This is a genomic window from Dryocola sp. LX212 (genome assembly GCA_041504365.1).
GTDB lineage: Bacteria > Pseudomonadota > Gammaproteobacteria > Enterobacterales > Enterobacteriaceae > Dryocola.
In genome coordinates this window covers 2,534,614-2,591,844 of record CP167917.1, presented here as the reverse complement: position 1 = coordinate 2,591,844, position 57,231 = coordinate 2,534,614, and the positions used below count along the sequence as shown (strand labels likewise).

55 protein-coding genes, 1 other RNA gene, 1 pseudogene and 1 other annotated feature (1 of these 58 only partly in view) are annotated in these 57,231 nt (G+C 53.2%); of the genes and pseudogenes, 31 read left to right on the top strand and 26 right to left on the bottom strand.

Annotation, left to right across the window (positions count from 1 at the left end; all coding sequences use genetic code 11):
- Together ACA108_12380 and ACA108_12375 are read left to right on the top strand one after the other, a co-directional pair.
- Positions 1-76 carry the 3' portion of a UDP-glucose/GDP-mannose dehydrogenase family protein gene (locus ACA108_12380; GenBank protein ID XEX94207.1) on the top strand. The gene continues 1,265 nt to the left of window position 1, outside the view, so only the last 76 of its 1,341 coding nucleotides appear in the window; the start codon falls outside the window, past its left edge; the stop codon is at positions 74-76.
- 14 nt (positions 77-90) lie between these two features.
- Complete coding sequence (locus ACA108_12375; GenBank protein XEX94206.1) at positions 91-1,101, top strand: NAD-dependent epimerase; 1,011 nt, start codon at positions 91-93, stop codon at positions 1,099-1,101.
- Positions 1,102-1,212: 111 nt separating this feature from the next.
- Here the strand turns inward: ACA108_12375 and hns are convergent, their stop codons facing one another.
- Positions 1,213-1,623, bottom strand: a complete 411-nt coding sequence (gene hns / locus ACA108_12370; GenBank protein ID XEX94205.1) for a histone-like nucleoid-structuring protein H-NS — start codon at positions 1,621-1,623, stop codon at positions 1,213-1,215.
- 551 nt (positions 1,624-2,174) lie between these two features.
- Here hns and tdk point away from each other — a divergent pair.
- Positions 2,175-2,780, top strand: coding sequence for a thymidine kinase (tdk, locus tag ACA108_12365; protein XEX94204.1), 606 nt, complete (start codon positions 2,175-2,177; stop codon positions 2,778-2,780).
- A gap of 114 nt (positions 2,781-2,894) precedes the next feature.
- Here tdk and adhE read toward each other — a convergent pair whose 3' ends face one another.
- Complete coding sequence (gene adhE, locus ACA108_12360; GenBank protein XEX94203.1) at positions 2,895-5,567, bottom strand: bifunctional acetaldehyde-CoA/alcohol dehydrogenase; 2,673 nt, start codon at positions 5,565-5,567, stop codon at positions 2,895-2,897.
- Between the two features lie 486 nt (positions 5,568-6,053).
- Here adhE and ACA108_12355 point away from each other — a divergent pair, with 486 nt between their 5' ends.
- From ACA108_12355 to ACA108_12325, 7 genes are all read left to right on the top strand, one after another.
- The gene (locus ACA108_12355; protein ID XEX94202.1) at positions 6,054-6,701 is read left to right on the top strand and encodes a YchE family NAAT transporter; all 648 of its coding nucleotides are present in this window, start codon (positions 6,054-6,056) and stop codon (positions 6,699-6,701) included.
- A gap of 793 nt (positions 6,702-7,494) precedes the next feature.
- Positions 7,495-9,129: an oligopeptide ABC transporter substrate-binding protein OppA gene (gene oppA, locus ACA108_12350; GenBank protein ID XEX94201.1), complete on the top strand. Its 1,635-nt coding sequence runs from the start codon at positions 7,495-7,497 to the stop codon at positions 9,127-9,129.
- A gap of 88 nt (positions 9,130-9,217) precedes the next feature.
- Complete coding sequence (gene oppB / locus ACA108_12345) at positions 9,218-10,138, top strand: oligopeptide ABC transporter permease OppB (protein ID XEX94200.1); 921 nt, start codon at positions 9,218-9,220, stop codon at positions 10,136-10,138.
- Between the two features lie 14 nt (positions 10,139-10,152).
- Positions 10,153-11,061 (top strand): oligopeptide ABC transporter permease OppC, encoded by a 909-nt coding sequence (oppC, locus tag ACA108_12340; protein ID XEX94199.1) that lies wholly within the window; start codon positions 10,153-10,155, stop codon positions 11,059-11,061.
- 11 nt (positions 11,062-11,072) lie between these two features.
- Positions 11,073-12,086 carry an ABC transporter ATP-binding protein gene (locus tag ACA108_12335; GenBank protein ID XEX94198.1) on the top strand — a complete coding sequence of 338 codons (1,014 nt, stop codon included), beginning with the start codon at positions 11,073-11,075 and terminating at the stop codon, positions 12,084-12,086.
- Positions 12,083-13,087 (top strand): murein tripeptide/oligopeptide ABC transporter ATP-binding protein OppF, encoded by a 1,005-nt coding sequence (oppF, locus tag ACA108_12330; protein XEX94197.1) that lies wholly within the window; start codon positions 12,083-12,085, stop codon positions 13,085-13,087. Before ACA108_12335 ends, oppF begins: the two co-directional genes overlap by 4 nt.
- Before the next feature lie 15 nt (positions 13,088-13,102).
- Positions 13,103-13,975, top strand: a complete 873-nt coding sequence (locus tag ACA108_12325; GenBank protein XEX94196.1) for an ion transporter — start codon at positions 13,103-13,105, stop codon at positions 13,973-13,975.
- A 38-nt stretch (positions 13,976-14,013) separates the two neighbouring features.
- Here the strand turns inward: ACA108_12325 and ACA108_12320 are convergent, their stop codons facing one another.
- Both ACA108_12320 and cls read right to left on the bottom strand, forming a co-directional pair.
- Entirely contained in the window at positions 14,014-14,343 is a 330-nt protein-coding gene (locus tag ACA108_12320; GenBank protein ID XEX94195.1) for an HI1450 family dsDNA-mimic protein, read from the bottom strand.
- Positions 14,344-14,380: 37 nt separating this feature from the next.
- The gene (gene cls / locus ACA108_12315) at positions 14,381-15,841 is read right to left on the bottom strand and encodes a cardiolipin synthase (protein ID XEX94194.1); all 1,461 of its coding nucleotides are present in this window, start codon (positions 15,839-15,841) and stop codon (positions 14,381-14,383) included.
- 142 nt (positions 15,842-15,983) lie between these two features.
- Here cls and ACA108_12310 point away from each other — a divergent pair, with 142 nt between their 5' ends.
- The gene (locus tag ACA108_12310; GenBank protein XEX94193.1) at positions 15,984-16,163 is read left to right on the top strand and encodes a YciY family protein; all 180 of its coding nucleotides are present in this window, start codon (positions 15,984-15,986) and stop codon (positions 16,161-16,163) included.
- Between the two features lie 147 nt (positions 16,164-16,310).
- Positions 16,311-16,838, top strand: coding sequence for a YagU family protein (locus ACA108_12305; protein XEX98094.1), 528 nt, complete (start codon positions 16,311-16,313; stop codon positions 16,836-16,838).
- Between the two features lie 222 nt (positions 16,839-17,060).
- Here ACA108_12305 and ACA108_12300 read toward each other — a convergent pair whose 3' ends face one another.
- The gene (locus ACA108_12300; protein ID XEX94192.1) at positions 17,061-17,525 is read right to left on the bottom strand and encodes a hypothetical protein; all 465 of its coding nucleotides are present in this window, start codon (positions 17,523-17,525) and stop codon (positions 17,061-17,063) included.
- A 38-nt stretch (positions 17,526-17,563) separates the two neighbouring features.
- On the bottom strand, positions 17,564-17,887 hold the full coding sequence (locus tag ACA108_12295; GenBank protein ID XEX94191.1) for a hypothetical protein: 324 nt from the start codon (positions 17,885-17,887) through the stop codon (positions 17,564-17,566).
- 240 nt (positions 17,888-18,127) lie between these two features.
- Here ACA108_12295 and ACA108_12290 point away from each other — a divergent pair, with 240 nt between their 5' ends.
- On the top strand, positions 18,128-18,913 hold the full coding sequence (locus ACA108_12290) for a hypothetical protein (GenBank protein ID XEX94190.1): 786 nt from the start codon (positions 18,128-18,130) through the stop codon (positions 18,911-18,913).
- Between the two features lie 60 nt (positions 18,914-18,973).
- On the opposite strand, the gene ACA108_12285 is transcribed toward ACA108_12290, so the two are convergent.
- The 3 genes and pseudogenes from ACA108_12285 to ACA108_12275 all read right to left on the bottom strand — a co-directional run bounded on the left by ACA108_12285 (position 18,974) and on the right by ACA108_12275 (position 22,060).
- Positions 18,974-20,950 (bottom strand): alkyl/aryl-sulfatase, encoded by a 1,977-nt coding sequence (locus ACA108_12285; protein ID XEX94189.1) that lies wholly within the window; start codon positions 20,948-20,950, stop codon positions 18,974-18,976.
- 276 nt (positions 20,951-21,226) lie between these two features.
- Positions 21,227-21,620: pseudogene (locus ACA108_12280) on the bottom strand (SOS response-associated peptidase family protein).
- Positions 21,621-21,763: 143 nt separating this feature from the next.
- A complete protein-coding gene (locus ACA108_12275) occupies positions 21,764-22,060 on the bottom strand; it encodes a YciI family protein (GenBank protein XEX94188.1) in 297 nt (98 codons plus the stop codon).
- A gap of 221 nt (positions 22,061-22,281) precedes the next feature.
- Here ACA108_12275 and tonB point away from each other — a divergent pair, with 221 nt between their 5' ends.
- Entirely contained in the window at positions 22,282-23,016 is a 735-nt protein-coding gene (gene tonB, locus ACA108_12270; protein ID XEX98093.1) for a TonB system transport protein TonB, read from the top strand.
- A 27-nt stretch (positions 23,017-23,043) separates the two neighbouring features.
- On the opposite strand, the gene yciA is transcribed toward tonB, so the two are convergent.
- From yciA to ACA108_12255, 3 genes are read right to left on the bottom strand one after another with little or no spacing between them, the layout of a single operon-like run.
- The gene (gene yciA / locus ACA108_12265) at positions 23,044-23,439 is read right to left on the bottom strand and encodes an acyl-CoA thioester hydrolase YciA (GenBank protein ID XEX94187.1); all 396 of its coding nucleotides are present in this window, start codon (positions 23,437-23,439) and stop codon (positions 23,044-23,046) included.
- Positions 23,436-23,972 (bottom strand): septation protein A, encoded by a 537-nt coding sequence (locus ACA108_12260; GenBank protein XEX94186.1) that lies wholly within the window; start codon positions 23,970-23,972, stop codon positions 23,436-23,438. Before ACA108_12260 ends, yciA begins: the two co-directional genes overlap by 4 nt.
- A 60-nt stretch (positions 23,973-24,032) precedes the next feature.
- Positions 24,033-24,776: a YciC family protein gene (locus ACA108_12255; GenBank protein ID XEX94185.1), complete on the bottom strand. Its 744-nt coding sequence runs from the start codon at positions 24,774-24,776 to the stop codon at positions 24,033-24,035.
- A gap of 297 nt (positions 24,777-25,073) precedes the next feature.
- Here ACA108_12255 and ompW point away from each other — a divergent pair, with 297 nt between their 5' ends.
- Positions 25,074-25,706 carry an outer membrane protein OmpW gene (ompW, locus tag ACA108_12250; GenBank protein XEX94184.1) on the top strand — a complete coding sequence of 211 codons (633 nt, stop codon included), beginning with the start codon at positions 25,074-25,076 and terminating at the stop codon, positions 25,704-25,706.
- A gap of 49 nt (positions 25,707-25,755) precedes the next feature.
- Here the strand turns inward: ompW and trpA are convergent, their stop codons facing one another.
- The 5 genes from trpA to ACA108_12225 are packed head-to-tail and all read right to left on the bottom strand — an operon-like array spanning position 25,756 to position 32,289.
- Positions 25,756-26,565, bottom strand: a complete 810-nt coding sequence (gene trpA / locus ACA108_12245; protein ID XEX94183.1) for a tryptophan synthase subunit alpha — start codon at positions 26,563-26,565, stop codon at positions 25,756-25,758.
- Positions 26,565-27,758, bottom strand: a complete 1,194-nt coding sequence (gene trpB / locus ACA108_12240; GenBank protein ID XEX98092.1) for a tryptophan synthase subunit beta — start codon at positions 27,756-27,758, stop codon at positions 26,565-26,567. The genes trpA and trpB overlap by 1 nt, the downstream gene beginning before the upstream one ends.
- A gap of 8 nt (positions 27,759-27,766) precedes the next feature.
- A complete protein-coding gene (gene trpCF, locus ACA108_12235; protein XEX94182.1) occupies positions 27,767-29,128 on the bottom strand; it encodes a bifunctional indole-3-glycerol-phosphate synthase TrpC/phosphoribosylanthranilate isomerase TrpF in 1,362 nt (453 codons plus the stop codon).
- Positions 29,129-29,131: 3 nt separating this feature from the next.
- Complete coding sequence (trpD, locus tag ACA108_12230) at positions 29,132-30,727, bottom strand: bifunctional anthranilate synthase glutamate amidotransferase component TrpG/anthranilate phosphoribosyltransferase TrpD (protein ID XEX94181.1); 1,596 nt, start codon at positions 30,725-30,727, stop codon at positions 29,132-29,134.
- Positions 30,727-32,289: an anthranilate synthase component 1 gene (locus ACA108_12225; GenBank protein XEX94180.1), complete on the bottom strand. Its 1,563-nt coding sequence runs from the start codon at positions 32,287-32,289 to the stop codon at positions 30,727-30,729. Before ACA108_12225 ends, trpD begins: the two co-directional genes overlap by 1 nt.
- Before the next feature lie 23 nt (positions 32,290-32,312).
- Positions 32,313-32,410, bottom strand: a sequence feature (Trp leader region).
- A 121-nt stretch (positions 32,411-32,531) separates the two neighbouring features.
- Between ACA108_12225 and ACA108_12220 the strand changes: the two genes are divergently transcribed.
- Both ACA108_12220 and ACA108_12215 read left to right on the top strand, forming a co-directional pair.
- Positions 32,532-33,455 carry a PHP domain-containing protein gene (locus tag ACA108_12220; protein ID XEX94179.1) on the top strand — a complete coding sequence of 308 codons (924 nt, stop codon included), beginning with the start codon at positions 32,532-32,534 and terminating at the stop codon, positions 33,453-33,455.
- The gene (locus tag ACA108_12215) at positions 33,452-34,072 is read left to right on the top strand and encodes an L-threonylcarbamoyladenylate synthase (GenBank protein XEX94178.1); all 621 of its coding nucleotides are present in this window, start codon (positions 33,452-33,454) and stop codon (positions 34,070-34,072) included. The genes ACA108_12220 and ACA108_12215 overlap by 4 nt, the downstream gene beginning before the upstream one ends.
- A gap of 381 nt (positions 34,073-34,453) precedes the next feature.
- Here ACA108_12215 and ACA108_12210 read toward each other — a convergent pair whose 3' ends face one another.
- The 4 genes from ACA108_12210 to ACA108_12195 are packed head-to-tail and all read right to left on the bottom strand — an operon-like array spanning position 34,454 to position 37,163.
- Positions 34,454-34,846 carry a hypothetical protein gene (locus ACA108_12210; GenBank protein XEX94177.1) on the bottom strand — a complete coding sequence of 131 codons (393 nt, stop codon included), beginning with the start codon at positions 34,844-34,846 and terminating at the stop codon, positions 34,454-34,456.
- The gene (locus ACA108_12205) at positions 34,843-35,241 is read right to left on the bottom strand and encodes a hypothetical protein (protein XEX94176.1); all 399 of its coding nucleotides are present in this window, start codon (positions 35,239-35,241) and stop codon (positions 34,843-34,845) included. The genes ACA108_12210 and ACA108_12205 overlap by 4 nt, the downstream gene beginning before the upstream one ends.
- A complete protein-coding gene (locus ACA108_12200; GenBank protein ID XEX94175.1) occupies positions 35,238-36,665 on the bottom strand; it encodes a PAAR domain-containing protein in 1,428 nt (475 codons plus the stop codon). Before ACA108_12200 ends, ACA108_12205 begins: the two co-directional genes overlap by 4 nt.
- Positions 36,666-37,163 (bottom strand): hypothetical protein, encoded by a 498-nt coding sequence (locus tag ACA108_12195; protein XEX94174.1) that lies wholly within the window; start codon positions 37,161-37,163, stop codon positions 36,666-36,668.
- A gap of 466 nt (positions 37,164-37,629) precedes the next feature.
- Between ACA108_12195 and rluB the strand changes: the two genes are divergently transcribed.
- Positions 37,630-38,511 (top strand): 23S rRNA pseudouridine(2605) synthase RluB, encoded by an 882-nt coding sequence (rluB, locus tag ACA108_12190; GenBank protein XEX94173.1) that lies wholly within the window; start codon positions 37,630-37,632, stop codon positions 38,509-38,511.
- Positions 38,512-38,569: 58 nt separating this feature from the next.
- Here the strand turns inward: rluB and rprA are convergent.
- Together rprA and ydiK are read right to left on the bottom strand one after the other, a co-directional pair.
- An RNA gene (gene rprA / locus ACA108_12185) (antisense sRNA RprA) lies at positions 38,570-38,676 on the bottom strand.
- Positions 38,677-38,873: 197 nt separating this feature from the next.
- Positions 38,874-39,992, bottom strand: a complete 1,119-nt coding sequence (gene ydiK, locus ACA108_12180) for an AI-2E family transporter YdiK (protein ID XEX94172.1) — start codon at positions 39,990-39,992, stop codon at positions 38,874-38,876.
- A 205-nt stretch (positions 39,993-40,197) separates the two neighbouring features.
- On the opposite strand from ydiK, the gene ACA108_12175 reads away from it, so the two are divergent.
- From ACA108_12175 to ACA108_12115, 13 genes are all read left to right on the top strand, one after another.
- Positions 40,198-43,254, top strand: a complete 3,057-nt coding sequence (locus ACA108_12175) for an FAD-binding and (Fe-S)-binding domain-containing protein (protein XEX94171.1) — start codon at positions 40,198-40,200, stop codon at positions 43,252-43,254.
- Positions 43,251-43,661, top strand: coding sequence for a 1,4-dihydroxy-2-naphthoyl-CoA hydrolase (gene menI, locus ACA108_12170; protein ID XEX94170.1), 411 nt, complete (start codon positions 43,251-43,253; stop codon positions 43,659-43,661). The genes ACA108_12175 and menI overlap by 4 nt, the downstream gene beginning before the upstream one ends.
- A 165-nt stretch (positions 43,662-43,826) precedes the next feature.
- A complete protein-coding gene (gene nudI / locus ACA108_12165; GenBank protein ID XEX94169.1) occupies positions 43,827-44,252 on the top strand; it encodes a nucleoside triphosphatase NudI in 426 nt (141 codons plus the stop codon).
- A gap of 4 nt (positions 44,253-44,256) precedes the next feature.
- Entirely contained in the window at positions 44,257-45,579 is a 1,323-nt protein-coding gene (locus ACA108_12160) for a sensor histidine kinase (GenBank protein ID XEX94168.1), read from the top strand.
- On the top strand, positions 45,576-46,199 hold the full coding sequence (locus tag ACA108_12155) for a response regulator transcription factor (protein XEX94167.1): 624 nt from the start codon (positions 45,576-45,578) through the stop codon (positions 46,197-46,199). Before ACA108_12160 ends, ACA108_12155 begins: the two co-directional genes overlap by 4 nt.
- A 98-nt stretch (positions 46,200-46,297) precedes the next feature.
- Positions 46,298-46,798, top strand: a complete 501-nt coding sequence (locus tag ACA108_12150; protein XEX94166.1) for a heme-binding protein — start codon at positions 46,298-46,300, stop codon at positions 46,796-46,798.
- A 325-nt stretch (positions 46,799-47,123) separates the two neighbouring features.
- Positions 47,124-47,492, top strand: coding sequence for a Fe-S cluster assembly scaffold SufA (sufA, locus tag ACA108_12145; protein XEX94165.1), 369 nt, complete (start codon positions 47,124-47,126; stop codon positions 47,490-47,492).
- An 8-nt stretch (positions 47,493-47,500) separates the two neighbouring features.
- On the top strand, positions 47,501-48,985 hold the full coding sequence (gene sufB, locus ACA108_12140) for a Fe-S cluster assembly protein SufB (protein XEX94164.1): 1,485 nt from the start codon (positions 47,501-47,503) through the stop codon (positions 48,983-48,985).
- Between the two features lie 16 nt (positions 48,986-49,001).
- The gene (gene sufC / locus ACA108_12135; protein XEX94163.1) at positions 49,002-49,748 is read left to right on the top strand and encodes a Fe-S cluster assembly ATPase SufC; all 747 of its coding nucleotides are present in this window, start codon (positions 49,002-49,004) and stop codon (positions 49,746-49,748) included.
- A complete protein-coding gene (gene sufD, locus ACA108_12130) occupies positions 49,723-51,003 on the top strand; it encodes a Fe-S cluster assembly protein SufD (GenBank protein XEX94162.1) in 1,281 nt (426 codons plus the stop codon). Before sufC ends, sufD begins: the two co-directional genes overlap by 26 nt.
- Positions 51,000-52,220 carry a cysteine desulfurase SufS gene (sufS, locus tag ACA108_12125; protein ID XEX94161.1) on the top strand — a complete coding sequence of 407 codons (1,221 nt, stop codon included), beginning with the start codon at positions 51,000-51,002 and terminating at the stop codon, positions 52,218-52,220. Before sufD ends, sufS begins: the two co-directional genes overlap by 4 nt.
- A gap of 13 nt (positions 52,221-52,233) precedes the next feature.
- Complete coding sequence (gene sufE, locus ACA108_12120; GenBank protein XEX94160.1) at positions 52,234-52,650, top strand: cysteine desulfuration protein SufE; 417 nt, start codon at positions 52,234-52,236, stop codon at positions 52,648-52,650.
- 100 nt (positions 52,651-52,750) lie between these two features.
- Positions 52,751-53,797: a L,D-transpeptidase family protein gene (locus ACA108_12115; GenBank protein XEX94159.1), complete on the top strand. Its 1,047-nt coding sequence runs from the start codon at positions 52,751-52,753 to the stop codon at positions 53,795-53,797.
- A gap of 76 nt (positions 53,798-53,873) precedes the next feature.
- Here the strand turns inward: ACA108_12115 and ACA108_12110 are convergent, their stop codons facing one another.
- From ACA108_12110 to ACA108_12100, 3 genes are all read right to left on the bottom strand, one after another.
- The gene (locus ACA108_12110; GenBank protein ID XEX94158.1) at positions 53,874-54,110 is read right to left on the bottom strand and encodes a major outer membrane lipoprotein; all 237 of its coding nucleotides are present in this window, start codon (positions 54,108-54,110) and stop codon (positions 53,874-53,876) included.
- Positions 54,111-54,419: 309 nt separating this feature from the next.
- Entirely contained in the window at positions 54,420-55,832 is a 1,413-nt protein-coding gene (gene pykF, locus ACA108_12105; GenBank protein ID XEX94157.1) for a pyruvate kinase PykF, read from the bottom strand.
- A 409-nt stretch (positions 55,833-56,241) separates the two neighbouring features.
- Positions 56,242-56,742, bottom strand: coding sequence for a 2-oxo-tetronate isomerase (locus ACA108_12100; protein XEX94156.1), 501 nt, complete (start codon positions 56,740-56,742; stop codon positions 56,242-56,244).
- Positions 56,743-57,231 lie beyond the last annotated feature (489 nt).

The window sequence follows — 57,231 nt, the reverse complement described above, 5'->3', positions numbered from 1 at the left end:
TGATCCTGAGAGACTCAGCAAACGCGGCTTTGTTTATTATGCAATTGGCCGCGGAGCGTCCATCAATATTGCGTAATAAACGAGGTTAGTATGAAATTTCTGGTTACCGGCGCAGCAGGCTTCATTGGTTTTCATGTAAGCGAGCGTCTGCTTGCTGCCGGTCACCAGGTTATCGGTATCGATAACCTGAATGACTATTATGATGTCAACCTCAAGCTCGCCCGCCTCGATTTACTTAAACCTCATGCACGCTTCCAGTTTGAAAAAATTGAACTCGCCGATCGTGCCGCGATGGAAAAGTTATTCGCCACGCAAAAATTTGATCGCGTAATTCACCTTGCCGCGCAGGCCGGTGTACGTTATTCAATCGATAATCCTCATGCCTATGCTGATGCAAACCTTATTGGTCATTTGAACGTGCTGGAAGGCTGTCGCCATAATAAAGTAGGTCATCTGCTTTATGCCTCTTCAAGCTCAGTATATGGTCTGAACCGCAAGCTGCCTTTTTCCACAGATGATTCTGTTGATCACCCCGTTTCTTTATATGCGGCGACCAAAAAAGCCAACGAGCTGATGTCCCATACCTACTCACATTTATATGGCCTGCCTACCACAGGTCTGCGCTTTTTTACGGTCTACGGGCCGTGGGGGCGTCCAGATATGGCGCTGTTTAAATTCACCCGCGCAATTGTCGAGGGTAATAGCATTGATGTTTACAACCACGGGCAAATGCGCCGTGATTTCACTTATATCGATGATATTGCCGAAGCGATCGTTCGCCTGCAGGATGTGATCCCGCAGCCCGATCCTGCCTGGACGGTAGAGCAGGGGACGCCTGCCACGAGCTCAGCGCCTTATCGTGTCTACAATATCGGTAACAGCAGTCCGGTCACACTAATGGATTATATTACGGCGCTTGAGACGGCGCTGGGCAAAGTGGCGCAGAAGAATATGATGCCGATGCAGCCTGGCGACGTGCTGGAGACCAGCGCAGATACCAGCGCGTTATATGACGTCATTGGCTTTAAGCCGCAAACTGGCGTGGCTCAGGGTGTAGCTAACTTTGTTGAATGGTATAAAACCTTCTATAAAGTGAGTTGATCTAATAGACGTTACACCGCGTGAAAAGGGGAAGCATGGCTTCCTTTTTTTACGGACATAAAAAATCCCGCCGAAGCGGGATTTAATAAGCAGCACACTTAAAGTGTAAAATTAGGCAATCAGGAAATCTTCCAGTTTTTTACCCTGGTCTTCCATTGCTTTTTTGATTACTGCTGGAGTACGACCCTGGCCAGTCCATGTGCGGGATTCGCCGTTCTCATCAATGTACTGATATTTAGCCGGGCGTGCGGCACGCTTAGCTTTACCTGCAGATTTGACTGCAGCCATGCTGTTCAGCAATTCGTTAGGATCGATACCGTCTGCAATCAGCATTTCACGGTATTGCTGCAGTTTACGAGTGCGCTCTTCAATTTCAGCGGCCTGCGCATTTTCTTCTTCACGGCGTTCGTTAACAACAACTTCTAATTTTTCCAGCATTTCTTCCAGGGTTTCGAGAGTACATTCTCTTGCCTGTGCACGAAGAGTACGGATGTTGTTCAGAATTTTAAGTGCTTCGCTCATTTTTGTAATCTCAAACTTTTATTGGGTTGGCTTGTTGAGGTAATAATAGAGCCTTAAATTAAGTTCTGCAATAGGGATGAATGTAAGGAACTCAAAATTTCGTGTTATTTATCCCATTTATTAAACGACGCTAACTTAAATTGGTTACGGGTAGTCGTACAAAAAAAGCTATGATAACTCACTTTTTCAACAACAACCCTGGGAGTTGCAGGGGTTGTTGAGCATGACAAACCCTGTGGTTTGGCGGGGTAATTTCGGAATATCCACCTTTGGTATTATTGTGAGAATAGAGGCACAGTCTTAACAATTTTATATTAAATGCTGTAATGGTTAATTTCATGCAATCTATAAAACCACAGAAAACTCTGAGTCTTAGCGCCTCATTTCAAATGGCGGGTTTCGTTTATACGGTGAGGTAACTATTAGAAATTGCTTATATAACCCCTGGCAAGTGCCTCATGGGCGGGGTGATTGCGCAGAAGAAGTTGGTCCAAAGCTTATGGTATAATGCCTGTTAACAATATTTACACTTTGACGCAGGTTAACAGCGAATGGCGCAACTCTATTTCTACTACTCGGCGATGAATGCCGGAAAATCCACGGCTCTGCTGCAGTCTTCTTACAATTATCAGGAAAGGGGAATGCGGGCGCTGGTGTATACAGCAGAAATTGATAATCGGTTTGGTACAGGGAAGGTCAGTTCGCGGATTGGATTATCTTCCCCCGCTAAGCTTTTTAATCCCGCGACGTCTTTGTATAGCGATATCCGTGACGAGCACCTGCTCGCACCGGTACATTGCGTATTAGTTGATGAAAGCCAGTTCCTGACGCGTGAGCAGGTCCGCGCGTTATCCGATGTGGTGGACGACCTGGATATACCCGTGCTGTGCTACGGCCTGCGTACGGACTTCCGGGGGGAGCTGTTTACCGGTAGCCAGTATTTGCTTGCCTGGTCGGATAAGCTTGTTGAGCTGAAAACGATTTGTTTCTGCGGACGCAAAGCCAGCATGGTGCTGCGCCTGGACAGCGAAGGCCGCCCTTATAATCAGGGTGAGCAGGTTGTGATAGGTGGAAACGAGCGCTATGTCTCCGTATGCCGAAAACATTATAAGGATGCGCTGGAAAAGGGCTCTCTGCAAGCCATTCAGGGCGCATAACTTTCAGGGTAACGCCTTGCTTACTTCATTATTCGCTTGCAGTGCGTTGCAGCAATGACTTCATACAGACATAAAAAAACCCGCCGAAGCGGGTTTTTAATTAACCATTAACAATTAAGCGGTTTTCTTTGCTTTCTTGTCAGCTTTCACTGCCGGAGCGGCTTCGTTAGTCACTACGCCTTCTACGTATTCACGACCGTAATAGGTATCCATCAGAATCTGCTTCAGCTCGGCGATCAGAGGGTAACGTGGGTTAGCACCGGTACACTGGTCATCGAACGCATCTTCAGAAAGCTTATCAACGTGTGCCAGGAAGTCAGCTTCCTGAACGCCCGCTTCACGGATGGACTTAGGAATACCCAGCTCAGCCTTGATGCTATCCAGCCATGCCAGCAGCTTCTCGATCTTAGCCGCCGTACGGTCACCCGCCGCGCTCAGACCCAGGTGGTCTGCGATTTCAGCGTAACGACGACGTGCCTGTGGGCGGTCGTACTGGCTGAATGCAGTCTGCTTGGTTGGGTTGTCATTCGCGTTATAGCGGATAACGTTGGAGATCAGCAGGGCGTTCGCCAGACCGTGAGGAATGTGGAACTGGGAACCCAGCTTGTGCGCCATTGAGTGACACACGCCCAGGAAGGCGTTCGCAAACGCGATACCCGCGATGGTCGCAGCGTTGTGTACACGCTCACGAGCAACTGGGTTTTTAGCACCTTCATTATAGGACGCTGGCAGGTTGTCTTTCAGCAGCTTCAGCGCCTGCAGAGCCTGGCCGTCAGAGAATTCGCTCGCCAGTACGGAAACGTAAGCTTCCAGCGCGTGGGTCACGGCATCCAGACCACCGAATGCACACAGGGACTTAGGCATATCCATCACCAGGTTAGCATCAACGATAGCCATATCCGGGGTCAGAGCGTAATCAGCCAGCGGGTATTTCTGACCGGTAGCATCATCAGTAACAACCGCAAACGGCGTTACTTCTGAACCGGTACCGGATGTGGTGGTGACGGCGATCATTTTCGCCTTCACGCCCATTTTTGGGAACTTGTAGATACGCTTACGAATGTCCATGAAGCGCAGCGCCAGCTCTTCGAAGTGGGTTTCCGGATGTTCGTACATGACCCACATAATTTTGGCCGCATCCATTGGGGAGCCGCCGCCCAGCGCGATAATGACGTCTGGTTTGAAGGAGTTGGCCAGTTCTGCACCTTTGCGAACAACGGTCAGGGTAGGATCAGCCTCTACTTCGAAGAAGACTTCAGTTTCAACGCCAGCCGCTTTCAGTACGGAAGTGATCTGGTCGGCATAGCCGTTGTTGAACAGGAAACGGTCGGTAACGATCATCGCACGTTTGTGACCATCAGTAATCACTTCGTCCAGCGCGATTGGCAGGGAGCCACGGCGGAAGTAGATAGATTTCGGAAGTTTATGCCACAACATGTTCTCAGCTCGCTTAGCAACGGTTTTCTTGTTGATCAGGTGCTTAGGACCAACGTTTTCAGAGATGGAGTTACCACCCCATGAACCACAACCCAGAGTCAGGGAAGGTGCGAGTTTGAAGTTGTAGAGGTCACCGATACCACCCTGTGAAGCAGGGGTGTTGATCAGGATACGCGCAGTCTTCATCTTGTCGCCGAAGTGCTTAACGCGTTCTGGCTGGTTGTCCTGGTCGGTGTACAGGCAAGAGGTATGACCGATACCGCCCATTTCAACCAGTTTTTCAGCTTTAACAACCGCATCTTCGAAGCTCTTAGCGCGGTACATTGCCAGAGTTGGAGACAGTTTTTCGTGTGCAAACGGTTCGGATTCGTCAACAACACTGACTTCGCCGATCAGAATTTTGGTGTTTGCCGGTACGGTGAAGCCTGCCAGTTCAGCAATTTTCGTTGCTGGCTGACCGACGATTGCCGCGTTCAGGGCACCGTTTTTCAGGATGATATCCTGAACGGCTTTCAGCTCTGCGCCCTGCAGCATGTAGCCACCGTGGCTTGCGAAACGCTCGCGCACTGCGTCATAGGCAGAGTCAACAACGATGACGGACTGTTCAGACGCACAGATTACGCCATTATCAAAGGTTTTAGACATCAGGATAGAAGCAACAACACGCTTGATGTCAGCGGTTTCATCAACCACGACAGGGGTGTTACCTGCGCCTACGCCGATTGCTGGTTTACCGGAGCTGTATGCGGCTTTAACCATGCCTGGTCCACCGGTTGCCAGAATCATGTTGATATCCGGGTGGTGCATCAGGGCGTTGGACAGCTCAACGGAAGGCTGGTCGATCCAACCGATCAGATCTTTTGGCGCACCGGCAGCGATGGCTGCCTGCAGCACGATATCTGCCGCTTTGTTGGTCGCGTCTTTCGCACGTGGGTGCGGAGAGAAGATAATTGCGTTACGGGTCTTCAGGCTGATCAGAGATTTAAAGATAGCCGTAGAGGTCGGGTTAGTTGTTGGAACAATACCGCAGATGATGCCGATTGGTTCAGCGATAGTGATGGTCCCGAAGGTCTGGTCTTCGTCCAGCACACCACAGGTTTTCTCATCTTTGTAGGCGTTATAAATGTATTCAGAAGCAAAGTGGTTTTTGATCACTTTATCTTCAACGATACCCATGCCAGATTCGGCAACGGCCAGTTTCGCGAGGGGGATTCGAGCATCAGCGGCGGCCAGAGCGGCAGCACGGAAGATTTTATCAACTTGCTCTTGAGTAAAGTTGGCATATTCACGCTGGGCTTTCTTGACGCGCTCTACAAGGGCGTTAAGTTCAGCGACATTAGTTACAGCCATAATGCTCTCCTGATAATGTTAAACTCTTTTAGTAAATCAGCTGCCCGATTCGACAGTATAGTCAGCGGGGTTCAGCTTGCGTAAAAGTCGGGACATGACTATGCAAATACTTCCAATAACGTCTCGCTGATTTACTAAAAGAGCCTTACCTGGCGAACCATTCGTGTGATGAATGTCTCGCTCTTCAGGTGTACCAAGAGTACTCACTTCTGAGTAGGTTTTTTGTGATCTGAATCACATTACCTCAAGGCTGACTCCTTTCAGTACCCCATATTTATGTGCCTGAAAAGTCATTAAAACTTTAGTCACAGCGAGGACAAAACAAACTACCATATTTTCAACATGCGGGTAACATTATTGGTTAATGTCGCGATATCTGACATAACCAGCGATCTATGCTGTGAAAGAGCGTAGCGCCAGCAGTGCTTTTCCTTTACATTACGCGTGCGTCTGCCATCTTCATTTGCCTCACTTGCGGAGTTTCGCGTGGCTCAATCCCTGTTCGACCTTCCGACCTATTTCAAATTCTTTATTGGGCTGTTCGCGCTGGTTAACCCGGTTGGGATTATTCCGGTGTTCATCAGTATGACCAGCTATCAGACCGCGGTCGCCAGAAACAAAACTAACCTGACCGCCAACCTCTCCGTAGCCATTATTTTGTGGACGTCGCTGTTCCTTGGCGATGGTATTCTCCAGGCATTTGGCATCTCTATCGATTCATTCCGCATCGCCGGTGGCATTCTGGTGGTGACGATAGCTATGTCGATGATCAGCGGCAAGCTGGGGGAGGATAAGCAGAATAAGCAGGAAAAGTCAGAAAGCGCGATCCGTGAGAGCGTGGGAGTCGTCCCGCTTGCTCTGCCGCTCATGGCGGGGCCGGGGGCAATCAGCTCAACAATTGTCTGGGGCACGAAGTACCACAGCTGGGGGCATCTGATAGGTTTTTCTATCGCCATAGCGCTGTTTGCCCTGTGCTGCTGGATGGTGTTTCGCATTGCGCCATGGCTGGTCCGCCTGCTCGGGCAAACCGGTATTAACGTCATCACGCGTATTATGGGCCTTTTGCTGATGGCGCTGGGCATCGAATTTATCGTCACCGGTCTTAAGGCGATTTTCCCGGGGCTGTTAACATAGGCCGTCTGAAACTTTCATATGAAAAAGCAGAATTTTGATTCTGCTTTTTTTATGTCAAAAAAGTACCAAAAGAGGATTTTTAATAAGAGCTTAATGCGAAAATCAGCAATCTATCTATAAGAAAATGCTTTGGAAACCGGAGCATATCCGCACACTTCAAATAAAACTGTACGGAAAAGCTGCAATCGCTTTGTTATTTAATTCACACTATACAATCGCACTTGATGCGCACTAATTGAGATGATATTAGTTAATCAAGCCTTCCCGTAGAGGAATGTGCTAAAAATAATCAATTGTTAAGTTTTTGTTGGTGGCCATGTGATAGCAGAATGTTTGAGGCCTACCCTCACTCACGACTCCAGTAGTTCATTGATTTTTTAGATAAAAATGTAATGATCTCTGTTGCAGCATGCCCTTCGAAAATCCACCCCGCAGTTGATAAAAGAGAAATGGTTAACAAATTTGCAAATTGTATTGGCGGGACCTGGGTGCTTTTGATACTTTCCGGGCAAAACAATTCGCTGAAAAACGTTTCATTTCCAGTTGAGTTTACATGAAGAGTGGACACGCTTATTAACGGTGCCGCCTCAGAACCAGCCTCGGTACAGGGTAGGCTGGTAAGAATCGACGGATCAGGATGCCAATAAGAGCATCTGAATAAAAAAGTCGGTGATAGCGAGCAGTAAACAGCAGTAATCCCTTACACACGCTTAACGCTCCGCGCGGTAGGGGACCCCAAGGGGAAGAGGCTGGCCTCAAGGCCGGTAATTATAATGAGTGGAGTAACAACACAATGTCCATCATCACAAAAAAAAGTCTGGTAGCAGCAAGCATTTTAACCGCACTGATCGCGGGTAACGCAGCCTGGGCGGCAGACGTCCCGGCTGGAGTGCAACTGGCAGAAAAGCAGACGCTTATCCGCAACAATGGCGCGGAACCGCAATCCCTTGACCCGCATAAAATTGAAGGCGTACCGGAGTCAAACGTCAGCCGCGACCTCTTCGAAGGCCTGCTTATTACCTCCCCGAAGGATGGTCACCCAATTGCGGGCGTGGCGGAATCCTGGGAGAACAAAGATTTTAAAGTCTGGACCTTCCATCTGCGTAAAGATGCAAAATGGTCCAACGGCGAGCCGGTTACCGCACAAGATTTCGTTTATAGCTGGCAGCGCCTGGTGGATCCAAACACCGCTTCGCCTTATGCGAGCTATCCGCAGTACGGGCATATCGTTAACGTTGATGAAATCATCGACGGAAAGAAAAAACCAGCTGAACTTGGCGTGAAGGCCATTGATGAGCACACGCTGGAAGTCACCCTGAGCGAGCCTGTTCCTTATTTCTATAAATTACTGGTGCACCCATCCCTTTCTCCTGTTAACAAAGCAGCGATTGATAAATTTGGCGAAAAGTGGACGCAGCCTGCAAATATTGTCAGCAACGGCGCATATAAACTTAAAGACTGGGTTGTTAACGAACGTATCGTTATGGAACGTAACCCTGAGTACTGGGATAACAAAAAAACCGTTATTAACCAGGTTACCTATCTGCCAATTTCATCTGAAGTAACCGATGTGAATCGCTACCGCAGCGGTGAAATCGACATGACCTATAACAACCTGCCAATTGAGCTGTTCCAGAAGCTGAAAAAAGAAATTCCGGCAGAAGTGCGCGTCGATCCGTATCTGTGTACTTACTATTACGAAATTAACAACCAGAAAGCACCGTTCACCGATGCGCGCGTACGCACCGCGCTGAAGCTGGGCCTGGATCGCGATATCATCGTTAATAAAGTGAAGGCGCAGGGCGACCTGCCGGCTTACGGCTACACGCCACCTTACACCGATGGCGTTAAGCTGACTGAACCTGAGTGGTTTACCTGGTCTCAGGAAAAACGTAACGAAGAAGCGAAAAAACTGCTGGCCGAAGCGGGCTACACCAAAGACAAGCCGCTGACCTTCAATCTGCTTTACAACACCTCCGATTTGCATAAGAAACTGGCGATTGCCGCGGCTTCCATCTGGAAGAAAAATCTGGGCGTGGACGTTAAGCTTGTAAACCAGGAGTGGAAAACCTTCCTGGACACCCGTCACCAGGGTAACTATGACGTAGCGCGTGCCGGCTGGTGTGCGGACTACAACGAACCAACTTCCTTCCTGAACACCATGCTGTCCGACAGCTCTATGAATACCGCGCACTATAAGAGCCCGGCGTTCGATGCGATCATGGCTGAATCTGTGAAAGCAACCAGCGATGCCGAGCGTGTTGCGGCTTACGAAAAAGCCGAGCAGCAGCTGGGCAAAGACTCCGCCATCGTTCCGGTGTATTACTACGTGAATGCCCGTCTGGTGAAGCCATGGGTTGGCGGTTATACCGGCAAAGACCCGCTGGATAATATCTACGTAAAAGATATGTATATCATCAAACATTAATGGCAATTTGTGGGGCAGGGCCTGAGGCCTTGTCCCACCGTGTCTTATTTCATCGCACTCTCAAGGCACAGGCCAGAAGGTACGGGCAATGTTGAAATTTATTCTGCGTCGCTGTCTGGAAGCAATTCCGACACTCTTTATTCTTATAACCATTTCCTTCTTCATGATGCGTCTTGCGCCGGGTAGCCCTTTTACCAGCGAGCGCGCGCTGCCGCCGGAAGTTATGGCGAACATTGAAGCCAAATACCATTTGAACGATCCGATCACCACCCAGTATTTCAGCTATCTCAAGCAGCTGGCCCACGGTGATTTTGGACCGTCATTCAAATACAAAGATTATTCAGTGAACGACCTGGTGGCGGCGAGCTTCCCGGTTTCCGCTAAATTAGGCGCGGCTGCATTTATCTTCGCCGTCGTTTTAGGCGTACTCGCGGGCGTCATAGCCGCACTGAATCAAAATACCAAATGGGATTATGCCGTGATGGGCGTCGCCATGACGGGGGTGGTTATCCCCAGTTTCGTGGTGGCTCCACTACTTGTGCTGATATTCTCTATTACCCTCAGGTGGCTACCGGGAGGCGGCTGGAACGGCGGGGCGCTGCAATACATGATCCTGCCGATGGTTGCTCTCTCCCTGGCCTATATCGCCAGCATCGCGCGTATTACGCGTGGGTCAATGATTGAGGTGCTGCATTCAAACTTTATCCGCACCGCCCGCGCCAAGGGTTTACCGATGCGCCGCATTATCATTCGCCATGCGCTCAAGCCAGCACTGCTGCCCGTCCTCTCATATCTGGGCCCGGCATTTGTTGGCATCATCACCGGCTCCATGGTTATCGAAACCATCTATGGCCTGCCGGGAATCGGCCAGCTGTTCGTCAACGGAGCGCTGAACCGCGACTACTCGCTGGTTCTGAGCCTGACTATCCTGGTCGGCGCGCTGACTATTCTGTTCAATGCGATTGTTGACGTGCTGTACGCCGTTATCGATCCAAAAATCCGTTACTAGGGCTGGAGTTCGCTATGATGTTGAGTAAGAAAAACAGCGAAGTGCTGGAAAACTTTAGCGAAAAGCTGGAGGTTGAAGGCCGCAGCCTGTGGCAGGATGCACGCCGTCGCTTTATGCACAACCGCGCTGCGGTTGCCAGCCTGGTAGTGCTGGTGCTGATTGCGCTATTCGTGACCTTTGCGCCGATGCTTTCGCAGTTCACCTATTTCGATACCGACTGGGGCATGATGTCTGCGGCCCCGGATATGGAGTCCGCGCACTATTTTGGCACGGATTCATCGGGCCGTGATCTGCTGGTTCGAGTGGCAATCGGCGGGCGTATCTCGCTGATGGTGGGTGTTGCCGCCGCGCTGGTTGCGGTAGTCGTCGGGACGTTATACGGCTCGCTGGCCGGCTATCTGGGCGGTAAAACCGACTCCGTAATGATGCGCCTGCTGGAAATCCTTAACTCCTTCCCGTTTATGTTCTTCGTGATCCTGCTGGTGACCTTCTTCGGGCAAAATATCCTGCTGATCTTCGTGGCTATCGGCATGGTCTCCTGGCTGGACATGGCGCGTATCGTGCGCGGCCAGACGCTAAGCCTCAAGCGTAAAGAGTTCATTGAAGCAGCGCAGGTCGGTGGGGTTTCTACAGCGAATATCGTGGTGCGTCATATCGTGCCAAACGTGCTGGGTGTTGTCGTGGTCTACGCCTCGTTGCTGGTGCCGAGCATGATCCTGTTTGAATCCTTCCTTAGCTTCCTCGGTCTGGGTACCCAGGAGCCGCTGAGCAGTTGGGGCGCATTGCTGAGCGACGGCGCAAACTCGATGGAAGTGTCGCCGTGGCTGCTGCTGTTCCCGGCGGGCTTCCTGGTCGTCACGCTGTTCTGTTTCAACTTTATCGGCGATGGCTTGCGTGATGCCCTAGACCCGAAAGATCGTTAAGGAGTGCCGCGATGAGCACAATTGAAAATCAAGCGGTGGCTACGCCGCTGAACCAGACTTCTGCGTTACTCGACGTGAAAGATCTGCGCGTCACCTTCGGCACGCCAGACGGCGATGTTACTGCGGTAAACGATCTGAACTTCAGCCTGCGCGCCGGTGAAACCCTCGGCATTGTAGGCGAATCAGGGTCGGGAAAATCCCAGACAGCATTCGCCCTGATGGGCCTGCTGGCGGCAAATGGCCGCATTGGCGGCTCCGCAAAATTTAACGGTAAAGAGATCCTTAACCTGCCTGAAAATCAGCTCAACCGCCTGCGGGCAGAGCAAATCTCCATGATTTTCCAGGATCCGATGACCTCCCTGAACCCGTATATGCGCGTGGGAGAGCAGCTGATGGAAGTCCTGATGCTGCACAAAAACATGGGTAAGGCAGACGCCTTCGAAGAGTCCGTTCGTATGCTGGATGCGGTGAAAATGCCTGAGGCGCGTAAGCGCATGCGCATGTTCCCGCATGAGTTCTCCGGCGGCATGCGCCAGCGTGTGATGATCGCCATGGCGCTGCTGTGCCGACCGAAGCTGCTGATTGCCGATGAGCCAACCACGGCGTTGGACGTCACGGTTCAGGCACAGATCATGACGCTGCTTAACGAGCTGAAACGCGAATTCAATACCGCGATTATCATGATTACCCACGACCTTGGCGTTGTGGCTGGCATATGTGACAAGGTGCTGGTGATGTATGCCGGTCGCACCATGGAATACGGTAAGGCGCGCGATGTTTTCTACGAGCCGGTTCACCCGTACTCTATCGGCCTGCTGAATGCCGTACCGCGCCTTGACGCGGAAGGGGAATCGCTGCTGACCATTCCGGGCAACCCGCCGAACCTGCTGCGCCTGCCAAAAGGTTGCCCGTTCCAGCCGCGCTGCCCGTACGCGATGGAAATCTGTAATACCGCTCCGCCGCTGGAGCACTTTGGTGAAGGCCGCCTGCGCGCCTGCTTTAAGCCGGTGGAGGAGCTGGTATGAACGCCGTAACAGAAAAAAGAAAAGTCCTGCTGGAGATTGCCGACCTTAAAGTCCATTTCGACATTAAAGACGGCAAACAGTGGTTCTGGCAGCCGTCGAAGACCCTGAAGGCCGTAGACGGCGTCACCCTGCGCCTGTACGAAGGGGAGACGCTGGGCGTGGTCGGGGAATCCGGCTGCGGCAAATCAACCTTCGCCCGCGCCATTATCGGTCTGGTGAAAGCTACCGATGGCCGTGTGGCCTGGCTGGGTAAAGATCTGCTGGGGATGAGTCAGGATGAGTGGCGCGACGTGCGCAGCGATATCCAGATGATTTTCCAGGATCCGCTGGCGTCGCTCAACCCGCGTATGAACATCGGGGATATTATTGCCGAGCCTTTGCGCACCTATCACCCGAAGATGCCACGTCAGGAAGTGCGTGACCGCGTGAAGGCGATGATGATGAAAGTTGGCCTGCTGCCGAACCTCATCAACCGCTACCCGCACGAGTTCTCCGGCGGGCAGTGCCAGCGTATTGGCATTGCCCGCGCGCTGATCCTTGAGCCAAAGCTGATCATCTGTGACGAGCCCGTTTCTGCGCTGGATGTGTCAATTCAGGCCCAAGTGGTGAACCTGCTGCAAAAATTACAGCGTGAGATGGGACTATCGTTGATTTTTATCGCTCACGATCTGGCGGTGGTAAAACACATCTCTGACCGGGTGCTGGTGATGTATCTTGGCCATGCGGTGGAGCTCGGGACCTACGATGAGGTCTATCACAACCCGTTGCACCCTTACACTAAAGCGCTGATGTCTGCGGTACCTATCCCGGACCCGGATCTGGAGAAAAATAAAGTCATCCAGCTGCTGGAAGGGGAGCTACCGTCGCCTATCAATCCTCCGTCAGGCTGCGTTTTCCGTACCCGCTGTCCCATTGCCGGGCCGGAGTGTGCAAAAACACGCCCGGTGCTGGAAGGTAGTTTTAAACATGCCGTTTCCTGTCTGAAGGTCGACCCGCTATAATCGCGCAGGGCTGGCATGATGCCAGCCCTGTTCATTTGTGAGGTCACGAAAACCGTGTTAATCCATACCGTGCGCCAGAGACTTTATCGTCTGTTTTTCGATCAAAGAACCCGTGCTGGACGCCGTGTTGAAGCTATGTGCGGCGCGCTGGCTTTGTTCAGCGTCTTCGCGGTGTTTATAGAATCCGCTCTGGGGACGCAGTACCAGCCCACTGATCGGCAATGGCAGCTATTCGTCTTCCTCGAGCTGGGCTTCACGCTGATCTTCACCTTCGAATATCTGCTTCGGGTATTCTGCTGGCCCAGCCCCGCTAAATATGTTTTCAGCTTCTGGGGATTTATCGACCTGGCGACACTTCTGCCGCTCTACGTTTTATGGCTGTGGCCCGAAATTGGCGTAAATTACGTGTTTGCCTGGCGAGCAATGCGGGCGATATGCGTATTGCGTATTCTTAAGCTCCTGCGCTATATGCCCTCTCTAAACGCACTCTGGCAGTCGATTATCCAGGCGCGGCATCAGCTGATCCTCTTTTACGCTTTCATTTTGATTGTCATGGTCGTGGCCGGGGGGCTGATGTACGGCATTGAAGGGCCGACGAATGGCTTTACCACGCTGGGAACGTCAGTTTACTGGGCCGTAGTGACGGTGACGACGGTAGGCTATGGTGATATTACGCCGCATACCGGTGCAGGGCGGATGGTGGCGTCTATCCTGATCCTGATTGGTTACTCGGTGATTGCGATCCCGACAGGGATTATTACGGCGCATATGACGACGGAATTTCACAAGCAGCGTAGTGCCCGTGAATGCCCGAAATGCCGCCGGGGCAATCACGATGCTGAAGCACACTACTGCAAGGTTTGCGGCTGCGAACTGCCGAAGCTGTAGGGAGAAGGGCGCATTTGCGCCGTCCACCCTAAAACTGATTATTCACGCCAGAGGATGTGGCACAGCTTGTGGTCTTTTTCACGGCACAGCAGCACGCGCGCAAAGATATCGTTCAGCTCACCGCCGTCGGTATCGGCCAGGCCAATTACGACTTCCGCAAAGAAGTCCGGGTTGAGGTCGAAATCGACGTGCTCCTGCCAGTCTTCTGCCGGGTCGAACAACTCTGCGCCGCCGCGCTCTTCAAATTGTAAGTTGAAGAGAATGACGTCGGCGGGATCGAGGTTGTCCATCGCCAGTTCAAGAAATATGTCGTAGGCCTGCTCCAGCGTTTCGTCTTCTGTCAGGCGGTTATTCAGATCCATGTCCATTTTTACATCCACTTATCGAGAGCTGATGCGCCACGTTTTACAGCAACGGGCTAAAGAAGTAAAACAGTCGCTCTACCACGCGCTGCCACAGCGGGCGCTTAAGCCACAGGCGAGCATCCACAAGCCGTGAACGGGAAATATAGTCGTCCTGAACGGACGCCAGATCGCTGGCAAAACCGGCGTCGTCGATAACCATAGTTATTTCAAAATTGAGCCACAGGCTGCGCATGTCCAGGTTCACTGTCCCCACAAGGCTAAGCTGCCCGTCAACCAGCACGCTTTTCGTATGCAGCAGGCCGCCTTCAAATTGATAGATTTTCACACCTGCGGCAAGCAGCTCGGTGAAGAATGCGCGGCTTGCCCAACCGACCAGCACCGAGTCATTTTTACGCGGCACGATAATGCTGACATCAACGCCACGCTGGGCGGCGGTGCAGATGGCGTGCAGCAGGTCGTCGCTGGGCACAAAGTAGGGCGTGGTCATAATGAGATATTCGCGCGCCGCATACACTGATGTCAGCAAAGCCTGATGGATCAGATCTTCCGGGAAGCCGGGGCCCGAGGCAATCGTATGGATGGTATGGCCGCTGGCCTCTTCAAAAGGCATGATATTGACGTCCGGCGGCGGGGGAAGGATGCGTTTGCCGGTTTCGATTTCCCAGTCGCAGGAATAGACAATCCCCATGGCCGTCGCCACCGGGCCTTCCATGCGGGCCATAAGATCGACCCACTGGCCCACGCCCGACTCCTGTTTAAAGAAGCGGGGATCAACCAGATTCATGCTGCCGGTGTAGGCGATGTAGTTGTCGATCATCACCATTTTGCGATGCTGGCGTAAATCCATGCGCCGCAGGAACACGCGCATCAGGTTGACTTTTAGCGCCTCGACCACCTCGACGCCCGCATTGCGCATCATGTTCGCCCACGGGCTGCGGAAAAAGGTCACGCTGCCTGCTGAGTCGAGCATCAGCCGACAGTGAATGCCCCGGCGTGCAGCGGCCATCAGCGATTCAGCCACCTGGTCCGCCATTCCGCCAGGATGCCAGATATAAAACACCATCTCGATGTTGTGGCGTGCAAGCTGTATATCACGAATAAGCGCCTGCATGGTCTCGTCGGAGCTCGTCAGCAGCTGCAGCTGGTTGCCCTTCACGCCAGCGATACCCTGGCGGCGTTCGCACAGCTGAAAAAGGGACGTGGCGACCTCGCTATTGTCTTCGGCAAAGATATGTTTGTAGCTTTTAAGATCGCTCATCCATTTGGCCGTGGACGGCCACATGGCGCGGGCGCGCTCGGCGCGACGCTTGCCGAGGTGCAGTTCACCGAACGACAGATAGGCGATAATCCCAACCAGCGGCAGAATATAGATGATCAGCAGCCACGCCATCGCTGAAGGCACGGCGCGACGCTTCATTAAAATACGTAATGTAACCCCGGCAATTAATAGCCAGTAGCCTAAAATGACCAGCCAACTAACCACCGTATAGAAGGTTGTCATACCCTAAAAATCCTTTTGAATTCGTATGTTTTCGAGTTTACGCACAACCGCTGTCTGTTAACACTAAAAGTACACGTAAAACGGCTGGTTTGCCGTGTAGAAGGATCTATAATGGCGTGTCTAAATGAAGAAGAGTCGTAAAATGAGGCGTAGTAGAACGGAAGTCGGTCGCTGGCGAATGCAGCGTCAGGCACAGCGGCGCAAGGCGCGCTGGCTGGAAGGTCAGTCACGCCGAAACATGCGTATCCACGCCATCAGAAAGTGCCATGTTAATAAACAGCGTAACTCGCTGTTGTTTGCCATTCACGATCGGTGGGCGTAAAGAAAAGGGCAACTCTAGCGGTGCCCTGGGTATTTAAGTAGTGTATCTGTCCGTTAATGGAATTGGAAGAATGTGTACCAACTGCTAATTTAAAGGCATGGGAAAATAACATCCCGCCATCAAATTTGCAGCAAGGGAAACATAATGATGACATCGCTATTCAGAACGACACGGCAGGCCAGCAGAAACTATGGCGCTGCGCTATGGGCAGGATTTCTGGGCGGGAACCTGTCCAGCTTCGTTAAGTGGGGAACGGAAAACCCCATGCCGCCACGCACGGCCGATCGCGCTATTCCGCCGGCTGAAATGCTTCAGGATCTGGGATTCAAAGTTAACGAAATGGTCTATCACTACTCCGGGCATATCGTTAACTGGGGGGTGGCAGGCGTGCACCATATGTTCTCAATTTTATTCGCAATGTTTTACTGTCTTGTCGCAGAAGTTTTTCCAGCCATCAAACTCTGGCAGGGCGCGGCCTTTGCCATTCTGGTCACTATTGGCTTCCACGGCATTTTCCTGCCGGTATTTCACTGGGCACCCCCTCTGTGGCAGCTTCCTTTTGAAGAGCTGTTTTCAGAGACGGTAGGGCACATTCTGTGGATGTGGGCCATCGAGGTGGTTCGCCGGGACGTTCGTAATCGCATAACGAAAAAGCCTGATCCCGAGTTTCAGTAGGTAGCAGTCCGTATAAGATACAAACAAAAGGCGCTTCAGTATGCGAAGCGCCTTTTTCTATGGTGTTAATTCTTCGGGGATCGTCGAACTTAAATCCCTGGCGTCAGTGGACGTTCAGGAGGTTTGGTGATTCCGCGAGCAGCCCCCTTTTATGAGATCCAGTTATGAAAGGTGAGGATAAATCCTACAAAAGCTTACACTAAGCAGGTTAATATTCGCGCATTAATGAAAGTGCGAGTGGCCACCGAAGCCCTCAGTATGGCTATTATCAGCACCATAGCCGTGACCGCCGAATGCATGCAAATGCGCATTTTCCTGTCCTCTCCCTTCATAGCCAACTGAGGATGAAAGGTCTGCTTTATGATCGAAGCCACCTTTAGCGGCGTCAGTTTCAAAGACGGCAACGTGTAGTGCGGATATTTGAATATCAGGATTAAAAGCAGCCAGGGCACCGGCCGTTGTGGCATGAGTAACAACATTAATTGACACGCTAACCGGTGTGTCAGGATGCAGCGCAGCAGCAGAGACATTGATTGACGCTGGGACACTGGCAGTGGATATTTTTTTACCAAGAGCAACACCGATAGTTTTTTGCTGTTGTTGCGTAATGCCTTCACGGTAAGACGTGGCGTTAACGGTGTTTCTCTGTCCTACGGGTGAGCCAGCCGGATCGTTCTTTGTACCCATATTAGCTATCTGATTTGCTCCGGCGTATTTAGCAGCCGTCAGGGCTGCGTTGTATGCCCTGCCGTCTCCGCTGTATAAGTGCTGTGTGCATCAACTGCTGTGTCACGTTCCGGTTGTGGAGTGGTGCCCGCTGGAACGGAACCAACATAGGTGCCATCCCTCATTGCCTCGATAAGTGAAATGCCGGCGTCAATGTTGTTTTGACCGTCTTTGATTTGGTTGGGTGCCTGCGCGTTGCTAACTAGATTAAGTCCTTGGTTGATTTGTTGTGTGGCAGCAGCGGCTTCATCAGGATTAAAGGCAGCATTAGTAACAGGTGCAGAGAATGAAAAAACGACAAGTGCTAAAACAGGGATCTTCATTTTTTAGTTTGTTCCGAAAGGAAAAAGTTTTGAGGTGGTGAGATTTTTTTGAGAACGGGGAATTTAAAAAAACTTTGAATACTGTCGTGGGGTCAGTCCATTGTTGGAGTGGCCCGGGTCCGGAGACAAATCTGGCCTATAGTTGAATTGAGCAAGTAGAGGTTTGTCTATACTCAAATAATAAACTGCTTATTTGAGGCGTAAAGGTATGCATTTAACGTGGGAGAGGATATGTCCTCAATGATGAATAAATATTTGATACTCCTGGCTGGGGTGATTCCCTTTACTGTTTTCGCTCAACATAGCCCGGATGAAAAGACTAAATCCGATGATGACCCGACCAAGGTCACCACCCAGGTGGGAGTAGCCTGGTCAGACGACTATGATCTGGACGACAGCGACGTGACGTTTTCCGGTTCGTTAGCGCTGGACGCGGCACGAAAACTCAATGCCCGCATTAATAGCGATGCCTCGGAATGGCGCGTAGGGGGGTCATGGCTGTTCCCTATTGGGATCTTCAATTTCAACATTGGGAAGAATGATTTTTCCAATGGGGCCTCTCAGACAAACTACTCCATTGGGACGTTTATTCCGCTCAGCCACTTTGGTATTGAACCTGCTGGCTTTCAGATTTTCCCGATGGCCGGGTATACCTATAATACCGGTGATGCGATTGAGTGTCAGAAGGAAGAACAGAAGGCTTGTTCTGACCAGGGATTCAACGGTGATCCGTCACCAGAAAATGGTTTTGCCCCTACGGATATTTCCGGCAGCAGCGGGTACCTGGGGGCGTTTGTTTTGAAGCCGCTAAACGATCGGTTCCGGTTGATGGCGTTTATGGCTGGATCTTATGGCTCGAAGAACGATGATGGGGATAATTATAAAGGGTATTTTGGCGGTATTGGGCTGGGTTACTCGTTGAACGCCCATCACTCTTTCAGGGGCATGACATACATTCAGGATAATAATGCCTATATCGATGAGGCCGACAAGCGCTTCCTTCTGGCCTATAAATATCAGTTCTGATTTCTGATATTACAAGGAAATACGCCCCCGAGCTGCGGGGGCGTCCGCTTATCCCACCATTTACGGTGTCACGATATTAAACCAGAACTCAAATTTATCCATCGAATTGAGCAGCAGATCCAACTTGCCCGCATCGCCGGTAATTTTCACATCACCTTTATCTTTAGCCTGTTGCAGACTTTCTTCTTTCAGTACGATTTTGTTGAGCGTATCGCGTGAAAGCGTGATGGTTGCATCGGCTTTATCAGACTGCGCATCGGCGGTATGGTTAAGTACGCCGTTTTCCAGCTCAAGTTTGTATTTGCCACCGCTGTCACCGAAGTCGAAATTCAGCACGGCTTTAGCATTTGCTGCCTTCTCGCCGTTCACATGGACAGCCAGATAATCAAAGAACATTTCTGGGGTCATGGCGCGAACGGTATCTGGGCTTGCGGTATTAGGTGTTGGGCCTTTCACCACGCCGTTACGTAATTCTTGTGCACCGGTCAGGTAGAAGTTACGCCATGGACCAGACTCGGCCTGATAGCCCAGTTGTTCCAGCGCATCCGCTTCGAGGTTTTTAGCCGCCTGGTTGCTAGGATCCGCAAAAACCACTTTGCTTACAACCTGCGCGACCCAACGGTAGTTACCCTGATCGAAGTCAGTTTGGGCTTTTTGCAGAATTGCATCTGCGCCGCCCATGTACTCAACGAATTTCTTCGCCGATTCTTCTGGTGGGAGTTCATCAAGGGTTGCCGGGTTGCCGTCGAACCAGCCGAGATACAACACATAGGTAGCTTTTACGTCATGGCTGACGGAGCCGTAGTAACCACGGTTAGCCCAGGCCGTTGCGAGGCTTGGCGGTAACTTGAAGTTGGCGGCGATTTCGTCACGCGTCAGGCCTTCGTTCGCCATGCGCAGGGTCTGGTCGTTGATGTAACGATACAGGTCACGTTGGGATTTCAGCAGTGCATTAACGTTGTCGTTGCCCCAGGTTGGCCAGTGGTGCTGCGCCATGATGATTTCAGCTTTGTCACCCCAACGAACAATCGCTTCGTTGATATATTTCGACCACGGCAGCGGTTCACGAATTTTCGCACCGCGCAGAGAATAGGTGTTATGCAGAGTGTGGGTTACGTCTTCTGCTGTTTCGATCAGTTTTTTCTCTTCGATGTACCACAGCATTTCAGAAGGTGCTTCTGAACCCGGTGCCAGCATAAAGTCATAGGTCAGGCCGTCGATTGTTTCTTTCTGACCGTCTTTCTCAATGATGTTTGTTGGCGCGATCAGCGTCACAGTACCCGCAGAGGTGGTGGTCCCCAGGCCCGCACCCACCTGACCGGTAACGGAAGGCTTCAGCAGGTTACCGTACATGTAACTGGCGCGACGACTCATGACGTTACCTGCCATGATGTTTTCCGCGACAGCAGCTTCCATAAAGCCGTCCGGGGCGTAAATTTTTACTTTCCCCGCTTTCACGTCAGCTTCATCAATCACACCACGCACGCCGCCATAGTGATCCACGTGGCTGTGGGTGTAGATAACCGCAACAACAGGCTTTTTACCTCGGTTTTTGTAATAAAGGTCCATACCGACTTTGGCGGTTTCAGCTGAAACCAGCGGGTCAACAACGGTAATGCCTTCTTTACCTTCGATGATTGTCATGTTGGACAGATCGAGGTTACGAATTTGGTAGACTCCGTCAGTGACTTCAAACAGGCCGCTGATGTTGATCAACTGAGACTGGCGCCACAGGCTAGGGTTGACGGTATCCGGGGATTTATCACCTTCTTTGATGAAGGCATACTGCTGAGGGTTCCAGATAACGTTCCCCTGTTCCCCTTTGATGACGTCCTGAGGTAGGGCGGCAATGAACCCTTTATGGGCATTGGTAAAATCAGTGTTATCCGAGAAGGGAAGCTGGTTATAAAGCGCGTCATTCGCCTGCTTAGTGGCGGAAGTGGCTTCTTTTGGCTCTGTCTGTGCAAACGACGGTGCCGTCAGCGTAGTTAGTAGCCCGGCGAGCGCCAGGCTTTTAACGATGGCATTCAGTTTCATTCTGTTCAGCCTCATTCAGTGTAAGCAATATCACCTGTCCATATCGACATTGTAACGTGATGGTGTGGAATGTAACTTTTTGTTCGAGCATGTTAAGTGTAACTGATTAATGATAAATGAGAAGTGTTTAAGATGCGTAAGTTTTCATCCTTAATCACCACTGTTTCGGCATCACCTTTAACATGGTACATAAGTCCTCGCTTCAGGCAGCCTTAGTCTTTGCAAAATTTTAAGTTGATTGAATAACCGGCTCGATGAGCCCTGGATCTTGGTTTTTAACGTTACCGACCGGCGATTGTGAATATCCTCCAGGCCTTTGTCGGCTGCCACAGTAACAATCAGGAAACCTTCCGCATGATCTCCACGTTCAAACGGCGCGCTGCCGATAGCTGCAATGAAAATTGGTTGACCATCAGCGCGGTGAATGAAATAGGGCCGTTTCTACCCTGGCATTTATCAAAGGCGGCTTATCACACCATCCAGGAGCACAGGACCAGATAACCGGATCCAGAGACTCGTCTCGTGCGGAGAGTAATAAGACGCAGGTGCCAGGCGCTATGTTGCAGCGACCAATCGGTTCGGGGTCGTAAGGTATGGCGCGTTCGGCTTGAACTATGAGACAGGCGAGGTAGTCCTCGCGTGTTTGGGCCTGAGTAAATCGTCCACACATAGTTACCTCCACGTTGTTCATGGAAGTATAGAGGATAAGAAAAAAGGCACTTCAAAATACAATGTGTACTTATCTGTGCCCTTGATTGTAATTCTCGCTAATGTAACCTATAGCTATTTGTTTTTTCAGGAATTAATTTACTTTCAGAACACCTGTTTGTAAGGCTTGACCGCAACCTGTTTGTAGACGCCTGCAGCGATATACGGGTCCGCTTCTGCCCAGGCCAGGGCTTCTTCTAGCGAATTAAATTCTGCGATCACCGTGGACCCCGTGAAGCCAGCAGCCCCCGGATCGTTGCTGTCTACGGCGGGCATGGGCCCGGCAGTCAGCAGGCGGCCTTCATCACGTAATAGTTGTAAACGCGCCAGATGAGCGGGGCGTACGGCCTGACGCTTTTCCAGTGAGTCGGCGTTATCTTCTGCATAGATGACATACAGCACGGGCAGAACTCCTTTTGAAATGGGTTGTAAAATACCGTAAGTGATTGGCGGCAGGACTGCAATTGAAACATAAACAGGATGTTAAATCTCTGACACAGATGCGCGAATTTACGGCATTCAGGGAGAAAAAGGCGCCCTCAGGGTAATGCGTTATTGAATATGATTGCTATTTGCATTTAAAATTACCGTCTGTTTAAGACATCGAAGATATTATGACGTCAATGACCCTTGATTTACCTCGCCGCTTCCCGTGGCCGACCGTGCTCTCCGTCGTGCTGCACGGTGCTGTAGTTGCGGGGTTACTTTATACCTCGGTACATCAGGTTATTGAGATGCCTGCCCCCGCTCAGCCTATCAGCGTCACTATGGTTGCGCCCGTTGATCTTGAACCGCCGCAGCCGGAAGTCGTTCAGCCGCCGCCGGAGCCGGTTGTTGAACCGGAGCCAGAGCCTGAACCGATCCCTGAGCCGCCGAAAGAAACGCCGGTGGTCATTCATAAGCCTGAGCCAAAGCCAAAGCCAAAGCCGAAACCTAAGCCAAAGCCAAAACCGGTGCATAAGGTCGAGAAGCCGAAGCGTGAGGTTAAACCCGTTGAGCCACGCACCGCCCCCGTGCAAAGCACTGCGCCTGTTCGACCGACGCCTGCGGCAAAACCTTCTCCAGCGACTAATTCTGCACCCGTGGCGACCGGGCCGCGTCTGCTCAGCCGTAATCAGCCTGCTTATCCCCAGCGCGCGCTTGCGCTGCGAATTGAAGGTAACGTGCGCGTGAAGTTCGACGTCGACGCTAACGGCAGTATCAGCAACGTCTCTATTCTCTCAGCTAAGCCATCGAACATGTTTGAGCGTGAAGTGAAGCAGGCGATGAAGAAGTGGCGCTACGAAAGCGGCAAGCCTGGGCAGGGGCTGACGGTGAACATCGTCTTCCGCATCAACGGCGGCGCGACAGTCGAATAAAAAAACCTCCCGATGGGAGGTTTTTTTTCATGCCTGCTGCGGCAGCTGACGGGGCTTACCGTCATTGTCGACGGCAACGTAGATGAAAATAGCCTCCGTCGCCTTATAGCGCTGGCCGATAGGCTCAGAGGAAACCTTCTTCACCCATACTTCCACATTAATGGTAATCGACGTGTTGCCGCGCTTAATACAGTTCGCATAGCAGCACACCACATCGCCTACCGCGACGGGCTTTAGGAACGTCATACCGTCAACGCGCACGGTGACCACGCGGCCTTTGGCAATCTCTTTTGCCTGGATCGCGCCCCCCATATCCATCTGCGACATTAACCAGCCGCCAAAGATATCACCGTTGGCGTTGGTGTCCGCTGGCATCGCCAGCGTACGCAGGACCAGTTCGCCCGCCGGGGCCGTATGGCTCATTTCTCTTCCTGCGGCATATGGCGGTAGATATAAACCCCGCTCAGCAGTGTAAACACCAGCGTCGCCGCTGTCAGGCCGAACACCTTAAAGTTTACCCAGACGCTCTGCGGCATCCAGAAGGCGATGTAGATATTCAGCAGGCCGCAGACGATAAAGAAAAGCGCCCAGGCCACGTTCAACCTTGACCAGACGTGCTCCGGCAGGGTCAGCTCTTTACCCAGCATGCGCTGGATAAGCGGCTTTTTCATCACCAGCTGGCTAATCAGCAGCGCGGCGGCAAACAGCATATAGATGACCGTTACCTTCCATTTGATAAATTCATCGTTGTGGAAGAAGAGAGTCAGGCCACCAAATACCGCCACCATCAGGAAGGTGATCAGGGTCATTTTTTCCAGCTTGCGGTATTTGTACCAGCTGTAAACCAGCGCCAGGCCGGTAGCGACAATTAGCGCGCCGCTGGCAGCATAAATGTCGTACATCTTATAGAAGGCAAAGAAGACGATCAGGGGCAGGAAGTCGAGAAACTGCTTCATAAACTGTTCCGTAATAAGAGATTGCTCCTGACTGACTATAGCAGCCAGGAGGCCCGAAGGTTATTGGCGAATAAGCATATACAGGCGGAATAAATAGATGAGCAACACGGCTGAGATCAGGTTGCTTAGCATATTGGCAATCACCGCACCCACTTCCGGGGACAGCGCCGCAAGGGACGAGGCCAGCAGCAGCAGGGCAGTTTTGGCAATCAGCCAGCCGATGACCGCAGGCGCCACAAGACGCATGTTGCCCCAAACCAGGCGGATGCTGTCACGCATTGCCTTAAAAATACCTGCTTTATCCTGCACAACCATTACCGGTGCCATGGCCAGAACGATGGCTAACAGCACGCCCGGCAGCACGATCAGCATGATGCCAATCTGCACCACAAAGGTGGTAATGAGCATCAGAATAAGCATTTTTGGCAGCACGGGAGCCGCGGTACCGATGGCGCGCAGCGCGCTAACCCGGTGACCCGCAGACACCATCTGCATCAGCACCAGCATGCTGCCGGCCAGAATCGCATTGCCAATAAGCCCGGAGAAAGTCGATACCGCAGACGCTTTCAACAGCACCTGCTGCTGCTCCGGCGTCATATTCTGAACAAGGTCAAACAAGCCGTTGCTGTCAGACAGGTTATCTCCCTGGCTCAGAATCGCCATCTGCGCGTCGCTCGGTGAGAACGCATGGCTGATGATCACCGAAATAAAGGCGCAAAGTAAGGCAATCAGCAGGATAGTAACAAACTGATTGCGTAGAAAATTCCCCGTGTCACGGTACACAGAACCCGCCGTGATAGACATGCACTCTCCTTTGAAATTGCCAGGTTTTGGCTCAACGCGCAATTGTACCCTGGAAGGGGCAGTTCTGGCACCTCCACGGCCCTGAGTAAGCCGGAGTTAAGCGTAAAGATTTTTAAATACCGGGGATTCAGGAAAACTGAATGCAGATCAATTATTCCCGCGCGGCGTATTCGACAAAAATTAACCTAGATCATTGAATGTTAAATTAGCTAACAAAGTGTGATCGACGTAAGATCACTTTGTACCCAGAAGTGAGTATATTCAGCCCGCTAATAAAACCATAACAAGGAAAGGGCTATGAAGAAGTTATCTGTCGCAGTACTCGCTTTATGCTGTTTATCTGGTGAAGCGCTGGCGCATGAAGCAGGCGAGTTCTTTATGCGTGCCGGTACGGCAACCGTTCGTCCAACAGAGGGCTCGGACAACGTGCTCGGCATGGGCGGCTTCAGCGTCAGCAACAATACCCAGCTGGGATTAACGTTTGACTATATGGTGACCGATAATATCGGCATCGAACTGCTGGCCGCGACGCCGTTCCGCCATAAGGTTGGCCTTGGCCCGACTGGCGACCTGGCAACGGTCAGGCAGCTTCCGCCTACGCTGATGGCGCAGTGGTACTTCGGCGATGCAAAAAGTAAGGTTCGCCCGTATATCGGGGCGGGCATCAACTACACCACCTTCTTTGACACCGATTTCAACCAGACCGGTAAAGATGCGGGGCTGACTGATTTGAGCGTGAAGGATTCATGGGGCGCTGCGGGGCAGGTTGGTCTGGACTATATGGTCAACGACGACTGGCTGCTGAACATGTCGGTGTGGTACATGGATATCGACACCGAAGTGAAGTTTAAAGCGGGCGGCGAGCAGCAGAACATCAATACGCGTATCGATCCGTGGGTGTTTATGTTCTCAGCGGGCTACCGCTTCTGATAACAAATTAATAGTAAAAAGGCCGGAGATGCTCCGGCCTTTCGCTTTATTATGCTGCCCGCGTGGCGGCTTTCATCGCCTGCACGAAGCTTTTAAGCTCGCTGAGCATCACGTCCGGCTGGTCAACGTTCTTCTCTATGATTTTCACAATTGCCGAACCTGAAATCGCACCGGCTGCTCCAGCTGCAATGGCATCGCGAACCTGGGAGGGTTCAGAGATACCGAAGCCCTGCAAAGAAGGCGTGGCGTGGAATTCCGTTAGCTTCTCTACGAGATGGTGCAGCGGCAGCTGAGCACGCGTTTCCGCGCCGGTTACGCCCGCACGAGAAAGCAGATAGGTATAGCCGCGACCGTGCGAGGCAATTTCACGCAGCAATGCGTCATCCGCGTTTGGCGGGCAGATGAAGATAGGCGCAACGTTATGGCGCATCGCCGCCTGGCGGAACGGGGCAGACTCTTCAACTGGTACATCGGCAATCAGCACCGAATCCACGCCCACTTTGGCGCACAGCGCATAGAATTCATCAATCCCACGGCTGTAAACCAGGTTGGCATACATCAGCAGGCCAATGGGGATAGTCGGGTGCTTCTGACGAATAACGGCCAGCATCTCGAAACACTGCGTTGGCGTGACACCGGCTGCAAAAGCACGAAGCGCGGCGTTCTGAATCGTCGGGCCATCCGCCAGCGGATCGGAGAACGGGATACCCAGCTCAAGCGCATCCGCACCCGCTTCAATCAGCGTATCGATGATCTTCAGGGAGTGCTCAGGCGACGGGTCGCCAAGGGTCACGAAGGGGACAAAAGCGCCTTCCTTGCGAGCCTCTAACTGCTCAAATACGTGCTGATAACGTTCCATTACATTTCCCCTCGCGCTTTTAAAATATCGTGAACGGTGAAGATATCTTTGTCGCCGCGGCCAGAGAGGTTCACCACCAGCAGCTGTTCCTTTTCAGGGTGTTCCCGCATCATTTTTACGGCGTGGGCCAGCGCATGGGAGGACTCAAGCGCCGGAATAATCCCCTCTTTGCGGCACAGCAACTTGAAAGCATCGAGCGCTTCGTCATCGGTGATCGACACGTATTCCGCACGACCGATGCTGTTTAAGTAGGCGTGCTGCGGCCCGACTGAGGGGAAGTCCAGACCGGCGGAGATTGAATAGGATTCCTCAATCTGCCCTTCGTCGGTTTGCATCATCGGGGATTTCATCCCGAAGTAGATGCCGACGCGGCCATGCTTCAGCGGCGCGCCGTGCTCCCCGGTTTCGATACCGTGACCGGCAGGCTCAACGCCAATCAGCCCGACTTTGGTTTCATTAATGAAGTCAGCAAACATACCGATGGCGTTGGAGCCACCGCCTACGCAGGCAATCACCGCGTCCGGCAGACGACCTTCTTTCTCAAGGATTTGTGCTTTCGTCTCTTCGCCGATCATGCGCTGGAATTCACGCACGATTGTCGGGAACGGGTGCGGGCCTGCCGCTGTACCGAGCATATAGTGCGCGGTGTCATAGCTGCCGGACCAGTCGCGCAGCGCTTCGTTGCAGGCATCTTTCAGCGTGGCGGAGCCGCTGTGCACCGGGATCACTTCCGCGCCCATCAGACGCATACGGAACACGTTAGGTGACTGGCGCTCAACGTCTTTGGCACCCATATAAATACGGCATTTCAGGCCGAGCAGCGCGCTTGCCAGCGCAGAAGCAACGCCGTGCTGGCCGGCACCGGTTTCGGCGATGATTTCAGTTTTGCCCATTTTCTTGGCAAGAAGAGCCTGGCCGAGCACCTGGTTAGTTTTATGCGCGCCGCCGTGCAGCAGGTCTTCACGCTTCAGGTACAGCGTAGTGTTAGTGCCTTCCGTAATGTTCTTACATTTTGTCAGTGCGGTAGGGCGCCCGGCGTAGTTTTTCAGCAGGTCGTTAAACTCTGCCTGGAACTCCGCGTCGCTTTGCGCCGCCACAAACGCTTCTTCCAGCTGGCGCAGGGCAGGCATCAGGATTTGCGGCACGTACATGCCACCAAACTCACCAAAATAGGGATTAAGTAACGTCATGATATTTTTCCTTAGTAAGCCCGCAGCGTCTGGAAGACGGCTGCCAGCTTGTTAGCATCTTTAATGCCCGGCGCGCTTTCGACGCCAGAATTGAAATCCAGTCCCGCGCATCCGGCTTTTGCCGCTTCCACGCAGTTGTCCGCCCCGAGGCCACCGGCCAGCATGACGTTATCCAGCTTCTGTCCCGCCAGCAGCGACCAGTCAAAGCTCTGGCCCGTGCCGCCCTGGCCGTTGTCGAAAACGTATTTATCAACGTGGTTCAGGTCGCGGGCCGGCAGCGTGTGGGCAACGCTCAGCGCCTTCCAGATCTGTACGTTGTCCGGCAGCTCGTCACGCAGGGTGTCGATATAGGCCTGGTCTTCGTCGCCGTGTAGCTGAACGGCAACGAGGCTGAGTTTAGTGACTTTGCTGACCACCTCGCTGATCGGGGTATTGCGGAACACACCTACAAAACGGAGATCGGCGGCGGAGATGACAGAAAGCGCCTGCTCGTCGGTGACAAAACGCGCGGAAGAAGGCACGAAAATAAGCCCACCAAAAATGGCCCCGGCTTCACGGGCGGCGCGGGCATCCTCCGGGCGGGTCAGGCCGCAGACCTTATTCTCACCCAGCGTCACGCGGCGAACGGCGGCGTTCAGATCGTCCTCTTCCATCAGCGCGGAGCCGATCAGGAAGCCGTTAGCAAAGTGGCAGAGTTCGCGGATCTGGCCGTAGGTGCTGATGCCCGATTCGCTGATAACGGTTACGCCATGCGTCAGGCGCGGGGCCAGCTTCCTGGTGCGATCCAGGTCGATAGACAGATCGCGCAGATCGCGGTTGTTGATGCCAACGACCTTCGCTTTCAGCGCAATGGCGCGCTCGAGCTCCTCTTCATTACTGACTTCCGTCAGTACGCCCATGCTCAGGCTGTGCGCCACGGCTGCGAGCTGACGATACTGGTCGTCATCCAGCACGGACAGCATCAGCAGGCAGGCATCGGCCTGGTAAAAGCGTGCCAGGTAAATTTGATAGGCATCGATAATAAAATCTTTGCACAGCACCGGCTGAGTGACGATGCCGCTGACGATGGGCAGGAAATCGAAGCTGCCCTGGAAATATTTTTCGTCGGTCAGCACGGAGATTGCGGAAGCGTAATGCTTATAAACACCGGCAATGCGCGCTGGGTCAAAATCATCGCGAATAACCCCTTTGGACGGAGAAGCTTTTTTGCACTCCAGGATAAAGGCAGTCCGCGCGCCCCGTAAGGCATCGTAAAAATTGCGTGTAGCGGGTGTTACGTCGTTCTGGAAGCTTGCCAGGGGCTGCTGCTTTTTACGCGCTTCAACCCAAATCGCCTTATCCGCGACGATTTTCGTTAATACGGTGTCCTGCATTTCTTATCCTCTTGCTGCCAGTTGCGTGACGCGGTCGTAGGCTGCGCCGCTGCGCAGTACGTCCAGCACCTGTTGTGCGTTTGCTTTGAGATCTTCGTGGCCGTGCAGGCGCATCAGCATCGCGACGTTCGCGGCGACGGCCGACTCGTGGGCGATCTCTCCTTTACCTTGTAGCAGGCGGGTCAGAATGTCACGGTTTTCTTCCGGCGTGCCGCCCGCCAGCGCCTCCTGGTGATAAGGAGGAAGATTGAAGTCTGCGGCAGTAAGCTGGTAGCTGGTGATATCACCGTTGTTCAGCTCGGCGACCTGCGTCGGAGCATGGAGTGAAACCTCATCCATTCCGCCGCTGTGCACCACGGCGGCACGCTTATAGCCGAGCACGCGCAGCGTCTCGGCAATCGGCAGGACCAGTTCCGCGCTGTAAACGCCAATCAGCGCCAGCGGTGGGTGAGCGGGGTTAATCAATGGCCCCAGCACGTTAAACAGCGTGCGAGTTTTCAGCTGCTGGCGTACCGGCATGGCATGGCGGAAACCCGTGTGATATTTCGGCGCAAACAGGAAGCAAACGCCTAAATCATCCAGCGCCTGGCGTGAACTCTCTGCGCTCATATCCAGATTGATGCCGAAAGCGGCGAGCAAATCGGACGAGCCGGAACGGCTGGAGACGCTGCGGTTACCGTGTTTTGCCACTTTCAGCCCAACGGCGGCGGCCACAAAGGCGCTGGCGGTAGAGATATTAATGCTGTTGCTGCCGTCGCCGCCGGTGCCGACGATATCGGCGAATTCATAGTCCGGGCTTGGGAAAGGCGCGGCTGCCTCAAGCATGGCGGACGCCGCCCCGGCAATTTCGTTCGGGTGCTCGCCGCGCACTTTCATACTGACCAGCGCTGCCGCCAGCTGCTCAGGCTTAAGCTCGCCGCGCACGATGGCAGAGAAAAGCTGGTGGCTCTCTTCGCGGCTCAGGGTCTGGGCCTGGTAAAGCTTGTCCAGAATCGGTTGCAGGGTATTGGTCTGCTTTAACTTCAGCAGCGCCCAGTCGAGCGTTTGTTCCAGCAGCCGCGCACCCTGGGTCGTGAGGATGGATTCTGGGTGGAACTGGAAGCCGCAAACACGGTCCGCGTCGTGGCGCACTGCCATCACCATACCGTCGAAATGGGCGTTGATGGTCAGGCCCGCCGGAATATTGCTGCCGACCAGCGAGTGATAACGGGCCACCGGCAGTGGGTTAGACAGCCCCGCGAACATCGCTTCGCCGTCGTGAGAAATGTTTGACGCTTTACCGTGCAGGATCTCACCCGCCTGGCCGACGTAGCCGCCGTAAGCTTCAACAATCGCCTGATGCCCCAGGCAGATGCCGATAATCGGCAGCTTGCCGCGCATGCGGGTCAGCAGCTCCGGCATGCAGCCTGCTTCACTTGGTGCGCCAGGACCCGGGGAAAGCATCAGCACCGGGTTATCCATGGTCGCCAGGCGTTCAATCAACGTCTGGGCCGGAACGTGGTTGCGGTAGATAACAACATTGTGGCCGTTCGCGCGCAGCTGGTCTGCCAGGTTATAGGTGAATGAGTCGATGTTATCGAGCAGCAGAATGTCAGCCATCAGAAAATCTCCTTCGCATGGTGCGCGGTGGCAATGGCGCGCAGAACGGCGCGGGCTTTACTACGAGTTTCGTCGGCTTCGGACTGCGGCACGGAATCCAGCACCACGCCTGCACCAGCCTGAACGGTGGCGATGCCATTCTCCACATAGGCGGAGCGAATAACGATGCAGGTGTCCAGATCGCCATGAGCGGTGAAGTAGCCGACGGCACCGCCGTAGCTGCCGCGACGAACGCCTTCGGCTTTGGCAATCAGCTGCATGGCGCGTACTTTTGGCGCGCCGCTGAGCGTACCCATGTTCATACAGGCGCGGTAAGCGTGAAGAACGTCGAGATCATTGCGCAGTTCGCCAACAACCCGGGAAACCAGATGCATCACAAAAGAGTAACGGTCAACTTTGGTCAGGTCGGCCACGTAGCGGCTGCCCGGCGTACAGATACGTGCCAGGTCGTTACGTGCCAGATCCACCAGCATCAGATGTTCGGACATCTCTTTGTGGTCGGTGCGCATATCCAGCTCAAAGCGGCTGTCCAAATCGCGGTCCAGCGAACCGTCAGCGCGGCGGCCACGGGGGCGGGTGCCGGCAATCGGGTAGATCTCTATCTGACGCGAAGTGGCGTCATATTTCAGCGAGCTTTCCGGGGAAGCACCGAACAGAGTAAAATCGTTATCCTGCATAAAGAACATGTACGGGCTTGGGTTGCTCTTTTTCAGCGTCTCATAGGCGGCCAGCGGGGAAGGGCATGGCAGGGAGAAACGGCGTGACGGAACAACCTGGAAGATTTCTCCAGCACGAATGGCCTTCTGCATGTGACGAACCACCGCGCCGTACTCTTCGTCGCTCTGATTAACGTCGCAGCTCATATGCTCGACTTTCTGCACGGGCAGCGCGGAAGGGGCTTCATGTAACTGACGTGACAGCTGCTCAGCTCGCTGCTCCAGACGTGATTTTTCAGCGTGTGACGGGGTAAAGAGGCTGGCCTGAATGCGAGTCTGCTTTTTCTGATGGTCGATAACCAGCAGCGTTTCTGCCAGGTAGAAGCAGTAGTCCGGGCAGCGGTTATCCTGCTTCAGAGCAGGTAAATCCTCGAACCCGGCGACCAGGTCATAGGCGAACAGGCCGCCGAAGAACATCGCTTCGCGCTCGTCTTCCGGAACGGTGACCAGCTCCTGCATCAGGCGGAAGGCATCGAAAACGGAAAGCGAGCACAGGCGGGCGTCTTCATCCAGCAGCTGGCTGACCGCCGGGAAGCGCAGCACGCGGCCCTGCGGCAGATGGTCGTTTTCCACGCCAGCCGGGAGCGCGGCGTCCAGCAGGGGCAGCAGAGAAGCGCCGTTATCAGAAAGTGCCTGAATAGTGACGGTGTCACCGAGGGCGGTAATGCGCAGCGCGCTGTCGACAAGCAGCAGGCTTTTTAAATCATTTTTGCTGTCGATATCCGCAGATTCAAGCAGCAGGGTGGCCGGGCGTGCGCCGCACAGCTGGTGAAACACGGCGGTCGGGTTATCCCGGTAGGGTGCATCTTTGGTCAGTAATTCGAGCGCTGGTTTTTGTGTTTGCATTTTTTGCTCTTCATATTTTGTTCAAAAAAAAGCCCGCTTCTTATGGCGGGCCTGGTATCCGGGCTGCTTAACAGCCGTAGCGATGACACTGCCCGTTTCAGGAAGTGCGCCACCAGCTGTTGTGCAGGTTAAGAATCGCTTTCATTTTCAGATACCTTTCTCGTGTGAACTTGCGTACTAGTAAACTAGTTCGATGATGTAAAGTCAATAGCGATTTTTAGTTAGCCCTGATTCTCGCTATCATGGGCGGTCATTTTCATTTTGTTAACAGTTGCGGAGCCATTTTGAGCGAGCCTACCCTTGCGGTGATTTACGACTTACACAGCCATACCACCGCCTCAGATGGCCTATTAACTCCCCAGGCGCTTGTACAGCGCGCGGTGCATAACCGTGTGGGCATTCTGGCGATCACCGACCATGACACCGTAGCGGGGCTTGCTGCCGCCCGCGCAGAAATCGCCGATAAACAGCTTCCTCTACAGTTGATCAGCGGCGTGGAAATATCAACAGTCTGGGAAAATCACGAGATCCACATTGTGGGCCTCGGCATCGACGAACATTATCCTGAGATGGTGGCGTTTCTGGCTGAGCAGACGGAACGCCGTCGTCTACGCGCCGAACTGATTGCCGAAAGGCTCGATAAGGCGCTGATCCCAGGCGCGCTTGAAGGTGCGTTGCGTCTTGCTGACGGCGGGGCTGTGACACGCGGCCATTTCGCCCGCTACCTGGTGGAATGCGGTAAAGCCAGCAACATGGCTGGCGTTTTTAAGAAGTACCTTGCAAAGGGGAAAACCGGATACGTTCCGCCACAGTGGTGTACAATAGAACAAGCTATTGATGTGATTCATCATTCTGGCGGGCAGGCGGTACTGGCGCATCCGGGCCGTTATGACCTGACCACCAAATGGCTAAAAAGATTGCTGGCGCATTTTGCCGAAAGTGGTGGCGATGCCATGGAAGTCGCGCAGTGCCAGCAGGCCCCCAATGAAAGAACCGTACTTGCTGGTTTCGCCATGCAGTTTAATCTGCTGGCCTCGCAGGGCTCCGATTTTCATCAGCCCTGTTCGTGGATAGAGCTGGGCCGCAAGCTATGGCTGCCGGCGGGCGTTGAGCCGGTGTGGCAAAGCTGGGAGCAGGGCCTCATCGCAAAAGAGAGGACAGTATGAGTCAATTTTTCTATATTCATCCGGACAACCCACAGCAGCGCCTGATTAACCAGGCGGTGGAGATAGTGCGTAAAGGTGGTGTGATCGTCTATCCAACTGATTCCGGCTATGCGCTGGGCTGCAAGCTGGAAGACAAATCGGCCATGGAGCGCATTTGCCGCATCCGTAATTTGCCGGACGGCCACAACTTCACGCTGATGTGCCGTGATTTGTCCGAGCTTTCAACTTACGCATTCGTTGATAACGTGGCGTTCCGCTTAATTAAGAACAACACACCGGGTAACTACACCTTTATTCTGAAGGGGACGAAAGATGTCCCACGCCGCCTGTTGCAGGAGAAGCGTAAAACCATCGGGCTGCGCGTACCGTCGAATCCCATTGCGCAGGCGCTGCTTGAAGTGCTGGATCAGCCGATGCTTTCCACGTCATTAATGATGCCTGGCAGCGACTTTACCGAATCAGACCCGGAAGAGATCAAAGATCGGCTGGAAAAAGTTGTCGATCTGGTGATCCACGGTGGTTACCTCGGACAGCAACCAACCACGGTAATTGATTTAACCGATGATTCCCCGGTCGTACTGCGTGAAGGCGTCGGTGACGTTAAGCCTTTCTTATAATAGTGTCTGCGGCCAAAATGGGGTGTAAACCCCATTACCCCATTTCGACGCCTGTGAAAGTGCGTAACTAAAATAAAAAAATCTTATAATTCAACATATTAAATCGACACTGCTTATAGCTGTCATCATATTGTGTAACAGTTTTAACAGCGGTTTGTATCACTACATTTATGCACACCATGTTCAAGGCTGTGACAGGCTTCATTATCAGACATAAGCCTGATGAAATCTTCCAACGACTTTTTGCGTTACTTTGCTCCAAATGGGCAATAGATCTTATGTTGCACAAAATCTGAGGAAGTGGATGACAGGTGGAACTGACGAGGATTTTGAGACGTTTCAAGGGGAGGCCAGCATTGCTGCTGGCTTATTTTGGGGATGCTATTGAAAGTAGAACACGGCTCCGGCGATAACGATTGATACTAATCCTAAAGCAGAGAAAGCGTACTCAACGATAAACCAGTTTTTGAGGTGAGGTGGCAAGTCTCTGATGAATGCAACATCATCATTTGTAATGTCAACTGAGCTTTTACCAAAGATCAAAGGGTTCACGATAAAGTTGATCTTCGCTGCATAACCTGAGCTAAACCCTATAGAATCGGCATTATCGAAGATAATCGCTCCGGCAGGGAGAGAACCAAACTTTTCTTTATACAGCTTGCAGATCGTGGAGAAACGCTTTTTGTTGAGAAATGAGAGCAACGCGACAGCGATACCGCAGACAAGACTTAATCCTCCAAATCCACAGATGATCAGATCTGTTGAATTAATCATTTTTCGACCCAAAGACAGATACCACCAATAAGTAGGGCAATAAAACCTACCAATGAACACAAGAATTCGGCGATAAACCAATATTTGATGTTTGCAGGTAGCCCCCGTATAAAATCCACATCATCGTTTTTGCTCTGAATAGACTTTTTGCCAAAGATCAATGGATGGATAATGAAGTCCATTTTTGTGGAGTATCCAGCGGTGAAACCGAGTAAATCAGCATCTCTTAGAACTGCTGCAGCAAGTGGCACTGAGCCAAACTCCCCTTCATACAAACGACACACTTCAAGGAAGCGTTTTTTGTTCAAAATTGACAGTATGACCATAATGACAGTGGAGAGTAGTATCACTCCCCCAGTACCAATAACGAGGACATCGAAAGCAGAAACCTTCACTTTGTGACCTCATAAACTTTTTCACCAGCCATTTCGCCAACCTTGCCTCCTAACTCTCCTCCGGCATAGCCGACCGAGCCAGTGAAGATCACACCGCAGGCCAACATTCCAGCGCCAGCAGCTTCAATAGTTAATGCGCCCAAGACAACCGAGCAAACTGTGGTAGAAACTGAACCAGATACAAGAGCACCAGCTGCCATTCCACTGCCCAATCCCACACTAAAACTTCCGACTTCAGTGTAAGCCGTTTTCTTGCAGTCAGATCCGACTGTGCAGGCTTCATAAATCTTATCCAGCCTGTTCATACCATCAAGCGCGATCCCGACATAACCCGCTGTTTTCATCATTTTCACATATTTTGCAGCGTTCTCCATGAAGGTGGCGTAGCCCTCAATGTCAGCAACTCCCGTCTGATTCCAGCGGTGAGTGATAGAACTGGTCGAAAGTCCTAATGCACGCTTGATGTCCGGGTAGTCCTGCAATGCAAGTTTGTGACGGGTAAAATCAGTGAGAATACTATCAAGTTCACCGAATAGCTGACGTCTTTGAACATAGAACTGTTCGCTGATCAGTGAGCCGCTCGTAATGTACTGATTCTTGTACGCCTGTTGAATTCTGGTCAGAACGCTTTCGATTTTCTCAAAGTATTTTCCCGCAGCTTCTGAGGCGATCCCTGTTGTCGTACTGGCGTGAGAGGTAAACAGATCAATGGTGTCTTTGTTTTTATGCAGGAAGTTAGCTTCCTGGATTGTCAGCGGTTCTAACGCCGCATCAATTCGCGCTTTCGCGGCTTTCATGTGGGCGATCTGCTCGTCGTCCTGTTTCTCTGGATCAACCAGAAGCATAATAGAACCAGCTTTATACTTCGCGTCAGAACCGTTCAGCGTAGCGAATAGTTCTTTGGCTCCTGCTGGTGGGGTGCCGGTGAATAGCAGACGTTGCCAGGCTTCTGTGGTGCCGCCGTAGGGGAGAACGGCAAAACCTGCGTCGATGCCTGTTTTCTTTTTCGCTGTCTGGGCGTGTTGTTCTGGTTCTGCTTGTGACGGTTGAGATGCAGCAAGAGCGGCTGCTGCGGTTGCCGCTTCTGCCAGATACCTTGCCGTTGCCTGAGAAGGGGATTCACCTGGGCCGATCCAGCCCAAAGGGGCTATGATACGGTTAGCTCCAGAGGGGCAGCCACATAAAACGACGCACCTGTCCACGGCTACTGGGATCTGGTGAATTGTGCGGTGTGACTCACCTTCAACAACTTTTCCTTCTTTGCCGCATTTCGGGCAAGCTGTGGTCTTGTCACCCAGAACAATCGGACGGCGACCAAGAATGTTACCGCAAGAAAGTGAGGGGATGAGTTTTGCGCCAGTTGTAGTTTGATCACCAAACAACGCCATTCCACGACCCAAAACGTTTGGACGCATTCCCCCCATTTACGCCACCTTTTTAACAGGCAGAAAATCATCTGGCATTGATTCACCCTTGCGAAAAGTGAACACTAATCCATAATCAGGAGTGCTGATAATCACATCCTCGTTATCAAGCAAGCTACCAACCAGCGCAATTCCTTTACCTTCCCATTCGCTTAACTGCCCGGCGCTGGTGATGATGACAGCCTTCGTTCCGTCTGGATAAGTGACGGTTGCACCTTCTGTAGCCATACTGACACATTGACCAGTATCAAGCTGGACTTTCATACCCTGGCTCGGATCCGGATTAGGCTCGTCGACAACGCCGCCCCGAAGAGTGCGGCTTCCGGCAACGGCGGCACGATAGATCGCTGTAACTGGATGGTGTTTGGCGTATTCCTGCTGTTCGATAATGAGAGTACAAGCTTCTTCATTCATTTCGGACAGTTGCTGGTCGGTATAACGAGGAGCATCGTAAGATGCGATGATTTCAGGGGTAAGATCGTTGTTGTACTGTTTCATAAGTCCCTCTACTTGTTATAAAAATAATCACAGAGGTCATTTTACAAGCAATAACCACATGCGCAACAAGTATTAGGCCTAAGTGAAACTACGTTTCGTAACAGAAGGTTATCCGGTAAAATTGTCGTGACCTGCTCCCAGTTGATTAGTACACCCTGATGTTAGTAATGTCTTCATTGTGACCCGCTCCCCGTATGTGATCCATTCATAATCAGGAATAACCGGCTTCTTCTGGCTGTCAGTTCCAAGACTCAGACGGACAAAACTTGTTGAATCATTTAGTCTAAAATTCATGTAACATGTGCGCCCACAAATCATTGTGTGTGGCAGCTTGTGTGACGTAGCATTTGCCATGCTGTAAACCATGAAATAGTTACATATCAGTGAGTTAACTTGTTTTGTCGGTTGTCTCATTGTTTTTGCAAGTATATCAGACGCCTGTGAAGGCGACACCCGAGGAAGCTCAATGAGCGATAAGAGCGAAAAGTTACAAAAAGTCCTGGCTCGCGCCGGCCACGGTTCACGCCGTGAAATTGAAACCATTATCTCCGCAGGCCGCGTCAGCGTGGATGGCAAAATTGCCACCCTGGGCGACCGTGTGGAAGTGACTCAGGCCCTGAAGATCCGTATCGATGGCCACCTGATCTCTATTAAAGAGTCTGCAGATCAGATTTGCCGCGTACTGGCTTACTATAAGCCGGAAGGCGAACTGTGTACCCGCAACGACCCGGAAGGCCGTCCTACCGTGTTTGACCGTCTGCCTAAGCTGCGCGGCGCGCGCTGGATTGCCGTTGGTCGTCTGGACGTGAACACCTGTGGCCTGCTGCTGTTCACCACCGACGGTGAGCTGGCGAACCGCCTGATGCACCCAAGCCGTGAAGTTGAGCGCGAATACGCCGTGCGCGTGTTTGGCCAGATTGACGACGATAAAGTGAAGCAACTGGGCCTTGGCGTTCAGCTGGAAGACGGTCCGGCAGCATTCAAAACCATCAAATTCACCGGCGGTGAAGGCATTAACCAGTGGTACAACGTGACCCTGACCGAAGGCCGTAACCGTGAGGTTCGTCGCCTGTGGGAAGCGGTTGGCGTGCAGGTTAGCCGTCTGATCCGCGTTCGCTACGGTGATATTCAGCTGCCGAAAGGCTTACCGCGCGGTGGTTACACCGAGCTGGACCTGGCGCAGACTAACTATCTGCGTACGCTGGTGGAGCTGCCTGCCGAAACGGCAAGCAAAGTAGCGGTTGAAAAAGACCGTCGCCGTATGAAGGCAAATCAGATCCGCCGTGCCGTTAAACGCCATACGCAGGTTACGACCGGCGGTCGTCGCTCCGGTGGCCGCAACAGCTAACGCCGTGCAAAAACAACAAAACCCCTCGCTGAGGGGTTTTTTTTGGCCTGAATTCAGACGAAAAAAAAGCCCATCGTTGAGATGGGCAAAGACTACACACAGCAATTCGTTGTTTCACTCAGGGGATTTCCATGCTTATAAATCAATGCGTTGATTCATAACCGTGTGATAATAGTAGGCATCCTCGTTTACAGAGTCTCTCGGATTCGTCTCAATAGTTAATAACAGGTTATCGATTAGCGTCACAGAACGAAGGATTTGCAAACTCACGGGGCATGAAAGCCGGGAAAGACGGGGGTATTGATTAGCAGTGTTAATCATTAAGACGATGGCTCCCCCATGGTCGTGGAGGAGCGGAGGTTTTACTTCGCCAGCGTTTCGCCTTCGTGCTCTTCCAGCAGTTCGACTACCTCGTTAGGGTCGTCCAGCGGCTGCGGCGCTTCGTGCATCCACACGGAAATCAGGCGATAGGAGACGGCCAGCAGCACCGGGCCGATAAACAGGCCGATCATGCCAAACGCAATCAGCCCGCCGATAACTCCGGAGAGGATAAGAATCATCGGCAAATCGGCACCCATGCGGATAAGCACCGGGCGAATAAAGTTATCCATGGTGCCCACCACGCAGCTCCACACCAGCAGTACGGTGCCCCACGTGGTATCACCGGTCCAGTAAAGCCAGGCAATAGACGGCACCAGCACCAGCAGCGGCCCGATCTGCACCAGGCAGCACAGCAGCATCACTACGGTGAGCAGCGTGGCGTTAGGAATGCCTGCAATCGCCAGGCCAAACCCTCCCAGCACCGACTGAACCAGCGCGGTCACCACTACGCCCAGCGCAACGGCGCGGATAGCCTGCCCAGCCAGCAGAACCGCGGCGTCGCCGCGCTGCCCGGCCAGACGAAACGCAAAGTGGCGGATGCCGTTACCCAGCGCTTCACCCTTCGCATACAGCACAACGCTGAACAGCAGCATCAGGCCGCAGTGCATCACGAAGCTGCCAATATGTACCGCCTGGCCGAGGAACCAGGTAGTTGTTGCGCCGATGTACGGACGAACCTTCGCCATAATGGCGCTGCCGCCGCTGTCGACCAGTGCGTTCCAGCCCACGTATAGTTTGTCGCCAACCAGCGGCACAGCGTGCAGCCACTCAAATTTAGGCAGCGTCATATTGCCTTTGGATACCCAGTCGACAACTACGCCGCTGTTATCCACCAGACTATTGACCAGCAGCGCGACGGGGATAATGAACAGCATCAGCAGCAGCAGGGTCATGACCAGAACGGCAAGAGAACGCTTGCCCCACAGCAAATGCTGGATTTTAAGCATCAGCGGCCAGGTTGCCATTACGACGGTGCCAGCCCACGCAAACCCAAGCACAAAGGGACGAACAATCCACAAACAGGCGATTATCATCACCGAAATAAACAGCACCGACAGGAGGATCTGCAGCAGATCCTTCGGTTGACTGACTTTGACCATAGAAAAAATCACCTTAAAAAAAGACGATGGGCACGGTGCCTGCGTCAAAACCGCAAAGCGGATGCTTTAATGATGATGTATTTCCTTGATTTTTGACAGGAGCAAAACAGACAGGCGTGTCCGAAAAAAATGTGTTAAAAACGAGAGGCAGTACACGCAAACGATAACTCACAACTTACCTAACGTCAGGCAGGGTCGACAGTCAATGATCCCACAAATTTCTCAGGCACCGGGTCTCGTTCAGCTGGTGCTCAATTTTTTGCAGGCGCTGGAGCAGCAGGGCTTTACCGGCGATACCGCCACCAACTACGCCGACCGGCTCACGATGGCGACAGATAACAGCATTTATCAGCTGCTGCCGGATGCGGTGTTATTCCCTCGTTCAACGGCGGACGTGGCGCTTCTGGCGCGTCTGGCCTCAGAAGAACGCTTCAAATCGCTGATTTTTACTCCGCGCGGCGGTGGCACAGGTACCAACGGGCAGGCCCTGAATAAAGGCATCGTCGTCGATATGTCCCGCTATATGAATCGCATTATCGAAATCAACCCGGAGCAGGGTTGGGTGCGTGTGGAAGCGGGAGTGATTAAAGATCAGCTCAATCAATATCTGAAACCGTTCGGTTATTTCTTCGCACCTGAACTTTCAACCAGCAACCGTGCGACGCTCGGCGGGATGATAAACACAGATGCCTCCGGGCAGGGCTCGCTGGTTTACGGCAAAACATCCGACCATGTTATGGGCGTGCGGGCCGTGCTGCTCGGTGGAGATATTCTGGACACGCATCAGATGTCCAGCGCGCTGGCGGAAGATTTGGGACGTGATGATACGTCGATTGGCAGAATTTACAGCACGGTCTACGAGCGCTGCCGCGAACAGCGCCAGTTAATCCTCGATAAGTTCCCGAAACTCAATCGATTCCTCACTGGCTACGACCTGCGTCACGTCTTTAACGACGATCTCTCCCGGTTTGACCTTACGCGCATTCTTACTGGATCCGAAGGCACGCTGGCGTTTATCACCGAAGCGAAGCTGGATATCACCAGAATTCCAAAAGTCCGCCGCCTGGTGAACGTAAAGTACGACTCTTTCGATTCTGCATTACGTAACGCTCCTTTTATGGTTGATGCCCGCGCGCTTTCCGTCGAAACAGTTGACTCCAAGGTACTGAACCTGGCGCGGGAAGATATCGTCTGGCACTCCGTCAGCGAACTGATTACCGACGTGCCGGACAAAGAGATGCTCGGTCTGAATATTGTCGAATTTGCCGGTGACGATCTCGAACTGATTGAAGGGCAGGTTGCCTCGCTGTGCGAACGGCTTGATTCCCTGATAGCTACGGGTGAGGGTGGGGTCATTGGCTGGCAGATTTGCAGCGAACTGGCCGGCATTGAGCGCATCTACGGCATGCGTAAGAAAGCCGTTGGCCTGCTGGGTAACGCTAAGGGCCAGGCGAAGCCGATTCCTTTCGCGGAAGACACCTGCGTGCCGCCTCATCATCTGGCAGATTACATCTCTGAATTTCGCGCACTGCTTGACGGCCATAATCTCAGCTACGGCATGTTCGGCCACGTTGACGCAGGCGTGCTGCACGTTCGCCCGGCGCTGGATATGTGCGACCCGCATCAGGAAGTGCTGATGAAACGCATCTCAGACGACGTGGTGGCATTGACAGCAAAATACGGCGGCCTGCTGTGGGGCGAGCACGGGAAAGGTTTCCGGGCAGAGTACAGCCCGGCGTTCTTCGGCGAAACGCTCTACGAAGAATTAAGGCGTATAAAAGCAGTCTTTGATCCGGACAATCGTCTGAACCCCGGAAAAATTTGCCCGCCTCTCGGCGTGGACGAGCCGATGATGCAGGTGGATGCGACTAAGCGCGGCACCTTCGACAGACAAATCCCGATTGCGGTTCGCACCTCCTGGCGCGGCGCGATGGAGTGTAACGGCAACGGCCTGTGCTTTAACTTCGATGTGAACAGCCCGATGTGCCCGTCGATGAAAATTACCAGCAACCGCATTCACTCCCCGAAAGGGCGAGCTACGCTGACGCGTGAGTGGTTGCGCCTGCTTGCCGACCGAGGCGTTGACCCGGAAGCGCTGGAAAAACAGCTGCCGCAGCACCGGGCCAGCCTGCGCGGGCTAATTGAGCGCTCCCGCAACACCTGGCATGCCCGTAAAGGCGAATATGATTTCTCGCATGAAGTAAAAGAGGCGATGTCCGGCTGCCTGGCGTGCAAAGCCTGCTCCACGCAGTGCCCGATTAAAATCGACGTGCCGGAATTTCGTTCGCGGTTCCTGCAGCTTTATCACACCCGTTATCTGCGCCCGATGCGTGACCACCTTGTCGCAACGGTAGAGAGCTACGCACCGCTGATGGCCCGCGCGCCGAAAACCTTCAACTTCTTTATGAGCCAGCCGTGGGTGCGCAACCTGTCGCAGAAGCATATCGGCATGGTTGATTTACCGATGCTGTCGACGCCGTCGCTGCAGCACCAGCTTGTTGGGCACCGTTCAGCGAATACCACGCTTGAGCAGCTTGAGAAATTCACCCCCGAGCAGCGTGCTAAAACCGTGCTGGTGGTGCAGGATCCGTTTACCAGCTATTACGATGCACAGGTTGTCGCAGATTTCGTCCGCCTGGTTGAAAAACTTGGCCTGGATCCTGTTGTGCTGCCGTTCTCGCCGAACGGGAAAGCGCAGCATATTAAAGGCTTCCTGCAAAAATTTGCCCGCACGGCGCGTAAAACTTCAGATTTCCTGAACCGCATCGCGAAGCTGGGTATGCCGATGGTCGGCGTCGATCCGGCGCTCGTGCTCTGCTATCGCGATGAGTACAAACAAACGCTGGGTGAAGAGCGCGGGGATTTTCACGTGCAGCTGGTGCATGAGTGGCTGCCGGGCGTGCTTGCCGAGCGCGAAGCGGCTGCCGTTGGCGGAGAATCCTGGTATCTGTTCGGCCACTGTACAGAAGTGACTGCGTTACCAGCCGCACCGAACCAGTGGGCGGCAATCTTCGCCCGTTTCGGCGCGAAGCTGGAAAATGTCAGCGTGGGCTGCTGCGGCATGGCCGGGACCTATGGTCATGAGGTGAAAAATCACGCTAACTCACTGGGCATTTACGAGCTGTCCTGGCATCAGGCGATACAGCGCCTGCCGCGAAGCCGCTGTCTGGCGACCGGCTATTCCTGCCGCAGTCAGGTTAAGCGCATTGAAGGCAATGGCGTGCGCCATCCGCTACAGGCGCTACTGGAGATAATGGGATGATCTGGCGACGCGAAGTAACCCTTAAAGCGCTCAACGCCATGAGCGCTGGTAATATGGTCGAGCACGTCGGCATTCAGTTCACGCGCATCGGCGATGACGAACTGGAAGCAACCATGCCGGTTGATAACCGTACCCGGCAGCCGTTCGGCCTGCTGCACGGCGGCGCCTCCGTGGTACTTGCTGAGACGCTCGGCTCCGTGGCAGGCTACCTGTGCTCCGAAGGCGAGCAGCACATCGTCGGGCTGGAGGTTAACGCCAACCACCTGCGCCCGGCGCGTGAAGGCACAGTGCGCGGGGTTTGCAAGGCGGTGCACGTAGGCCGCAGGCACCAGGTCTGGCAGATAGAAATCCGCGACGAAGAAGGGCGGCTTTGCTGTACTTCCCGGCTCACAACGGCGGTGGTTTAGACTGCTTTTATGAAGGTGGATAATTGGTTATCCACCATTCGCGAAGACACGGCGGATGACGCTTGCGCTTATCCGCCCTACAAAGTCCTCAAACCATTTGCCCAACCACGACGCCCGCCACCAAATCTGCTAATGTCACAGCATCAAAAAGACACGGGAGGTCACATGCGTCAGCGGGTTATTGTTTGTCCTGTTATTGAAAATAACGGGGAAATTCTGCTTTGTAAGATGGCTGGCGACCGGGGCGTATTCCCTGGCCAGTGGGCTCTGTCGGGCGGCGGGATGGAGCCTGGCGAAAACGTTGAGCAGGCGCTGCGGCGTGAAATAGCCGAAGAGCTTGGGGAAGCGCTGCATATCACCCATGTTCAGCCCTGGACCTTCCGGGATGACGTGCGCATCAAAACTTACGCCGATGGCAGTAAAGAAGAGATCTACATGATTTACCTGATTTTTGACTGCGTCAGCGCTAATCGTCAGGTGACGTTTAATGAAGAGTTTCAGGCGATCGCCTGGGTGAAGCCCGCCGACCTGCATCTTTATGATTTGAATGAGGCGACCCGGGAAACCTTCATCCAGAAAGGCTGGCTGTAAAGGGATGGTCAAGGGGCTTATCTGGCTAGTGCTGACCCTGCTTTCAGGGGGCGGCATCGTCGTCTATTCCCTGCATCAGCAGTACGAAGACCAGAGCGCGGAGTTCCGTATCCTGTACCGCGATATCACCGTGAAGCTCTCTCAAAACGACGTTATTCTTTCGCTGCTCTCCAACAGCAGCGATCCGGCTGAGGTTCAGCAAAAATTTCCCTATATTTTGCGCTGGCAAACGCAGCCGCATCAGCCGCCAAAGCCTGACCTGAACCCCGACCGGCCGGGAACCTACTGGCTGAACTCCCCGCAGGGTTCGCTGCTTATCGATTTGCCGACTTTGCTGGCAGACGTCATCCGTAATCAGCCTTTTCATCACTTAAGCCTGCGCTGGCAGGACAAGCATCTCATCACGAGAGGGGAAAAAGGCACGGGTGACTGGTGGCGCTGGGATAAGCTCATTCACAGCCCGTCGCAGCCGCTTCATTTAGCGGTTACCAATAACCCGGACTGGCGGCACATGCCCTGGCTGCTGATGATCCTGCTCGGCTTTACCTGGGCTGCGGTTATCTACTTTTATACCCAGTATCAGGCCACTAAACGGCAGCGCAATATCGCAGACCTGCGCGCGCACTTCTCTGAAATATCCCGTCTGAACGCGATGGGGGAAATTGCCGCCGGGATGGTCCACGAGCTGAATCAGCCGCTGACCGCCATCCTCAGCTATTCGCAAACTGCGCAGCGGCTCATTGGTCAGGATAAGGCTGATAAAGCGCTGCCGCTGCTGGACGCTTCGGTGGTGCAGACAAAACGCATCAGCGCGTTGTTAACATCGCTGAAGGAAAAAATTAACAGCGATGAGCAGGCTCTGCAGCCGGTAAACCTGAGTGAGATCTGGGTGAGGGTGGTGACGCTGCTGGAGTATGAACTGGCGAAAGGGCGGATAACCGTTATCAACAGGCTGTCGGAAAAATTGCCGAAGCTACGGGCCTCACCGCTGGCCGTCGAACAAATCCTTCATAATCTGCTCAGCAACGCTATTTATGCGCAGCAGGGAACGCCCGACGGTAAAGCGTGGGTGGCTATCGAAGCCGGGCAGCAGAGTGAAAATCTGGTTGTCAGCATCACTGACGGCGGGCCAGGGCTGTCCGAACAGGGCCTGCTACAGGTGTTTATGCCGTTCTTCACCACCCGCGCAGAAGGCCTGGGGCTGGGGATGGCCCTGACGGAGACGCTGGTGCAAAGGTATGGCGGCAGCATCGCGGCGGCAAACAGCGCGACCGGGGGAGCCTGTTTTACCCTGACATTCCCCCTTCTCGGGCAGGAGACAGCATGACGCAGTACATTTACCTTGTTGATGACGATGAAGCTATCCGCCTTTCGCTGAGCGCCCTGCTGGCAACTATGGGCTGGGAAACGAAAGCCTATGACAGCGTGCAGAGTTTTCAGCAGGGCGAAGGGGATTTGCCTTCGCTTAGCGGTTGTCTGCTGCTGGATATCCGCATGCCGGGTAAATCGGGGCTGGGGCTGCTGGAGAATGGATTACCGGAAGGGTTTTCCCTTCCCGTTATCATGATGACAGGGCATGGCAATATCGATCTCTGCCGCCGTGCCTTCAAAAACGGCGCGTTTGAATTTCTGACCAAGCCCGTAGACGCCGACCTGCTGATAGAAACCGTAAGCGCAGCGCTTGAGCAGCAGCGTCAGCAAGAGCAGGAGCGGGAGAAGTTTGCTGATTTACAGGCTAAGCTCGCCACGCTCTCGGCCCGGGAACAGGAGGTTATGGCGCTAATCATGCAGGGCAAATCCAACAAAGAGATGGCAAAAGATCTCAACCTCTCGCCGCGAACGGTCGAAGCTCATCGCGCCAGCCTTTTTGCCCGGCTGGAGATTAACTCGCTGGCGAAGCTTATTAATATTTATGGCGGATTACAGGGGCCGGACGGCACTACGTAAAATTACCTGGTCTGCCAGGTATTCGTCCGAATAGTGCCGCCCCCCGCGTTTCGGTACCTTAACTCACGTAAACTATCTTCCGAGTTAAGGGAAAAAACATGAAAAAAATACTGCTGTTAACCGCTGTCCTGTTTGGCAGCACCGCCGTTATTCCCGCGTTCGCCGCAGGCGTCCTGACCGAAAAGAATATTTCTCTGGAATACGCCGAACAGCTTGCGCAGAAGGCCGTTGAGTCCTGTAGCGCGAAAAACTATAACGTAGCGGTTACCGTGGTCGATCGCGGTGGGGTAGTGAAAGTGGTTAAGCGCATGGACAACGCAGGTCCACACACCCTGGAAGCGAGCCGCATGAAAGCCTTCACCGCGCTCAGCACCAAATCCGTAACGGGTGACGTGATGAAAAATTCACTGGAAAATGCGGGCGCACAAAACCTGCGAGACATTCCGGGCTTCCTGCTGCTGGGCGGCGGCGTGCCGGTGAAGGTCGCTAATCAGACCATCGGCGCAATAGGTATTGGCGGAGCGCCAGGCGGTAACCTCGATCAGCAGTGCGCGGTTGATGCGCTGGAAGCGACTAAATCGTTGCTGAATGCTTCCTGATATTTATTTTTTTCCTTTCCTCAAGCGCGGGCCTTCGGCCTGCGCCAACATTTTCACTTTTGCCTCTCAATTAAATAGATATTCTCTATACATCTTTTACTTTCTAACGCTCAGGCCGCGTATTGTCGGTCAAAACCCCATTCTTTCAGCGGCTTAAACAGCTCTTTTCGCCATCTGCAAGAGTTTGCACAGGGTCTATCCTTAGTAAAGACGTCCAAAAAAGCAGCATTTCGCGAATACCCCTGTTATCAGGATGTTGTATTGATAATAGTTATCATTAACATGGGGCATCGGCCTTTGGGCGCTTTTAACAGTGAGGTGAACTATGGATGTGCAAACCGGTAGCTTCGATCCCAATGAATTCGCCTGGCAGGGGCTGACGCTGACGCCCGAGGCGGGCACGCATATTCGTAAGCTGGCAGGCCAACAGCCGGACCTGCTCGGCGTGCGGCTGAGCATCAAACAGACCGGCTGCGCCGGATTTGGCTACGTGCTGGATACAGTCAAAGAACCCCACAAGGACGATCTCCTCTTTGAAATGGAGGGGGCAAAGTTGTGGGTTCCGCTGTCGGCCATGCCGTTTATCGACGGCACCGAGGTTGACTACGTGCGCGAAGGACTAAACGAGATTTTCAAATTCAACAACCCGAAAGCGCAGCACGAATGTGGCTGCGGCGAAAGCTTTGGGGTGTAGGCGGGATTATGTCACGTAATACTGAAACGTCTGACGAAGTACAAACCTGGGCGGGTAGCCATCATTATAAAGAGGGCTTTTTCACCCAGCTGAAGACCGACGAAATGGCGCACGGCATCAATGAAGATGTGGTGCGTGCCATTTCTGCCCGGCGTAATGAGCCGGAGTGGATGCTGGAATTTCGTCTGAATGCCTACCGGGCCTGGGTGCAGATGGAAGAGCCGCACTGGCTGAAAGCGAACTACGAAAAGCTTAACTATCAGGATTACAGTTACTACTCTGCCCCTTCCTGCGGCAGCTGCGATGATAACTGTGAATCCCAGCCGGGGGCCGTTCAGCAGCCGGGCAGCAACGCTTACCTGACCGGGGAAGTCGAGGACGCCTTTAAGCAGCTGGGCGTACCGGTGCGCGAAGGCTCAGAGGTCGCAGTGGATGCTATTTTTGACTCCGTCTCCGTAGCGACAACCTACCGTGAAAAACTGTCCGAGCAGGGAATTATCTTCTGCTCCTTTGGCGAAGCCATTCACGAATTCCCTGATCTGGTTAAAAAGTATCTGGGGACCGTGGTGCCGAGCAATGACAACTTCTTTGCGGCGCTCAACGCCGCAGTGGCTTCAGACGGCACCTTTATTTATGTGCCGAAGGGCGTGCGCTGCCCGATGGAGCTGTCTACCTACTTCCGCATCAACGCGGAAAAAACTGGCCAGTTCGAGCGCACCATTCTGATAGCCGACGAAGGCAGCTACGTCAGCTATATCGAAGGTTGTTCAGCGCCGGTTCGCGACAGCTATCAGCTTCATGCGGCGGTGGTGGAAGTTATCATCCATCGCGATGCGGAGGTGAAATACTCCACGGTACAGAACTGGTTCCCCGGCGACGGTATAACCGGCGGCATTCTGAACTTCGTGACCAAGCGCGCGCTGTGCGAGGGCGAGAACAGCAAAATGTCCTGGACGCAGTCGGAAACCGGCTCGGCCATCACCTGGAAGTACCCGAGCGTGATCCTGCGCGGCGATAACTCCATCGGTGAATTTTTCTCCGTGGCGCTGACCGCAGGGCATCAGCAGGCGGATACCGGCACCAAGATGATCCACATCGGTAAAAATACCAAATCGACGATTATCTCGAAGGGGATCTCCGCAGGCCACAGCCAGAACAGCTATCGCGGGCTGGTGAAAATCATGCCGACGGCGACCAACGCCCGTAACTTCACCCAGTGCGACTCAATGCTTATCGGCCCGGACAGCGGAGCGCATACCTTCCCGTACGTGGAGTGCCGTAACAATACGGCCCAGCTGGAGCACGAGGCCACCACTTCGCGTATCGGTGAAGATCAGCTGTTCTACTGTTTACAGCGGGGTATCGCCCAGGACGATGCGATTTCGATGATCGTCAACGGCTTCTGTAAGGACGTCTTCTCTGAATTGCCGCTCGAATTCGCGGTGGAAGCACAAAAACTATTAGCGATTAGCCTCGAACACAGCGTCGGTTAAAGATTAAGGGAACATTATGTTGAGCATTAAAGATTTACAGGTCAGCGTTGAGGAAAAAGAGATCCTGCGTGGCCTGAGCCTCGAGATTAAACCGGGGGAAGTCCACGCCATTATGGGGCCGAACGGATCCGGGAAGAGTACGCTTTCCGCCACGCTCGCCGGGCGCGACGATTATGAGGTCACCGGTGGCCAGGTGTATTTTAAAGGGAAAGATCTGCTGGAACTCTCTCCGGAAGAGCGCGCCGGCGAAGGTATCTTTATGGCCTTCCAGTATCCGGTGGAAATCCCCGGCGTCAGCAACCAGTTCTTCCTGCAAACCGCGCTGAACGCGGTGCGTGAGTACCGGGGTAGGGAGCCGCTCGACCGCTTTGAATTCCAGGACCTGATGGAAGAAAAAATCAGGCTGCTGAAAATGCCGGAAGACCTGTTGACCCGCTCGGTCAACGTCGGCTTCTCTGGCGGTGAGAAGAAGCGTAACGATATCCTGCAGATGGCGGTGCTGGAGCCTGAGCTTTGCATTCTGGATGAGTCGGATTCCGGTCTGGACATCGACGCCCTGAAAATTGTGGCGGAAGGGGTGAACTCCCTGCGTGACGGTAACCGTGCCTTCGTCATCGTCACCCACTACCAGCGCATCCTGGACTACATCAAGCCTGACTTTGTCCACGTGCTGTATCAAGGGCGCATTGTGAAATCGGGTGATTTCAGTCTGGTGAAACAACTTGAGGAGCAGGGTTATGGCTGGCTTACCGAACAGCAGTAGCGGCAATGCTCTTCAGCAGTGGCACCACCTGTTCGAGGCGAACGGCGACGGGCGCAGCAAAGAGGCCCAGGAGCACATGCAGCAGATGCTGCGTCTGGGCCTGCCTACCCGCAAGCACGAAAACTGGAAATATACGCCACTGGAAGGCCTGCTGAACAATCAGTTTGTTCTTCCAGCCCCGCAGCCCGTAACGAAGCCGGAGCACGATGCGCTCGCTTTGCCGGGAGAGGCGTGGCGGTTGGTCTTTGTTGACGGGCGCTACAGCGCAGAGCTTAGCGACGATCTGACTAATAGCGGATATGAGGTTAACTTCGATGCCCCGCGTCAGTCATTGCCCGGGGCGGTACAGGGAGAAGTTTTCCTGCATCTGACGGAAAGTCTGGCCGAAAAAGTCACTCACATTCAGGTGGCGCGCAATCATAACCCTGCAAAAGCTTTGCTGCTGATGCATATCAGCCGCGGCAGCGGGCAGGGTGAGATGAACACCGCGCACTATCGGCATCATCTGACGCTGGGCGAAGGCGCGCGTGCGACCGTCATCGAGCATTACGTCAGCTTTGATGAACAGCCGCATTTTACCGGCTCGCGCCTGACTGCTGATGTAGCGGCCAACGCTCAGCTCCGGCATTACAAGCTGGCGTTTGAAAACGTGAAGAGCTACCACTTCGCCCACAACGACCTGATTGTTGCGCAGGACGCAGTGGTAGAGAGCAACAGCTTCCTGCTCGGAGCCGCAGTCTTGCGCCACAACACCAGCACTCAGCTCAACGGTGAAAATACCACGCTGCGCATGAATAGCCTGGCGCTGCCGGTGAACAACGAAGTGTGCGATACGCGCACCTGGCTTGAGCACAGCAAAGGCTACTGCAACAGCCGCCAGCTTCATAAAACTATCGTGCGTGACAAAGGGCGCGCGGTGTTTAACGGCATGATAAAAGTGGCGCAGCATGCGATCAAAACTGACGGGCAGATGACCAACAACAACCTGTTGTTAGGGCGTCTGGCAGAGGTTGATACCAAGCCGCAGCTTGAAATTTATGCCGATGACGTTAAGTGTAGCCACGGGGCAACCATTGGCCGCATTGACGATGAACAGATGTTCTACCTGCGCTCGCGCGGCATCAATGAACGGGCCGCGCAGCAGATGATTATCTACGCCTTTGCCGCAGAGCTGACGGAAAGCATTTACGACGAGGCGTTAAAACAGCAGGTGCTGGCGAGGATCGGCCAGCGCTTTGCAGGGGGCGAAGCATGAGTTTTTCAATCGACCAGGTGCGTGCCGATTTCCCTATTTTAAGCCGGGAGGTTAACGGCCAGCCGCTGGTCTATCTCGACAGCGCCGCCAGCGCCCAGAAACCGCAGGCGGTGATTAACGCCGAGCTGGATTTCTACAGCCACGGCTATGCTGCGGTGCACCGCGGTATACACACGCTGAGCGCGGAAGCTACGCAGCTCATGGAAAGCGTCCGCAATCAGGTTGCCAGCTTCGTTAATGCAAAAGTGCCGGAAGAGATTGTCTTCGTGCGTGGCACTACCGAGGGCATTAACCTGGTGGCAAACAGCTGGGGGCGGGCGAACGTCCAGGCCGGAGATAACATTATTATCTCCGCCATGGAGCACCACGCGAATATCGTGCCGTGGCAGATGCTTTGCGAACAGACGGGAGCCACGCTGCGGGTGATCCCGCTGAATGCAGACGGCACCTTAGCGTTGGACGTGTATTTGTCGCTGATTGACGAGCGAACCAAACTGCTGGCGATAACCCACGTTTCGAACGTACTGGGTACAGAAAATCCGGTGCGCGAAATGATCGCCACTGCCCATCAGGCGGGCGTAAAGGTGCTGGTGGACGGCGCGCAGGCCATTATGCACCACGCGGTGGATGTGCAGGCTTTAGGCTGCGATTTCTATCTCTTCTCGGGCCATAAAATCTACGGGCCAACCGGTATCGGTATCCTCTATGCCCGCGAAGAAATTTTGCAGGATATGCAGCCGTGGGAAGGGGGGGGCTCGATGATTGCCACCGTCAGCCTCACCGAAGGCACGACGTATGCCGCCGCGCCCTGGCGTTTTGAGGCCGGTACACCTAACACTGCAGGGATTATCGGCCTGGGCGCCGCGCTGCGTTACGTAGAGAGCCTGGGGCTGCAGGAGATAGGCGAGTACGAACAAATGCTGATGCGCTATGCCCAGCAGGCGTTAAAAACCGTGCCGGACCTGACCGTGTACGGGCCGGACAGTCGGCTTGGCGTCATCGCCTTTAACCTTGGCAAACATCATGCGTACGATGTGGGTAGTTTCCTGGATAACTACGGCATTGCCGTAAGAACCGGGCACCACTGCGCAATGCCGCTGATGGCACATTATCAGGTGCCGGCGATGTGCCGTGCCTCCTTTGCGATGTATAACACCGAAGAAGAAGTGGACAGGCTGGTGGCCGGACTGCAACGCATCCACCGTCTGTTGGGCTGACAGGGAGAACGCTATGGCCACGCTGCCAGACAAAGAGAAACTGCTGAAGAACTTCAGCCGCTGTGCGAACTGGGAAGAGAAGTATCTGTATATCATCGAGCTGGGCGGGCGGCTGCCCGAGCTTGCGCCGGAACAGCATGCGCCTGCCAATATCATTCAGGGCTGCCAGAGTCAGGTATGGATTGTGATGGAGCAGCAGCCGGACGGCGTGATAACGCTTGCGGGGGACAGCGATGCGGCTATCGTCAAAGGGCTGATAGCCGTCGTCTTTATTCTTTATCACCAGATGACGGCGCAGGATATTCTCGCTTTTGACGTGCGCCCCTGGTTTGAGAAACTAGCGCTTGCCCAGCATCTTACGCCGTCCCGCTCCCAGGGCCTCGAGGCGATGATCCGCTCTATCCGCACCAAAGCCGCCAATCTTAGCTAAACTAACAGAACAAGCTTTCATCCTGTTAACGCGAGGTGATTTTTATTGCCTCGCTGGTCTTCAGCATTCCGGCGCTCGCCGGTGAATACAGGAATACAATATGAAATGCGCGTTCTCTAAAATAACTCTCGTTTTTCTCAGCGCTCTGGCTGCAGGCCAGTCGGCGTGGGCGGTTGATTATTTATTACCGCCTCCGGGCAGCCGGATAATTGGCGAAAATCAGACATATCTTGTCCCCGGCGACGGAAAAAATCTGGAAGCCGTGGCGGCAAAATACAACACCGGCGTGCTGTTATTACTTGAGGCCAACAACACGGTCGATCCTTTTTTGCCGAAAGCGGGCAGTGAATTAGTTATTCCATCGCAAATGATTCTGCCGGATACCCCGCGCGAGGGCATCGTCATCAATCTTGCCGAGCTGCGACTCTATTATTATCCGCCGGGACAAAACCGCGTTGAGGTTTATCCGCTGGGTATCGGGCAGCTTGGGCGCGAGACGCCGGTGATGGTGACACGAATCAGCCAAAAAATCCCTAACCCGACCTGGACCCCAACGGCGAACATTCGGGCGCGCTCGAAGGCGCAGGGGATTACGCTGCCTGCGGTAGTTCCGGCCGGGCCGAACAATCCGCTGGGCCGGTATGCGCTGCGGCTGGAGAAAGGCGGCGGCGAATATCTCATTCATGGCACCAATGCCCGCAACAGTATCGGACTGCGTGTCAGTTCCGGCTGCATGCGCATGAGGGCGCCGGATATTAAGGCGCTGTTCAGCCAGGTGGCGTGGGGAACGCGGGTGGAGATCATTAATGAACCTGTGAAATATACTACCGAGCCGGACGGCAGGCGTTATGTAGAGGTCCATCAGCCGCTGTCCCGCAACGACTGGGAGAATCCGCAGACCGTTCCCATCGCGATATCAGCGTCTTTTGGGACGTTTATCGACAACTCCCTAAGCGACAGAGCGCAGGTGGAAAGCGCTATGGTAAGAAGGGCGGGCTATCCGGTGCTGGTTAACGCGCAGCAGGGTGTTCCGTCACAGCCAGTGAACATTACCCCTATACAGAGCGTCAGAGCGGCCCCTGGGGCAGCGCCAACGACACAGGCGACAAACGCTCTCAGTGGCCAAAGCAGCGTGGTGATGCGTTAGGGGAGGTATTCAGGAGAGATATGATTGAGGCAAAAAAAATGGCGCACAATGTGCGCCATTTTTATTACAGGTACTCTTACTTACGGTAAGAGTGAGCCTGGTTGTCCAGACGCTGGTTAGCGCGAGCTGCGTCGTCTTTAGCAGCCTGAACGTCAGAACGCATTGCGTTCACGTCGTTGCTCAGCTGATCAACTTTAGCGTTCAGAGTCTGAACGTCAGAAGACAGTTGATCGATTTTAGCGTTAGAAGAACAACCTGCCAGCATAGTAGAAGCCAGGATTACCGCGCCCAGTACCAGTTTAGTACGATTCATTATTAATACCCTCTAGATTGAGTTAATCTCCATGTAGCGCTACAAGTATTACACAAACTTTTTTGAGTTGAGAATAAATTTTTGATGAGAAAGCACTTAAATTTGATCGTTCGCTCAAAGAAGCATCGAACCGGGAAGAAAAATTAAAAAAAACAGCGAAAACAGGGGACTTTCATCGGATTCGTCTTAATAAAATCGCGCTTAAATAGCTCAGGCCGATTTGCTTTTTTATTATTTTTAGCTAAAGCCGCAATAAAAAAAGCGCCCGCAGGCGCTTTTTAACAAAATATTCGTTCGCAACGTTGTTAATTACAGAACGTGAACGGATGCCGTGTTGGTGGTGCCACTCGGAACCAGCGCGCCGGAAACCATCACCACGATGTCGCCTTTACGAGCCAGACCACTTTCCAGCGCCACATCTTTGCCCAGACGGTAGAAATCATCGGTAGAGGCGATTTCTTTCACCAGCTGTGGCACCACGCCTTTACTCAGCACGAGCTGACGAGCGGTGACTTCGTTGGTGGTCAGGGCAAGGATGGTTGCGTTCGGGAAGTATTTACGCACGGCTTTAGCAGATTTACCGCCCTGGGTTGCCACAACAATCAGAGGCGCCTCCAGTTTCTCAGCAGTTTCTACCGCACCGCGGCATACAGCTTCGGTGATGCGCAGTTTACGGCTGTCCTGGTTGTTATCCAGACGGCTGGTCATCACGCGGTCGGTACGTTCGCAGATGGTTGCCATGATGGTCACAGCTTCCAGCGGGTATTTACCTTTTGCGGATTCGCCGGACAGCATAACCGCATCGGTGCCGTCGATGATGGCGTTAGCAACGTCACCAGCTTCCGCACGGGTAGGGCGTGGGTTTTTGATCATGGAGTCCAGCATCTGTGTCGCGGTGATTACCACTTTGCGAGCGCGTACGCATTTCTCGATCATCATCTTCTGCGCGAAGATAACTTCTTCAACCGGGATTTCAACGCCCAGGTCACCACGTGCAACCATGATGCCGTCAGAAGCTTCGAGGATTTCGTCGAAGTTGTTCAGGCCTTCCTGGTTTTCAATTTTGGAGATGATCTGGATCTTCTCGCCGCCGTGGGCTTTTAAATGCTCACGGATTTCAACAACGTCAGAACGCTTACGGATAAAGGATGCCGCAACGAAGTCGACGCCTTGCTCACAGCCGAAGATCAGGTCCTGTTTGTCTTTCTCAGCCAGCGCAGGCAGCGCGATGGAAACGCCCGGCAGGTTAACGCCTTTATTTTCGCCCAGGTCGCCGTTGTTCAGCACTTTACAAACAACGTTTTTGCCTTCGATAGCGGTGACTTCCATCCCGATTAGGCCATCGTCAACCAGCACGGTGTTACCCACGCTCAGGTCGTTGGTGAAGCCTTCATAGGTAACAGCAACGATATCGCTGTTGCCGACAACGGTTTTGTCGGTGGTGAAGGTGAAGGTCTGGCCCGCTTTCAGGGAGACGTCATTACCGCCTTCCAGCTTAATGGTACGGATTTCAGGACCTTTGGTGTCCAGCAGGATAGCTGCTTTCTTACCGGTTTTAGCAACCACGTTACGCAGGTTCTTGATGCGCTGGCCGTGCTCTTCATAGTCACCGTGAGAGAAGTTAAGACGCATAACGTTCATGCCCGCGTCGAGCATTTTGGTCAGCATCTCTTCGGATTCGGTTTTTGGACCGATGGTGCATACAATTTTAGTCTTTTTCATGACAGTCTTATCTGTAAGTTGAGAAGGATTGTTAAAACCTGATTCCGGTGGACGCTGCCGCCGGAGCGGAAATTGAAGCTGATAAAGTTGTAGCGACACCTGGTAAGGATAGGTGACAGAAATAAAGCGTGCAGAGGAAAGTGTGCTTGCGGTTCAGCCTGCCGGGGAAAAGTGTAATTTTGTGTATTATAAAGGCAGTCCAATGCGCTGAAACCATTCAAGTTAGGAACCCGCGTATTATAGGGGCAAGCGGGCAGGAAAGGAATTAAAAACGCTGTTTCAGGGGGCGGGTTGTACGATCTTTCGCCGACTGTTGCTGGCGCGTTATGGGAGTATTAAGAGGTTAGCCTCGAACAACGCGGTACCAGAATGGCTCGCTGAACCGGGGTGCCGTAAAGACTTCATTGTTTCACTTTTGATTTTGATTTCCCACTAATAATAGCGTGCCGGCAAGCGCATAATCGGCCGCCTGCCTGATAACCGACTCAGCATCGCCGCTGAAATGCTCACATTTTACCAGGGCTTGCTGACTGGAAAGCTGCCAGGCAAACCACACCGTTCCTGCCGGGGTTCCGTCTTCTCCGCCCTCAGGACCGGCATAGCCGCTGATAGCAATACTAACATCTGCTTTGGCATGGGCCATGGCCCCCGCAGCCATCTGCTGCACCGCTTCGCTGCTTACCGCGGTGTGACGGCTTAACGTTTCTCTTTTAACGCCCAGCAGGGTGCTTTTTGCCTCATCGTTAAAGACTATATAGCCGCCCGCATAAAATTTCGGCGTGTCGGGCGCCGCGCAAAGAGTTGTAGCAACCAGCCCGCCCGTGCAGGACTCGGCGGTAGCGAGGGAAAGATTTCTGTCGATCAGTAATTCACCCAGCGCTTTGGCGATAGCATGGGATGGTTCAACCATTTGGTGCCTCCAGAGAAACAGACAAAGCTTATCCTGATTCATCACGGTTCGATTTTTACTTTCAGTGGGGCGTAAGCCCCTATTTTAAAAAGTATAGTCGCTGCAAGTATGATTTTTCTATTTCCATGTGCGCGATTTTTATTTCGCACTGATAAAGCGCATGGGGTAACGATTATAAAATTGCAAATCCGTAGTTTGCCAGTCGCAGGGTCTATTTAAGTGTTATTCCAGTATATTCTTGATATATTCAATAATTACAATAAGTTGCTGTGTTTTTGCTGCGGCAGTTTTTTAATGAAAAACATATTGTTCGGGTTTTTTGTTTGGCTGGAATTACACTTTCAAAAAAATGTTCCGAGATTTATATCGCTATAAGCGAGGCGAGCATTGTGTATTAACGTGTGCCAGAAAAAGAAGAATGTCGTACGAACATTAAACCCTTGAGGTCCGCCTCATTCACGACCTTTCAGACGTTTACAGTGCCGAAAA

Bases quoted from the DNA above. Each gene is read 5' to 3' on its own strand.
- ACA108_12115 (XEX94159.1), top strand. From the start codon at position 52,751: ATGAAATGCGCGTTCTCTAAAATAACTCTCGTTTTTCTCAGCGCTCTG.
- ACA108_12375 (XEX94206.1), top strand. From the start codon at position 91: ATGAAATTTCTGGTTACCGGCGCAGCAGGCTTCATTGGTTTTCATGTA.
- ACA108_12285 (XEX94189.1), bottom strand. From the start codon at position 20,950: ATGAAACTGAATGCCATCGTTAAAAGCCTGGCGCTCGCCGGGCTACTA.
- ACA108_12310 (XEX94193.1), top strand. From the start codon at position 15,984: ATGAGGCGTAGTAGAACGGAAGTCGGTCGCTGGCGAATGCAGCGTCAG.
- oppB (XEX94200.1), top strand. From the start codon at position 9,218: ATGTTGAAATTTATTCTGCGTCGCTGTCTGGAAGCAATTCCGACACTC.
- ACA108_12210 (XEX94177.1), bottom strand. From the start codon at position 34,846: ATGATTAATTCAACAGATCTGATCATCTGTGGATTTGGAGGATTAAGT.
- sufB (XEX94164.1), top strand. From the start codon at position 47,501: ATGTCACGTAATACTGAAACGTCTGACGAAGTACAAACCTGGGCGGGT.
- trpA (XEX94183.1), bottom strand. From the start codon at position 26,565: ATGGAACGTTATCAGCACGTATTTGAGCAGTTAGAGGCTCGCAAGGAA.
- ACA108_12320 (XEX94195.1), bottom strand. From the start codon at position 14,343: ATGGACATGGATCTGAATAACCGCCTGACAGAAGACGAAACGCTGGAG.
- pykF (XEX94157.1), bottom strand. From the start codon at position 55,832: ATGAAAAAGACTAAAATTGTATGCACCATCGGTCCAAAAACCGAATCC.
- ACA108_12255 (XEX94185.1), bottom strand. From the start codon at position 24,776: ATGTCTATCACGGCGGGTTCTGTGTACCGTGACACGGGGAATTTTCTA.
- oppF (XEX94197.1), top strand. From the start codon at position 12,083: ATGAACGCCGTAACAGAAAAAAGAAAAGTCCTGCTGGAGATTGCCGAC.
- nudI (XEX94169.1), top strand. From the start codon at position 43,827: ATGCGTCAGCGGGTTATTGTTTGTCCTGTTATTGAAAATAACGGGGAA.
- sufC (XEX94163.1), top strand. From the start codon at position 49,002: ATGTTGAGCATTAAAGATTTACAGGTCAGCGTTGAGGAAAAAGAGATC.
- ACA108_12305 (XEX98094.1), top strand. From the start codon at position 16,311: ATGACATCGCTATTCAGAACGACACGGCAGGCCAGCAGAAACTATGGC.
- cls (XEX94194.1), bottom strand. From the start codon at position 15,841: ATGACAACCTTCTATACGGTGGTTAGTTGGCTGGTCATTTTAGGCTAC.
- ACA108_12220 (XEX94179.1), top strand. From the start codon at position 32,532: ATGGGCGGTCATTTTCATTTTGTTAACAGTTGCGGAGCCATTTTGAGC.
- ACA108_12100 (XEX94156.1), bottom strand. From the start codon at position 56,742: ATGGTTGAACCATCCCATGCTATCGCCAAAGCGCTGGGTGAATTACTG.
- rluB (XEX94173.1), top strand. From the start codon at position 37,630: ATGAGCGATAAGAGCGAAAAGTTACAAAAAGTCCTGGCTCGCGCCGGC.
- adhE (XEX94203.1), bottom strand. From the start codon at position 5,567: ATGGCTGTAACTAATGTCGCTGAACTTAACGCCCTTGTAGAGCGCGTC.
- sufS (XEX94161.1), top strand. From the start codon at position 51,000: ATGAGTTTTTCAATCGACCAGGTGCGTGCCGATTTCCCTATTTTAAGC.
- sufA (XEX94165.1), top strand. From the start codon at position 47,124: ATGGATGTGCAAACCGGTAGCTTCGATCCCAATGAATTCGCCTGGCAG.
- ACA108_12295 (XEX94191.1), bottom strand. From the start codon at position 17,887: ATGAAGATCCCTGTTTTAGCACTTGTCGTTTTTTCATTCTCTGCACCT.
- ACA108_12195 (XEX94174.1), bottom strand. From the start codon at position 37,163: ATGAAACAGTACAACAACGATCTTACCCCTGAAATCATCGCATCTTAC.
- ACA108_12155 (XEX94167.1), top strand. From the start codon at position 45,576: ATGACGCAGTACATTTACCTTGTTGATGACGATGAAGCTATCCGCCTT.
- ACA108_12300 (XEX94192.1), bottom strand. From the start codon at position 17,525: ATGGGTACAAAGAACGATCCGGCTGGCTCACCCGTAGGACAGAGAAAC.
- sufE (XEX94160.1), top strand. From the start codon at position 52,234: ATGGCCACGCTGCCAGACAAAGAGAAACTGCTGAAGAACTTCAGCCGC.
- ACA108_12200 (XEX94175.1), bottom strand. From the start codon at position 36,665: ATGGGGGGAATGCGTCCAAACGTTTTGGGTCGTGGAATGGCGTTGTTT.
- ACA108_12335 (XEX94198.1), top strand. From the start codon at position 11,073: ATGAGCACAATTGAAAATCAAGCGGTGGCTACGCCGCTGAACCAGACT.
- menI (XEX94170.1), top strand. From the start codon at position 43,251: ATGATCTGGCGACGCGAAGTAACCCTTAAAGCGCTCAACGCCATGAGC.
- ACA108_12110 (XEX94158.1), bottom strand. From the start codon at position 54,110: ATGAATCGTACTAAACTGGTACTGGGCGCGGTAATCCTGGCTTCTACT.
- ACA108_12225 (XEX94180.1), bottom strand. From the start codon at position 32,289: ATGCAAACACAAAAACCAGCGCTCGAATTACTGACCAAAGATGCACCC.
- oppC (XEX94199.1), top strand. From the start codon at position 10,153: ATGATGTTGAGTAAGAAAAACAGCGAAGTGCTGGAAAACTTTAGCGAA.
- tonB (XEX98093.1), top strand. From the start codon at position 22,282: ATGACCCTTGATTTACCTCGCCGCTTCCCGTGGCCGACCGTGCTCTCC.
- yciA (XEX94187.1), bottom strand. From the start codon at position 23,439: ATGAGCCATACGGCCCCGGCGGGCGAACTGGTCCTGCGTACGCTGGCG.
- ACA108_12160 (XEX94168.1), top strand. From the start codon at position 44,257: ATGGTCAAGGGGCTTATCTGGCTAGTGCTGACCCTGCTTTCAGGGGGC.
- ACA108_12150 (XEX94166.1), top strand. From the start codon at position 46,298: ATGAAAAAAATACTGCTGTTAACCGCTGTCCTGTTTGGCAGCACCGCC.
- ACA108_12290 (XEX94190.1), top strand. From the start codon at position 18,128: ATGATGAATAAATATTTGATACTCCTGGCTGGGGTGATTCCCTTTACT.
- sufD (XEX94162.1), top strand. From the start codon at position 49,723: ATGGCTGGCTTACCGAACAGCAGTAGCGGCAATGCTCTTCAGCAGTGG.
- hns (XEX94205.1), bottom strand. From the start codon at position 1,623: ATGAGCGAAGCACTTAAAATTCTGAACAACATCCGTACTCTTCGTGCA.
- trpCF (XEX94182.1), bottom strand. From the start codon at position 29,128: ATGCAGGACACCGTATTAACGAAAATCGTCGCGGATAAGGCGATTTGG.
- ydiK (XEX94172.1), bottom strand. From the start codon at position 39,992: ATGGTCAAAGTCAGTCAACCGAAGGATCTGCTGCAGATCCTCCTGTCG.
- trpD (XEX94181.1), bottom strand. From the start codon at position 30,727: ATGGCTGACATTCTGCTGCTCGATAACATCGACTCATTCACCTATAAC.
- oppA (XEX94201.1), top strand. From the start codon at position 7,495: ATGTCCATCATCACAAAAAAAAGTCTGGTAGCAGCAAGCATTTTAACC.
- ACA108_12325 (XEX94196.1), top strand. From the start codon at position 13,103: ATGATGCCAGCCCTGTTCATTTGTGAGGTCACGAAAACCGTGTTAATC.
- ACA108_12175 (XEX94171.1), top strand. From the start codon at position 40,198: ATGATCCCACAAATTTCTCAGGCACCGGGTCTCGTTCAGCTGGTGCTC.
- ACA108_12260 (XEX94186.1), bottom strand. From the start codon at position 23,972: ATGAAGCAGTTTCTCGACTTCCTGCCCCTGATCGTCTTCTTTGCCTTC.
- ompW (XEX94184.1), top strand. From the start codon at position 25,074: ATGAAGAAGTTATCTGTCGCAGTACTCGCTTTATGCTGTTTATCTGGT.
- tdk (XEX94204.1), top strand. From the start codon at position 2,175: ATGGCGCAACTCTATTTCTACTACTCGGCGATGAATGCCGGAAAATCC.
- ACA108_12215 (XEX94178.1), top strand. From the start codon at position 33,452: ATGAGTCAATTTTTCTATATTCATCCGGACAACCCACAGCAGCGCCTG.